Raw genomic sequence first — 57,671 nt, 5'->3', positions numbered from 1 at the left:
AAGCTTTGCGAACAGCCTGCTCGATTTTAAAAATGATGAAATAAGTAAAGTTCGATTCTTTATTCCAGCAATTCATTGCAGTGCCTGTATTTGGTTACTTGAAAAATTATACAAATTGAATTCTGGCATTGTAAGCAGCAGGGTAGATTTCAATAAAAAGACGGTTATCATCTCTTTTAAGCATAATGATCTTTCACTTTATGAACTAGTGAAATTATTAGATTCCATTGCTTACACACCTGATATTCAACTTGAAAATAAAAAAACTAATCCTTCTCCTTATAGAAGAATTTGGCTTCAGATTGGTATAGCAGGTTTTGTTTTCGGTAATAGTATGCTTTTCAGCTTACCAGAATATTTTGGACTTGATATCCTGAATGAAGATTTACTAACCAAAATATTTCCTTATTTAAATGCATTATTAGCTATTCCAGTACTATTTTTTTCAGCCCAAGATTATTTTAAATCTGCTTGGGGTGTCATCAGACAAAAACAAATCAATATGGATGTTCCCATCAGTATCGGGATCATCACTTTATTTATTTACAGCTACTATATTATCTTTATACAGTCCGGTTTAGGATATTTAGATTCCTTATCTGGCTTAGTATTTTTCTTATTGTTAGGCAAGTATTACCAACAGAAAACTTTTGATCACCTTCGATTCGATAGAGACATTAAATCATTCTTTCCTCTTTCAGTAAGTAGGTTAAAAGGAAGATTAGAAGAACAAGTGTTATTAAATAATATTCTTCCATCTGATATTTTAAAAATCAGAAACGAAGAAATAATTCCAGCAGACAGCTTATTGATTTCAGATTCTGCTTCCATCGACTATAGTTTTGTTACAGGTGAATCCTTACCAGAAATCAAGCAAAAAGAAGATTTAATTTATGCTGGCGGCCGTTTAAAAGGATCTGCAATATTAGTTCAGGTAAAGAAAAGACCTTCTCAGAGCTACTTAAATCAGCTATGGGACGATGAATCCATTCAAAGTGGTGCAAAAGCAGCCGTACAAAGTACTGCAGATAAAATCAGTAAATATTTCACTGGAGTAGTTTTATCAATTGCTTTTATCGCATTCTTAAGTTGGTTATTCATAGGATCGTTTGAAAATGCCATCACCGCATTTACTACTGTCCTGATAGTGGCTTGTCCGTGTGCCTTAGCACTAGCTACACCTGTTACACTTGGTTTTGCAATGAGAATCTTGGCTAAAACTGGATTCTTTGTAAAAAACACCCAAGCCGTAGAAAACTTATCAAAAATTGACACAATAGTATTTGATAAAACGGGCACATTAACTTATTCAGATAAAGCAGAAGTTGTATTTGAAGGAAATATGCCGGAGCATAAAGTTTTGGCAGCTATAAAAACCTTATTTAACCAATCAAAGCATCCATTAAGCAGAATTATTTACAATTGGCTTCCATCCTATCCTGTTCAAAATATTGAGGATTATAAAGAAATCAGCGGCCAAGGCATTTCTGCAAAGGTAAATGGCCAAATCATTAAATTAGGTAAAAAGGAATTTGTTGATCACCAATTAAAAAGTGATAATAATACTGTAAATAGAACGCAAGTCTATATTAATGTAGATGGTTTAACTTATGGCTGCTTTAATGTTAAGCACGTTTTTAGAGAAAACATAGGTGATTTATTCAATAGTCTCACACCCGAATACGAATTAAGTCTGCTTTCTGGTGACATTTCTACCGAAAAAGACTACTTAAAGAAGTGGATAAAGGAGGAAAACCTTTATTTTGAACAGCTTCCTGGTGATAAAAAGGAATTCATACTAAAATCTCAAGCTGCAAATCAAAAGGTATTAATGGCAGGAGATGGATTAAATGATTCTGCTGCATTAAAGAGCAGTGATTTTGGATTAGCCATTACTGAATCAACCAGTCAATTTAGTCCTGCTTGTGATGGAATTTTATTAGGAAATAAAATTCAGCAGTTGCCAAAAATCATGAAATTCTCAAAATCTGCTTTCAAATTAGTGATTGCTGGTTTTATAGTATCATTCCTTTACAACATTATCGGTTTAAGCTTAGCAGTTCAAGCCTTATTATCCCCTGTTATTGCTGCTATCTTAATGCCTATTAGCTCCTTTTCTGTAGTGCTTTTAGCTACTGTAGGCACAAGGTATTATGCTAAAAAATACTTCTTCAACACCCAAAATAAGAATGAGATATGAGTGTAATGATCATCCTAATTATAGTGAGTCTGTTCGTTGCCAGTGGATTTCTGGTGGCTTTCATCTGGGCTGTAAAATCAGGCCAGTTCGATGATGCCTCCACTCCATCTTATCGCATGCTGTGGGATGATGCAACCACTCAAAAGAAAATAAATAAACAATCGTCTAATCATAAACAAAAATCAAATGGGAATTGAAAAATTTCACTATGACAACAAAGTCGTCAAATACTTTGCAATAGCAACAGTAATTTGGGGCGCTATAGGAATGCTGGTTGGCTTATTGGCCGCCACGCAATTATTTGCACCTGAAGCCAATATGGGTAATGAATATACTACCTTTGGCCGAATAAGACCTCTCCATACAAATGCAGTAATTTTTGCATTTGTAGGGAACGCAATTTTTGCTGGGGTTTATTATTCGATGCAAAGACTCCTAAAAACAAGAATGTTTAGTGATGCTCTATCATGGATAAACTTCTGGGGATGGCAAATCATCATTCTTTCAGCTGTTTTAACCTTACCATTAGGCATCACCACTTCTAAAGAATATGCTGAATTAGAATGGCCAATTGATATTGCCATTGCTCTAATTTGGGTAGTATTCGGTATCAATATGATTGGTACTATCATTAGAAGAAGAGAAAAACATATGTATGTTGCCATTTGGTTTTACATCGCTTCTTTTGTAACAGTTGCAGTACTTCATGTAGTAAATTCTTTTGCACTTCCTGTTAACTTTTTAAAGAGTTACTCTGCTTTTGCAGGTGTACAGGATGCTTTAGTACAATGGTGGTATGGGCATAATGCGGTTGCATTTTTCTTAACAACACCTTATTTAGGTTTGATGTACTACTTCTTACCTAAAGCTGCAAACAGACCTATTTATTCTTATAAACTATCTATCGTTCACTTTTGGGCTTTAATATTTTTATACATCTGGGCAGGTCCACACCACTTACTATATACTTCTTTACCAGAATGGGCACAAGCTCTAGGTACAGCTTTCTCTATTATGTTGATTGCGCCATCTTGGGGTGGTATGGTAAATGGGTTATTAACCTTAAGAGGTGCCTGGGATCGCGTTAAAGAAGATCCTATCTTGAAATTTATGGTAGTGGCGATTACTGCTTATGGTATGGCAGTTTTTGAAGGTCCTATGCTTTCATTAAAAAATGTAAATGCTATTGCTCACTATACAGATTGGATTGTAGCACATGTGCACATTGGTGGTTTAGGCTGGAATGGATTCTTAACCTTCGGTATTTTGTACTGGATGATTCCACAAATGTGGAAAACACAGCTATTCTCTAAAAAATTAGCAAATACACACTTCTGGTTAGGTACTCTAGGAATTGTATTTTATGCCTTGCCAATGTATGTATCAGCCATTACACAAGGTTTAATGTGGAAGGAATTTACAGCAGAAGGTATCTTACAATACCCTAACTTCTTATCTACCACCTTACAGATCATCCCTATGTATATGCTAAGAGCATTTGGTGGTCTATTATACTTATCTGGTGTTTTTGTGATGGTTTATAACCTTATTAAAACAGCTAAGCAAGGAACATTTGTGCCTAACGAAGCTGCTGAAGCACCAGCTTTGGAAAAGGCAGTAAGTACAGGGAAAGAGTACTGGCACAGAGTATGGGAAAGAAAACCTGTTTTCTTTACTATTTTAACTACAGTTGCTATTTTGTTAGGAGGAATTTTTGAGTTGATACCATCTTTCATGATGAAAACGAAAGATGTTACAACAATTGCATCAGTTCAGCCTTACACGCCACTTGAGCTTGAAGGTAGAGATATTTATATCAGTGAAGGTTGTGTAGGGTGTCACTCTCAAATGATTCGACCATTCAGATCTGAAACTGAAAGATATGGAGAATACTCTAAAGCGGGTGAATTCGTTTATGACCGCCCATTCCTATGGGGTTCAAAAAGAACGGGACCCGATTTACATAGGGTAGGAGCAAAATATCCGGATTCGTGGCATTACAATCACATGTATGATCCAAGATCCATGTCTCCAGGTTCTACCATGCCTCCATATCCTTGGTTGTTGAGCCAAGCTTATGATTTAGAAGGACTTCCTGATAAGATCACTACGATGAGAAAATTGGGAGTTCCTTATGAAGATGGATTTGAAGAGGATGTACAAACAAATGCATTAGCACAAGCTGATAAAATTGTTAAAAGCTTGAAAGCAGATGGAATTGAAACAGTACCTGAAGCCAAAATTGTAGCCTTAATTGCATACCTACAAAGACTGGGTACTGATATTAAAACTGAAGTAGCAGAAAATTAAAATAAGAAGACATGTTTAAACACTATTTTGAAAAAATCGATAATGTGGAAATTTTTCCAATCATCTCTTTAAGCATATTCTTCATATTCTTTATTGGGTTGATTTGGTGGGTAATCAAAGCAGATAAACAATATATCAGCAAAATGAAATCCTTACCGGTGGAAGAGGAAACTAAAACACTTAAAACGGACCAACAATGAAAATTTTTAATAAAAAGTTATGGACTGGCCTTTTCCTATTTGGGATAGGCCTTCAGCCAATTTTTGCTCAAACTGAAGAGGTTTTGGAAGATATCACAATTGAAAAAGTTTCTATCTGGGATCAGCTAATGCAAACTGAACAGGGTAGAATGCTACTCTTGATTGGTGGATTGTTAGCGACTTTAATAGTACTACTAATTGTACTAACTATCCTTATGGTTAAAACTGCTGATATAATTCTCAATAAAAGAGCAGTAGAAAAAGGAGAAGTTAGACTATCCTTCTATCAGCAGTTTAAACAAAGATGGATTACAGGTAAATTAAGACCTGTTGATCAACAAGGTGACATGATGCTGGATCACGATTATGATGGCATTAAAGAAATGGACTATGGAATGCCTCCATGGTTGAGTTATGTTTTCTTAGGCACTTTCCTATTCGCTGTATTCTATATCCCTGCTTTTTTAATTTTTGATATTGTTCCAGATCAGCAAACTGAATATCAACAACAAATTGAAGAAGCAGCTTTATTAGCAGAAGCCAGAGCTAAAGCTGGAATGGTAGCTATTTCGGCAGAAACTGCAGAGTTTTCAGATGAGCAATCTGTAATTGAAGCAGGTAATGCCATATATCAGAAAAACTGTGCAGTATGCCATGCAAATGATGGCGGGGGTGGAGTTGGCCCCAATTTAACAGATGAATACTGGTTGCATGGTAATGATATTTCAGGAGTTTTTACTACGGTTTCTGAAGGTGTACCGGCTAAAGGCATGATTCCTTGGAAAGGGAATTTAAGTCCTAAAGAAATTCAGGATGTATCAAATTATGTCTTGAGTTTGGTGGGAACAACTCCTGCTAGTCCTAAGGAACCTCAAGGTGAGATTAGAAAACAAGAAATGGCAGAAGAGAGAATAGAAGAAAACGTTGAGGAATTACCTGAAGTAAAGGAAGTAGAATAAATATATTTTAAAAACCTGTCAGGCATTGATATGCCTAACAGGTTTAAACTATAGTAAAATGGATAGTTTAAATCAAGAGCAGTTTAGAGGTCAATTAGCCACCGTTGGCGAAAAAGGAAAAAGAAATTGGATTTTTCCCAAGAAGCCTAAAGGCTTTTACCATAATTATAGAAGGATATTGGCATGGCTTTTATTGATTTTGTTTTTTGCTGGTCCATTTATCACCATAGGTGGTCACCCTTTACTATTATTCAATATTTTTGATCGAGAATTCGTAATTCTTGGTAGTGTTTTCTGGCCTCAGGATACTCACCTACTCATTTTTCTTTTACTGATCTTTGTAGTTTTTGTATTATTATTTACAGTAGTTTTTGGAAGAGTTTGGTGCGGTTGGGCCTGCCCTCAAACTGTATTTATGGAAATGGTATTCCGTAAAATTGAATATTGGATCGAAGGTGATGCCAATCAACAAAGAAAACTTGCGGCTGCTCCATGGAGCTTTAATAAAATCTGGAAAAAGAGTTTAAAACAAGCAATATTCCTGGCCATTGCATTTTGGGTATCGCATACTTTCATGGCCTATTTATTAGGAATAGATGAAATGACTACCGTCATAAAAGCGGGGCCTAACGCTAATTGGAGTGGCTTTACAGGGCTTCTAGTTTTTACAGGTATCTTTTATTTTGTATTTTCTTATTTTAGAGAACAGGCTTGTACCGTAGTTTGTCCATATGGTAGACTTCAGGGTGTTTTCCTAGATAAAAAATCAATAGTTGTGATTTATGATTGGCTTAGAGGTGAGCCAAGAGGGAAAATGAAAAAGAAAGAACCTCAAGCCGATAAAGGTGATTGTATAGATTGTAATTTATGCGTTCAGGTTTGCCCTACAGGCATAGATATTCGAAATGGAACGCAAATGGAGTGCGTAAACTGTACGGCTTGCATTGATGCTTGTGATGAGGTAATGACTAAAATTGATAAACCAAAAGGGTTGATCCGATTTGACTCTGAAGAAGGGGTTGAAAAGAAAAAGAAAAAATTGATTACGCCTAGAGTCATGGCTTATTCAGCAGTACTTGCTATTTTAGTAGTAGCCATGGGCTTTTTATTGGTGCAAAGAGCTCCAATTGAGGTGACCGTTACCAGAACGCCTGGTTCAATTTATCAAATAAAAAATGATTCTATTATTAGCAATATGTACCAGATGGAAATGATTAATAAATCATTTGATGATATGAATCTAAGCTATAAAGTGATCCCAAAAAGTGCAACACTATTTTTCCCAGCAGGTCCTATAAAAGTTTTAGAAGGTCAAGCAAAAGAGGATACTTACGTATTTATAGAAATGACAAAAGATTCCTTCTCAAAAATTGATGAGGAAATAGTAGTTGAAATATACCGCGATGGAAAGTTAATTCAAAAGGTAGATTCTCGCTTTCCGGGACCAAAAACATTTAATAACGCATTGTAATATGAATTGGGGAAATAAAATAACCATTGTTTTTATCAGTTTTGTGATTTTAGTGATCACTATGGTAACGATAAGCATGAAGCAGGACTTTTATTTAGTAGAAGAAAACTATTATGAGGAAGAGATTGCCTATCAATCGAAAATGGAAGAAATAAAAAATGGACAAAATTGGCAGGGGAAAATTCGCACCATTCAAAATGGAAATATAGTATCCTTAAGTTTTGAAGATGCTGATAAGGTGTCTGGAAAAATAAGCTTTATCAGACCTGCCGATGCTAATCTAGACTTTTTCATTCCACTAACCGAAGAAGCCAATATTCCAGTAGAAAAATTTGAGGTAGGAAATTGGAAAGTTGCCTATGAATGGGAACAGGGTGGAGTGAAATATTTCAAAGAAGATAAAATCTTTATTCAAAAGTAATATGATTTGGGCAGCACTTAGCATCGGACTTTTAGGAGGAATGCATTGCACCTTAATGTGCTCTCCATTAATGCTAGGTGTTTTCCGAAATCAGCAATTAGCACTTGGTTTTGCAGCCTATCAATTCGGCAGAATTATAACCTATATCATCCTTGGTCTTGCCCTTGCTTTTGTAGGTGAAAGTTTATCCATATTAGGTTGGCAAAATGGTCTGTCTTTATTGATGGCAATTTTCATAGTTTATTTTTATGTTATCCCTAGCCGTTATAGGTTTCTAAACTTTATCAATAAAATAGAATCAATTCCTTATCAGAAAGTAAAGAATGGCTTTAAAAAATTCATTGGAAAGCCAGATCTTATTTCAAGATTTTCTATTGGTCTTTTGAATGGCCTATTACCTTGCGGTTTGGTTTACCTGGCATTATTAAGCTCCTTTACGACTGAAACCATAATGGATTCCATCGTATTTATGGCAGTATTTGGTTTGGGTACTTTACCGTGGATCATAGCAAGCGTTTGGGCTGGAAAAATGACCTTTAAAAGATTGAATGGCTTCACTCAAAAACTTAAACCAGTATTAGCCCTCACCTTAGCTCTGTTTCTATTTTTACGAGGCATGGAAGTACAGTTTATTCATATCCCTTTGCCTGATTTAGGGCAAACTCAGACTACTATGGATATTCCGATTTGTGGTGAAAGGTGAGAGAATGAAAAAACTTTTCCAAAGTGCTAAACTTTAGAAAAGTTATTAAGTAAGCTGGTTGTGAATTGCTTTCGAAATTGTATCTTATGAGATAATTCACAGGATTTTCTAATTTCTCTGATGATAAACCCGTGTTGTGAATTGCTTTCGAAATTGTATCTTATGAGATAATTCACAGGTTTGCTTTTTTAGATTTCACGACTTTTATAGTTGTGAATTGCTTTCGAAATTGTATCTTATGAGATAATTCACAGGTATTGACGACAGCAGCCTTAAGCCTAGAGAGTTGTGAATTGCTTTCGAAATTGTATCTTATGAGATAATTCACAGGTCTGTAGATGATCTCCACTGGTGTTTGAGGGTTGTGAATTGCTTTCGAAATTGTATCTTATGAGATAATTCACAGGGAACCAACGAACAAAAGGCCAAGTTTTTCTGTTGTGAATTGCTTTCGAAATTGTATCTTATGAGATAATTCACAGGTCTCTCTCGAGAGGCATTAGCTAGCATGGTGTTGTGAATTGCTTTCGAAATTGTATCTTATGAGATAATTCACAGGTCTTACTTCCCAGCCTAGTTCATGCGCCATGTTGTGAATTGCTTTCGAAATTGTATCTTATGAGATAATTCACAGGTAGATGATGCTGAGCTAGATGCCATTCAAGGTTGTGAATTGCTTTCGAAATTGTATCTTATGAGATAATTCACAGGGCGAATTCATGATGCACGCTTACTTGCTCTGTTGTGAATTGCTTTCGAAATTGTATCTTATGAGATAATTCACAGGTTATAATAAAAAATCTTTGAGGATTCTTTGGTTGTGAATTGCTTTCGAAATTGTATCTTATGAGATAATTCACAGGTGGATATGGCAATCGAAGCCATTCGTTGGGGTTGTGAATTGCTTTCGAAATTGTATCTTATGAGATAATTCACAGGAAACTTGTTAACATGTCAACTTGAAAACCTGTTGTGAATTGCTTTCGAAATTGTATCTTATGAGATAATTCACAGGATAACTCTTAGGTACATCACTTCCTGTATAGTTGTGAATTGCTTTCGAAATTGTATCTTATGAGATAATTCACAGGTTTTAATTATTACGAACAAAATAGGCTTGTGTTGTGAATTGCTTTCGAAATTGTATCTTATGAGATAATTCACAGGGTGAACTTCGTGCTGTTCAAATACTTTAGGGTTGTGAATTGCTTTCGAAATTGTATCTTATGAGATAATTCACAGGTAACATACTTGAGAGAAGGAAAGAGGCTGTGTTGTGAATTGCTTTCGAAATTGTATCTTATGAGATAATTCACAGGTAAGAAATGATACACAAGATACAGCACTTTGTTGTGAATTGCTTTCGAAATTGTATCTTATGAGATAATTCACAGGTAGCCCAACACTGGATGCTGCCATGATGATGTTGTGAATTGCTTTCGAAATTGTATCTTATGAGATAATTCACAGGTAATTCAACTGTAAAATCACTTTTTTTGTAGTTGTGAATTGCTTTCGAAATTGTATCTTATGAGATAATTCACAGGTTTTCCGTTTTTTTGCTGCAGCTTCATAATGTTGTGAATTGCTTTCGAAATTGTATCTTATGAGATAATTCACAGGATACCATGCCTTAAAAAGCTGGTATCCTGTTTGTTATGACCGAAATTAGAATTCAAAAAAACAGCTATATTCTTACCGTTTTTAATAAGAATGCAAGGATTTATTGGTTCTGATATCAGTGCTTTAAAAAGCAACTTTTCCAAAGTTAAAATTTCTATTAGGCTTCAAGGGATCAGCATATCCTGTAATTCCGATTCCTTGATACTTTGGAAAAGTTTTAGTAGGGTGGAGATATTAAAATAATTCCAGTTACTATAGTTAGCTTATGAACTTTTCCAAAGTTACTTTAGCCATTTCCAGTAAAAGTTTGAAATAAACTCTTCAATTATTGATACTGAACTTTGGAAAAGTTTTTAATAATATAGCTGAGCTTAATTTCCTATTCAACTTTTCCAAAGTTGTTCTAAGTTAAAACAGTTAAGATTTGAGTATCTCAGTCTTGCTTGATGAAATAAAAACTTTGGAAAAGTTTTATAAATGGAGGTAGTTCAAAACAATTCCAATTGCTGTGCAGGTCTTTGATTTTCCTGAGGAGCAGTACCATGAAATATTTCCATCATGCCAAATTGCCTGTCGGTTATGTGCATAATGCAGACTTTTCCTTTATCGGGTAAAATGTTTTTTACTCTTTTAATATGAACATCTGCATTTTCGCGACTGGCACAAAAGCGCGAATATATGGAAAACTGAAACATAGCAAAACCATCATCCAGTAAATTCTTGCGAAATTTAGTAGCTATCTTCCGGTCCTTTCGGGTTTCGGTCGGCAAATCAAAAAACACCATCACCCACATACTTCTATATTGGTTAAGTCTGGAATAATAATTAGCGTCCATATTCAGGATAGATAATTTTCCTGCTCACGCCCACAAAACAATCAAAAAGCGAACTGGTCGTTCGACTAGCCGCCACCATTAACGGACTTCTACTTCCATCAATAAAAACATCCATAGCTGCAATGCTCAATAATTCAGATTTCAAAACAGTATTCAACTCTGAATAGTCATCCTCATTTTCCACTATATGCGCTACAATCAAATCTACATAGGGTCGATAAGGCTCCATTAAATCATCTGCCAAGCAAAATGGATTGTATTTGTTCCGATGCCAAATTCCCAATACAGTTAGCATACCCGAACTTACAATGGCTCTGGCAATAATAGCCCTTAAAATAGCATAGCCATAATTCAATAAATTATTGGGAGGAATCCCGTGTTGCTCTCGGTTAAAATCTTCTATATCAAAAAGAGATTGCCAGTAAACCGCAGCTGCTTGAGCTTCATGATTTCCACTGTCCCCTGATTGTACATTTCTAGCAAGATATTCCAATCTTACTGCATCCAGTCCTCTTTCCTTTAAGTGTGCCGCTTGATTTTGGATTTTAGCCGATACGGTTTGTGCCCAAAGATTCTTTTTTAAAGGTTTGCTAGCATTAATTTGGTAGCGAACCCTTTCGGTTAATTGCGTATGTCCATGGGTAGGTAAAAGTAAAGCTGTTGGCAAATGCTGTCCGTTACATGAAATCACGCTGCTTTTGTTTTCGGTTAGTTTCTGCAAGAGTCCGTTGGTAATGGTAATCTGTTGATTTTCCAGCACAATTATTCCAACATCTTCAATAGGAATCAAACGATCTTCTTTTTCCTCCTCGGGAAAACTAACTTTCAGTTGTTGATTCTGGGTGCTTAGGTAAGCAGGGTTTCCGAAAAATAAAGTACGTTTGATCATAGCTTTTGTCAATTATAAAATTTCTAAAGTTTCCAACTTTAAGAAAGTTGGAAACTTTCTTATACCCTTATTCTAAATTCATATTTAAAATCCTTCTCCTTTTCTCTTCTGAGCAATACAATAAGTTATCTATATTATCAAAATAGCCTATAGCTTTTGGTCTAGCTAATAGACTTCTAGACTCCATATTGTTATATGCGTGCCAACTACTCCAGTTCCAATCCTCAATTTTATTAGAGAATTTATGTTTTATAGGATTAATATGGATGTATAAAAAGGTCTCCTGCCACTGTTCAATCGATTCGATTGGTTTTCTTTTAAAATTCTTCATGAATAGGCTTCCTTTTCTATCATATTTTTTGTTGAAAGCCATCGTGTAACTAATAAAAAGATTTGCAAATTGCTTTGAGGCTTTTGCTTCGACTTCATCCAAAGAATCCAACTTTTCGAAAGTTGAATTCTTTTTGAGCACATCAGCTTTTTTAACTTTTACTAAAAAATGAAAATGGATGGGAATCAAGCAATACGCATATGTATCCACCACCTTTTCCAAATGCTTTTTATATTGTTGTAAAAAGAAACGATAATTCTCTTTCTCTCGAAAGATATTTTCACTTCCATTTGCGTGGTTGTAAATATGGTAAATTTGTCCTGTTTCCAATTACTTGTTTTTTTAATACCTAATTTTTGAAAAATTAAACACTATTAATACTTATACTGAATACTTCCATCTAATTTCATTTCGAAATCTTTTCCTTCAATAATAAACATTGGTTTTGTTGGCTTAAATAATATTCTAGGAGCAATAAAATCATCTTGATATTTTGAAAAACCATCTTTTCCTGCTGATTTAAATTCTTCTTTAGGAAAAGCCTTGGTGAGTTCATCATCACTTCTTGATTCTAAATGATGTTGAAAAAGCATATTCCCAACCGAAGCTTGATGTAATCTTTTAATGAAATAGAGTCTTTTTGAGATTTCAAAATTATCATTCTCGATATCCTTTAATTCCTCTATGTTCTTATAAAAAATCACCTTTTGCCCTACTTCAAAAATATGTATCAATTGGGCTTCTTCTTTTTTTATAAACAAAGGTTCTTTTTGTTTGAATAAATCTCCTTTATGGTCAGGTTTTCCTATTCTTTCAATATATTCAGCAGCCTCAAACTTATTTATTGATTTAATCTCTCTTCCTTTATCATTTTCATATAAGCCAAACAAATAATTCTCTCCAGAGTCTGAATAAATAAAGCTCTTATAATCTTTATTTGATTTATACACTTGCTCTTTTACTACTGTAACATTATTTGGATTCATCAATCCTCTTCCTGATTTAACCCAACATCTGACGTGTCTAACTTTATTGCCTTGAAAATCAGTTAATTCATTAATTTTCACTTTATTGCTAATTTGATTTTTAAGGTGATTTTTAAGATTTTCATCTACAACATTATCTAAGTTGAATTTGCTATCATTGACATCAATTCTAAGAACCATTCTTATTTCATCCTTTCCTTCGACTTGGTTATATAGAATATCCCCATCGACATCTCTTTTTAAACTACCATTTTCATTTTTAGCCGCTATTTTTATTTTCCCATAATAAGTTTGTTGGTGCAATTCTCCTCTTATGGAATCTCCCTGAGCTATTTTAGGCTTTTTATTACCATTTATATCAAGTAATAATTCCCCATTTTTATCCTTTAACCAAACCACTTTTCCTCTTTTCCTAACCTTTTTTCTAGCAGGAGTTAATGTTTGGTCCTTTTCAGCAATATTATTAATTAATATATTTTGTTTTATTTCTTCAATCATCGAGTATTTAAATGTAGAAAATGGCTTTTCATGGTATTGTTTCCCTCTGTATTCTTCTTCAAATTCATAAGCCCTTTTCAAAATTTCTTCACGTTTTCTCGCTGATGGAATCAAAGTCAAAACCGCAGCATCAATTGCATGGTGATGATGTTTTCCTCTATTTTTGGATACTTCTTTAGATTCAACTTCATAAATCTTTCTAAACTGTGCAGTACTGCTACCATTTATTATATCCACTTTATTGAAAACTGTTTTTAAATAATGGAAAGCATATTTAGATATAATTTGCGTATCTATAAGTTGGCTATTTACAAACCCTCGAGGAATTTCCTTACGTGTGAATCTATCTAATTTATTTTTCCAGTATTCATAATCCATTTGCCTTAAATGTCTTTGGCGAATGGCATAATCCTTTTCATCCTTAACCATAGCTTTTTTAGACTTCGCTTTCCAAAAATCAATTTGAAAATATAAATCATCGACTTTCTTTTCCCATTCTTTCAATCTAGCCGTTATAGGAGAGAAACCATGTGATTCAGTCTCATAATTAGGTAGTTCAGTTGGTATTTGATTTTTCTTAATACTTCTATTATAATGCGCAAAACAAACCGTCTTATTCGCTAATGAATTGTCAAATGATTTACTTCTTGGAATAGTATGTTCAAAATCAATCTTATTGACATCGAACAAATCAGTCAGTTTAATTACCTTTCCTGTATAAATACAGATGCCATTCTGTTCTTTCCAAAGCCTGTATTTCTGAACATCATTTTTTGAAGCATTAACTAATTTAGAAACCTCTTTGGAATTTTCGATTTGTTCTGTCCATAGTCTGATCTTTTCTTTATCTTTAACACTTTCTGGGTTTGCTTGTCCTGAAAAATCTGGATCTTTTATCAATTCAGATATAGCATTGGCAAATTCTCTATTCTCGACTTCACGATTTCGTTGATATGTTTCAATAGCCCAACGTTTGTTACTATAGTCCAAACTATTCTTACCATCTCTTGCTATCTCAACCACAATACGGGTTTCTTCATCAATCCTATTGGTTTCAATCAAATAATTGATCACATCCCGTAATTTGTAGAGTGTTTTATAAGCCATCGGATTTTTAAATGCTGCAGTTTTTGGACTTAACAAAAACTGTTGCCCTTCTTTTTTTGGATAAATATCAATTTGAGAAGGATGATAAATTTTATCCAGCATGTTTTCTCTCACTTCGAAATTATCATCCAAAAACTGCTTTATTTGATTAATTAAATGGGGTGATTTAAAATGCTCTCTTTTTGAGGAAGCAAAGAATTCTTGATATTTTTCGGTTACTTTAAATAGGATTTGTTGCCTAAACCCTTCATTTAATTTCTCCCAGGATTTCTCTCCAAAGTGCTCTTTTGCCGCTTTCTCAACATCTTTCAAATCTGATTCAACTAACTTGTAAGACGTATCTTTACACGCAAACCTATCTTGGTAATCTAACGCATAATATTTAAAAATTAAGTTATTGGCAATTCTGATGATTTCCTTTTGGTTCCTGTTTTCCTTAATCTCATCTTTAATTGCCTTGAAAATGACTTCTTTATTTGCTTCAAACAGTTCTTTACCAATAATTTCGGGGATTTTTGCTAAAATCACAGCATCTGAATAAACCATCCCTTCTCGCAAAAACGGTAAAATATTGTTGATAGCTTTTAAGCTCAAATTGGCATAACCTATAGGGAAATTACTAAAGAGTGTTTTTAGTTCATTGACTTGATCTTCTTCCAATCCGAGTGTTTTTATCAAATACTCCTCAAATATCTCTTCATCTTCATATGAAAAGAGTACATGCCAGATATCATTAACATCAACTACTACATTATGCTCTTTTCCAGTTTTTCTATTAGTTCTTTTTTTGGTAGTATTAATCTTGAAAATTTTCCAACTTTCTCCAAATAACGATTTTAATCTTGCGGAAACAAAACAACTTGAAACGGACACCTTATCCATTTTCCTGCTGTAATTCAATTCCCAATTATTTCCTCCATTGCCTTTTATAAATTTCCGTATTTCGCTAAAATCAAACTCTCTTTTACTCTTGAAGAAAAACTTTTCATTGTATAGTTTTTCTTTTAATTCCAAAGGAATGGGTTCAAAGGAAGCGTCTTTTTCAGATCGATATTTGATATTATTTATAAATGACCATGCTCGATATTCCTCAAACTTCGGATGGCTTATAGGGCATCTTGATTTATTGGATTCAAGCGTACATTTACCAATCAATCCTTTTTGAGAACGTAACGGACGTTGATAAAAGATTGAGCCATTTGAAGTTTCAAGAAGCAATTTATCTTTGAAATTATTATCCTTTACATCTTGAAAATCTAATATTTTCTCAACTTCATTTTTGTAATCTGACCTTAATGTATAACGGTTTCTTATTCTAATACCCTTATCTTCTATATGTGCGAGTGCTGCCCCTAAACTTCCATATTCAATAATTAGATTCTCATAATCATTATGCCCAATAGTTTTTGTCTCATTACTACCTTTGTAAACAGCAGTTTTTTCATTTGCTCCCTGTTTTCTACTACTTTTAAATCCTCTTCTTTGAGCTATATGATATAAGGCTCTACCAATTTTATATCTGTTTTCTTGGATTGATAAATCGAGTTTCTCAGTAATCAACAATTTTCTAAGTTGGTATGGACTTGCAAAATCAGGAACACCGTCACCATTAAAATCCAATTTAATCCATTGCTGAAAAGCTTTATCATCTATAGGGAAAACCCGACCGATACCTTTTTTGTATTTTTTCCACTTATTTAGATTTGCAATATGCAAAGGACAATATCCATTTTCAATTAATGCTTTTAATGTTTCCCATTTCCGGTATCTTCTTGCGTTATATAATCTTCGGGAAGAACGATGTTTGGTCCTTTCAGCAGCAAATGAGAATTCACCAGACTTCCCTTCTCCAACACCCTTTTTAAATGTATTAACACCGTACCATGGGAATGTATTACCTTCTCTTAATGTTAACCCAATTGAATTAGTACCTAAATCAACTCCTAAAACATTTTCCATTTAATTATATTTTATTACATTTACAATTCGAAAGACAATTCACAACAAGGCTATAAGCCGAAGAAATTCTAAATCCTGCGTACTCCGTGGGATTTTCCTTTCCACACATCATAATACAAATATTCTCCTTAAAAATTATACTTTTTCGATAAATACTATTCTATTACCGTTCAATATGTAATCTATTTTTAGCTTCCTTGCACTAATACAACTTTTCCAAAGTTCTAAACTTTGGAAAAGCTTACTGCAAACCCCACCAAAATCCTTTATTTTCCATACTTTTGCTGTGTAAAGAAACATTAGACTATAACTCAACTACTATGGAATTGAAAAAAGTAGCAATAAATGACATCCACGAGCAATTAGGGGCGAAAATGGTACCTTTTGCAGGCTACAATATGCCTGTTTCCTACTCAGGTTTAATTGAAGAGCATAATACCGTTCGTAATGCTGTTGGAATTTTTGATGTTTCCCATATGGGGGAATTTTTAATTTCTGGGCCAAAAGCTTTAGATCTAATTCAAAAAGTAAGCAGTAATGACGCTTCTACTTTAACAGTAGGAAAAGCTCAATATACTTATTTACCCAATGATGAAGGAGGAATAGTAGATGACCTATTGGTTTACAAAATAGGTGAAGAAGAATATATGTTGGTAGTTAATGCCTCCAACATTGAAAAAGATTGGAACTGGATTTCTAAGCATAATGAAACATTTGGAGCCAAAATGGTAAACATATCTGATGACTTTTCATTATTTGCAGTACAGGGTCCTAAAGCAGAAGCTACACTTCAAAAGCTTACTACGGATATGGACCTATCCGCTATTAAATTTTATAATTTTCAGGTAGCTCCTTTTGCTGATGCTAAATATGTCATCATGTCGAATACTGGCTATACAGGTGCTGGTGGTTTTGAAGTCTATATGCACAATAAGGATGCTGAAAGCATCTGGCATAAAATCATGAATGCAGGTGAAGAATTTGGAATCAAACCTATCGGATTAGGTGCAAGAGATACCTTAAGAATGGAAATGGGATATTGTTTGTATGGAAATGATATTGACGATACTACTTCTCCTATTGAAGCTAAATTAGGATGGGTAACAAAGTTCACTAAAGACTTTGTTAATTCTGAAGAAATAAAGAAACAAAAAGAAGAAGGCGTGGAGCGCAAACTAGTAGGCTTCCATATGAAAGACAGAGGTATTCCAAGAAAAGGATACGAAATATTGGATATGGAAGGAAATACTATTGGATTGGTGACCTCTGGAACACAATCCCCTACTTTGGGTCATGGAATAGGTTTAGGGTATGTCAAAACTGAATTTGCTAAACCTGAAACTGAAATCCAGATTGCAGTGAGGAAAAATAAATTGAAAGCAGAAGTAAAAAAATTACCTCTTATTTAAATATACCATACTTTTAAAAAATCCTTATCAATTCATTTTGGTAAGGATTTTTTCATTAAGGGCCCATTGAATTTCAATTATCCAACAGAATCTAAATTGTTATAAGATCTACTTTTTTCAAGCTAAAAAATACCCTATCTTAAATTAAATTAAAATAATCACACATTGGAAGTATTAGGCATTGACATTGGTGGCACTGGAATGAAAGCCGCTATTGTAGATTTAAAAACTGGCGAATTTATTACAAAAAGAAAGCGATTTAAAACACCTCAGCCCGCTACTCCTGAAGCTATGATGAAGACGGTGGTAAAACTCCAGAAACATATTGAATGGAATGGCCCAATTGGTTGCGGATTTCCCGCAGCTATAATCAACGGAACTGTAAAAACTGCCTCTAATATCGACAAAAGTTGGATTGATAAGCCACTGGCCAATATGATCCGTAAAGCAACAGGCTGTGCCACCCGTGTAATGAATGATGTGGATGTAGCAGGTTTGGCTGAAATGAGATTTGGAGCAGGCAAAGGACATGAGGGTACCGTACTAGTACTTGCTTTAGGCACGGGCATAGGATCAGCCTTGTTCCACAATCAACAATTAATGCCAAATACAGAATTAGGTCATATCCAATTTAAAGGTGATATAGCCGAAAAATATGCCGCTAATTCCATAAGAGAGAATGAAGATTTAAGTTGGGAAGTATGGGGAAAACGCCTGAATCAATATCTTGTTGAGGTCAACAAACTTTTTTGGCCAGATTTAATCATCATTGGAGGGGGAGTAAGCAAAAAATTCAAAAAGTATGAAAAGTACATTGATAACAAATTGAATGTCATTCCTGCCGAGCTTAAAAATCATGCGGGTATTGTAGGAGCAGCCAGTCAGTTTTTATAAATTAATCAATTGAAGTTAGTTTATATTCATATACCCTATAATCTTTCCAATCCTCTTCCCCTGTCATTAAGTATTGTTGAAAAAGTAATAGACTCATCAAATGATTAGCTTTCCCAAATGATGAGATGAACTTTTTTGCTCTTTCTATCGCTTTAATTTTATCTGTTTCTTCAGCTTCTATTTTAGCATATAATACTGCTTCATATGCTTTACCGTATTTATGAAAGTATACTTTATCAGAACTCAATAATTTGTTTATCATAAGCTTTAGTTCTGGAGAAAAATCATCTAGTGCTAAATGAGTTTCAATGTATAATTCATAAAACTTCAAATTATTTGGATATTGAGCATTCAGCCATTCAACATATTGCCGTGCCTTTTCAGGTTCATCTTCAATTCTTAAATAAATATGAGCCAAATAAATATTGGCTTCTGTCTGAACAAAGCTTTCTTCTTGAGCTACTTCTTCTAACCATTTTAAGCCTGTATCTTTATCTCCCTCTTTGAAAATCCAACTGAAAGCGAAAAATGCAGGTTTTTGTTCTTTATAATAATGGTAATAAAAATGGTAAAGCCCCGATAAAAATTTTATCTCACTAAGCTCCGGTTCTTGCTCCAAATGGTCCGATACTATTTCGTAAATATCGTTTCCATATTTAAAAGCCCTGTAATAATTCCCCTTGTTATAATGGTATTCAGCCTTTAATAAAGTAGAGTTAATTTCACTGTAGTTTAAATCTTTTAATAAATCCTCATGCTTTATGTCTTCAACTCCAGACAAATAGTCCTGATAGCGCTCAATTATTTGATTAGATTGCTCATGAATAGGCATCTTATACCAGCGATAATAATGGGATTTTAAAAAATTGAAAAAACTTGGGTTTGCAATAGAATCTATTGCTTCAATTTGATGATTGGCACCTTCAAAATCAAATTTGTAAAGTGATTTCAAAACTGAATCCACTTTTGATAAGGATACTTGGGCACTTAGCGATGAGGAAATGCACAGCAAAATCAAGCTTAAAATGATAGTTTTAAATTTCACCTTCACTGTTCTTATTTTAGCATTGCGGGATGCAGTTTCAGTAAAGACTGATAAGCTTTACTTCTATATAAATCAATTTTTTCTTCAGCATTCTCCTTTGCTCTAAGATATCCACCTTTATGATAGCGCTCAAACCATGGAAAAACAACGAGATAAGCTTCAATTAAAGAAAACTGATCAATATAATTAATATACAAGGCGATGAGCCCTGTAGTTAAGGCTAAGGAATTGAGTCCATTCTGCCAATCCCCATATAAAATCTGGCCAGATCCAGGTAAAACAACACTCATCCACATGGCTAAATTAGGTTTTATTTTAGCCGCCTTCTTTTCCCACTTATTATGCAAAAGGAATTCATCTTTACCTTCAATATTTTGATCAGCAGTATATTGACTCAATTGCTCATGGTAGGAAGCAAAATCACCTTTCAGATAATAGGCTAATGTTTTATAAAATGTCTTTTTTTGGGCTACTGCCTTATTTTGAAAACTATTAATAGAGGTTAAAGAGATCAAAGCCTGATCATAATTCTCCAATTGAAGATAGGCTAGACTCTTTTTGAAAATAATCTCATTTTTCAAATCTGGATCATTCTCAGAAAAATAAGCAATATCATAAAACCTTATCGCTCGCTCTTGATTGCCAGCTGCGAAGTAGACATCTGCTAATTTTGTATACGTATCAGCAGAAGTATAGTCCTCAAAAAATATAGCACGCTCAAAAGCCAGTAAACTATTATTATAATTCCCTAACTTTAATTGCTCCTCGGCAAATTGATAGGTTTCTTCAACATTCTGGCTAAATACTGACCATGAAGAAAATAAACTAATAGCTAGAACGAATAATATCTTTTGCATCCTTTTCAATTTCTAACCAAAATTCAGTATTTCTAACTTGAGCTGATTTAGCTGAACCATAAATATTTCCGGCATAAAAACCAGTAGCCACTGCCCCAAAAATCCATCCGGAGGCTGAAGAAACTCCATTTTTAGAAAACCCTCTATAGGATTGAAAAGCAAGCCCACCTATTGCAATGAAACTAAAAGCACCATCTTTCCAATTCCCTGTATAAAATTTTCCACTTCCTGGAATTACAGCTGATAGTAATCCTGCAACCCATGGCTTTTTAGGCTTATAACTTTCATGCTTATTGTATAGCATTAATAAATTACCCATTGACGGATGATCATCTTCAGACAATTGTATGGTTCCTTGCTTTACTTGTTCCCAATTCTGGGATAAAAAGTCCTTATGAAACTGATAAATTCTCTTATCATTTTCTTTAAGAGGCAATTCTTTGAATTCATTATCAAAAGTAGAAAACCGACCACCCAGTATTAAAATCTGAGTATATAACTCAGCCATTCGAATGCTCAAATCCGCTAAAGATGGATATAAATATTGTGTTCTATCCAAAGCTTTATCAATTTGTTCATTTTGGAAATAACTGTTTATTAAGTTGTATTTAAGGGTGTCATTATCCTCATCCATAAATAATAGACGTTCGTATTCCATAGCAGACAGATCATATTGACCACTCTTGAATAAATAACTTGCAAATTTTTTACTTTTCTCAAGCCCATAAATATCTTGCGAATAGCTTCTGAAAACTGCTAGCAGTAGTAGAAGGAAAAGAAAGTTATATCTCATTATAATGTTAAAGGATCTTTTAATAATTGTGTCTCAGGATCTAATTCATACTTTTCAGGTGAGAGTGAATTACATCTTGTTAATCGATCAAATCCGTTGAGCATCCCCCTTAAAACTCCCTGCTGTTTTACAGCTTGTAGTGCATATTCTGAACAAGAAGGAATGAAAGAGCAGTTTTGTGCATCCTGTGAGGAAATAAATTTTTTATAGCCTATAAATAGACCAGAGAATAGCATTTGAAGCTCGTTTGTATTCTGATTTACCGCTTCATACTTATCCTTGATTTTTGAGGGCTCCTTTTTTTCTTTTACCTCTCTCAATTCACTTAATAATTCCAACTCATTAGGTATTTGAGAATAAGCATTTATACTAATTAGATTAATTAGACAAATCAACATTATACATCTCATCACTTTCTAATTCATCAATTTTAACATTACTAAAAGTAGTCATTTTATAATATTCAGCCCCATCTATATAGCTGATTTGAATAACTTTTGAAGGGAAAGGTAAACCTTTTATACTTTTATATTCTTGATAAAACTTTTTTGCGGTTAACTCGCCTTCAGGATTAAAAAGTGCAATCCCAAAAAGTTGCCCTTCTTTAAGTGATAAAACCACTTTCCCCATTTTATCTTCTAAATAAGATGGAGGTAGCCATTCTATTATGGTTTGATCGCCATTCTCTTCGATGGTGTTAATGGCATAACCCGTTTTTTGTAAACCGAAATTTCTTAGATCACCACTTAAGGCTAAGTTAAATACCGTAAACTTGTTGGTAGAGGGAACAAACTGTTGACTTACTACTTTTTTATTGACCAACTGATACATTTGGGTATCAGCCATAACCAACATCTTTTTATCAGGAAAACTTATATTGTAAACTACTTTATTTACCTCTTTATCAAAGAATACTTTGCCTTTATAAAATTCTGATCCTTTTGGATTTTTATCCTTAATAGAAAAGTCAGCACTGATTCTAAAATAAGCTTGAGAAAAAAGTGTGAATGAAGAAAACGTTAAAAACAGGAATAGATAAAAGAAATGTACTCTCATAAAAACTAAAAAGGCTGATTAAAGGATTAATCAGCCGTTTAAATGTTATTAATTCTTAATTATAGACCTATATAATAGGTTCCTAATCCTCCACTGAATAAGAATCCAAGGCCTGCTCCTATAAAGTATGATATTTTGTGATCACTTCCTTTATTATCATTCAATAATACAGTAAAGACACCAATCGCAGCACCAATAGGAAAACAGCAGAATCCCCATGCAAAAGAACCCCACTCAAAGCTGTCCATTGAAAAGCCATTGTGGCCCATCATACCCTCAGCACCATAGGATAAATTCATCCCTGCTACTAAATTGGAATTCTCTGAATAAACAGTATTCAGGGTAACGTCTTCATTCATTGCAACGAATTCTTCTAATTCATTCAATTCTTTGAACTCTGTATTTATCTTTTCTTCATTTAATGTGAAAAGATCAGTATTAGAAGCATAAGAAGTAGAGGATACTACAAATACAGCTATTAAGGCTAAAAATACTTTTTTCATGTGTCAATAGTTTTTAGTTTTTCAAATATCAGGCACAATTAACAGTTTTAATATGTTATTTCATAACCTTTATATAACTTTTTTTACTTTAAACTTAAATTTTATCATCCTATTCTGGCAAGTTTTTTGTGTAGAACAAGTATTCAAATATTTTCTTTATTTAAGAATTATCAATCAAAAGAAAACACATTTATTAAACACCAACATAATAGTTAAATATTTATAAGTTTACATTAAAAAAAGAACCATGAACAAAATAATTATCTCGTTAATTATCGCCACAATTTTAAGTACTTCTTGTACAAGTCTTCAAAGATCTATGCAGCAGCCAAATACTTTGGTAAATCTTGAAAAAGATGACTTTGAATTTTCAGATCAAGTGGCAGGAAGTGCAAAAAGCACTAGAGTTTTCGGTATAGATTTTCAAAGACTCTTCAAGCAGGAAGGTGCAAGGGTGGAAAAAGAGTCAATTGTAGAGGATCCGTTTACCAGAGAAGTTTCTAATCTATTTGCAAGCATTCCGGTTTACGGGAATCTGCTTAGTGACCCCACCGCTAATTATGCATTATATGATATGATGCAAAAAAATGAAGGTTACGATGTTGTTTTCTATCCTCAATATGAGGTTAAAGTGAAAAGACCCGTACTAGGTTTAGGCTTTATTTTTAAAACCACTGAGGTTGAAGTAAAAGCAAAATTGGCTAAAATAAAATAATTCTATATGGAGGGGTGGTTTTCAAAAAACACCCCTTCCTTCTTATCTCTATTCTACTACTCTTCTCGGAATATCTTGGGGTAATCTGCTAAGCAACTCATAATTCAATTGATTACTTAATTCTCCAAAGCTGGCTACAGAAACCGTCTGCTTTCCATTGCTCCCTATTATGATTACTTCATCTCCTTTTCCGATGTTTTTGCATTCGGTCACATTTATAATCATGAGATTCATGTTTACAGTTCCGATAACCGCCACTCTTTTTCCGTTTACAATCACCCGTCCTTGATTGCTGAGCGATCTTGCAAAACCGTAGGCATACCCGACTGGCACAGTCGCTATCTTCATTTTTTTTGTAGCTTGATAACTGGTGCCATAGCCAATGAACTCTCCCACTGGCACTTCCTTTACAGACATTACCTTACTTTTCCAGCTGATAATTCGTTTCAGAGGATGTCTAACTTTCCTTTTTACGTCATCTTGCCCGTAGCCATTACTTCTTTGATAGGCGATAAAAGTCTCCTGACTAGGCCAAAAACCATAAAGTAAGATTCCAATTCTTACCATATCCATTTGGGTTTCAGGATAGGACATGGCTGCTGCTGAACATGCTGTATGCTTATTTTTAGGCATGAATCCATTTTCTTCGAAAAGATCGGAAATCTTATGATATTTTTTGATTTGATCCATTACTCTTAAGTAATTCGTGATGCTTTCAGCACCTGCATAGTGTGTGCACAAGCCCTCTAAAATAAAATAGTCTTTATTTTCCTGCATCAAGTCAATTACTTCTTGAAGGTGCTCCTCTTCAAAGCCCGTGCGGTTCATACCGGTTTCTACTTCGATATGTAGTTTTGCTTTTTTATCTAATTTCTGAGCATAATGAATTGCAGCCTGTAGTCGCCCTATTTCAAATACATAAAATTCAATATCATTAGCTATTGCCCACTCAACGGCTTCATCTTCCATCCAACCCATAACCATAACTCCAGTAGATTTACTTTTGAATTCACAGACTTGTGCAGCTTCATGAGTTGAGAATACTGAGAAATGCTTAACGCCAGCAGCTTCAAATAAAGGGACCATTTGTTCAATACCATGGCCGTATGCATTTCCTTTTACCACTGCAGAAAGTTTAACACCTTTATGCAATTTTCGCTTAACAAAACGGACATTTTGCTTTACCGCCTTTTTACTTAAACTGATATTAGAAGTGCTAAACATATTTGATGCATTTATAAAGTATATCTTAAATTAAAAGCTTAATCAATCTTGATGACCTACAGTAACTAATAGACTAAAAATTGGAAAGATTAAATAACTTTAAAATATTTCATTAAACCAATATACATTTTTACTCCCATTGGAATAATGTCATCAGGAAAGTCATAAAATTCATCATGCAAATGAGCGCATTCAACCCCAGACCCTAAGCCAAAGAATCCGGTTTGTGACTGCAATTTGTAATGCCCAAAATCTTCACTCCATTTAAATGGCTTTTCTAATGGAACATAATCAAGGCCCATGGATGAAGCTGATTGTTTCAGAATATTTACAGTTTCTTCAGAGTTTTCTGTTGAAGGAAATATTTCAGTATAGGATATTTCACAACCCAAGCCTTCATCTTCACAATGCTTTCTAGCTAGATTTTCAGCCTCCTCTATCAAGATTTCCATATCCTCATCCTTCATTGCTCTTAAAGTAACCCTGATTTCAGCATAACCAGGAGTGGTACCAAATGCAATTTCACCTAATTCCGCATGAATTACAGTTGCTAATGCTAAAGATGAAAACTCTAATTCTTTATGCAGGTTCGTCATCTGAGTGGTGATTTTTGCCATTGCCAATACTGGACTGATCCCAAATTCTGGTTCTGCAGCATGACTTGTTTTCCCAAATAGCTTAATCACCATACCTCTGGAAGCGGCAGCAAAAGTTCCACTTTTGCTTAGTATTTTACCTTTAGGGAAATCAGGAAGATTATGTAATCCAAAAATATAATCCAGATGGATATCTAAATCTTTTAAGGCTTTATTAATTCTCTCCGCTCCTTCTCCCGTTTCTTCTGCAGGTTGGAATAAGAGATATACATTCCCTTTCTGTACTGGATTGTTTTTTAAATAAGCCGCAATTCCTGCCACCATGGTCATGTGTCCGTCATGACCACACTTGTGAGCCGTATGAGGTGTTTTGGAAGCATATTCTAAGTGGATGGTTTCTGCAATATGTAGTGCATCGGTATCGGCTCTGAAACCTATATTTTCACCAGGCTCTTTTCCTTTGAACAAAGCAATAACACCATGACCACCCTGATTACTCCAAATTTCATCAGGCTTTAAATCTTCCAAAAATTCAACAATGATTTTTGCTGTTTTCTCCTCATTATTAGAAGTCTCAGCATTTTCGTGTAAGAGATGTCGTAACTGAATAAGTTCCTCTACATCTAAATTCAAATCCATAGGTTTACCTATTCTACAGTTTTTTCAATATAATTTGAATTGAGGATACCTAAAGCTCCCATATACTTTAGCTTGAAATTTATTAAATCTCCCACTTTTCTTTTTTCCTTATTATCCCCTAAATCAATAACAATCATATCAGAACTTGAGCCAACAATTTCAAAGTCGTAATCATCAAGTATTAAATATTTTGGATCAATATCCAATACCCCAATATCCAATATGGCTCTGTAACTGGTTTCGCCATATAAGGACTCATCAATTTCCGTTACTTCTCCTTGAGGATTAGCCGCCATTTCGCCCATTGGCACTTTCGGTTTTTCAGTTATTTCGATTATTTCAGTGAAAAGCTCTAAGCAGTCATCATGCATACCCTCAATAGTAGTTTCTTCAAATAAGTTTGCCCCGAAATATAGGGTTTCACCTATTCTAAAATGATTGATACCAGCGGGTATTTGCTTATTCATTATGAGTGGAATGGTAACCGATGTACCACCAGAAACTAAAGGTAATTTTCTATTGAATTTTAATTCAATTATCTGTTTGTACAAACTAAGTTGAATCAATTTATCTTGTGAAGGCATTACACCATGTAGGCAGTTCAAATTGGTACCTATCCCTTCAATCTGAATATTAGGTAACTCAAAAACCTTAGCATAAAAATCAATCAAATGATCCCCCATAACCCCTTCTCTGAGGTCACCGGTTTCAACCATAATGATTACCTTATGTGTTTTATTTTGCCTAACTGCTTCATCTGACAATAATTTGAGTGTATAATACTCGGTATTCATACTCATGTCAGCATATTTTACAATATCTGATATGCTTCTTTTTGCAGGAGGCTTTATGTAGCAAGTTTTAACGTTTGAATCTATTTCCTTTACCTTTTTAAGATTCGCAATTCTGGAATCATGTATTTCTTTAAATCCAAGGTTGATTACTTCTTTTAAATAAAGCTCGTTACCACAAAAAAGCTTGGTTACCGCTCCCCAGTCTAGATTATTGTCAGTAAATAGCTTATGTAGGAATTCAAAATTATGTTTTAGTTTATTTCTGTATAGTTTTAAAAATGCCATTTTTAGTTCTTTAACCTCATCTCCAAATATTTATTGGTGAAGCCTAATTTTTCATAAAGGAATTTTGCAGGATTATTGGGTTCAACATGAAGGGCGATATCTCCTTTAGCTGTATTAATTGCTTTTTTCATTAATTCCTTTCCAACACCTTTACCCCTCTGATCAGAATGAACGGCTATATATACTAATATGTTTTCAGGAATATAACCCGACATACCGGTTTGATTCACCACAACGGCACCTTTTATACTTCCATTTTCTCTGGCTAAAACTACAAATCCACCCTGATGACCAAATGAACTAAGCGCGTAATCCAAGCATTTCATGATGTCGTCTTTAGGATCACCGAATTCATCTAGATGAGTATAGAGAAAATCTGCTATCTCATTTTTTTGTAAAGTAGTTGCTGAGTCTATCGAAGTTAAAGTTTGATATTCCATGTATTTATTTAGTTTTTGGGTATATTAGAGAGAAAGATACAAAAATTATTGCTGAAAAAAAGATACCAAATACGTTAGGGTCTAAACCGAGCGGCAATTTGAATAGAAAATCACTAAATGGCAGCTCAATTATTTGCATTTTATTCACCACCTTCACTAACTGACCAGGAGTCATCTCTGCCATATTCAGATTACCAAAACTAACATAATTGGATGCTCTCTCTATAAATGTTCGTATTTCATCCATTTTAGTTGCAGTACCAAAGGTGATTTTATTGGCTTGAAGAACAGCAGTTATAAACCCACCGGTAAGCATAGAAGTAAAGGCAGCATTATTATTACTTTTTTTCCAAAATAATCCTCCCAAAATAGGAACGAATAAGCCCGATACCATAAAAGCATAGCTATAGAGCATTAAACTCAAAACATTTTCCATGGCACTGGCGAGCAATAAAGCTAAGGCACCCACTATCAAGGTAACCACTTGTGATAATCTTAACTCCTTTTTATCAGTGTTAAATTTGTTGGTAAACTGCTTAATGAAATCAGAAACAAAGTTTCCAGAGGAAGCCATTAAACAACTATCCGCAGTAGAAAGAATAGCTGAAAAATAAGCTGACATCATAATTCCTAATAATCCTACCGGCAATACGGTTGCCAGCATCATAGGTAAACCTTTTTCAGGATCGGCCTGAGCAATATTATCAGGACCTAAAGCTGAGAACATCCCCTGATCGGCTGCTACTCGAGCTAATAATCCTAATGCAACGCCCATAAAAGCCATCACCGGCCACTCAAATAAGCCCGCAATAAACCATGCTTTTTTAGCTGTTTTCACATCCTTACTCGCATAAATTCTTTGATAGAGAGTCATACCCACAAACCAAATGGGGATGATGGTAACTACCCAATACACTATATCCTGCCAGTTTAAATTAGTTAAGGAAAGCATCTCAGGATCAAGCGTTTTTTTTATTTCTGACCACCCGCCCACTGAATAATAGGATAAGGGTATACCTATTAAAATTAAGCCTCCCAGTAAAATAATCCATTGAACAGTGTCAGTATAGATCACCGCTTTAATTCCTCCCATCACCGTATAAACCACTGCGATAACGCCCATAATGATCAAAGCCTGGTTTAAACCGATTTCAGGAAATGTACCTGAAGCCAATTTTGCTCCTGCCAATATTTGAGAACTAGTAAAGCCTAAATATCCTACTGCAGAAATTAATGCGGCAGCTATGGCTGTCTTCTTATCAAAAAAATAGGCAAATAACTGCGGCATGGTATGAAACTTTTCAAAAGCTTTATTCCCTCTTACTTTCGGGATAAGAAAAACAGCCGCTAACCATGCTCCTATTAAACCGGTGAATAACATCCATGAACCGGATATTCCAATCGTAAATCCTAAACCACCCAATCCAATAGAAAAGCCTCCACCAACATCGGTTGCCACTACACTTAATCCAATATGCCAACTGCTCATTTTTCTTCCGCCCACATAATAGTCATCCATACCCGTATTGGATCGCAAAAAATAATAGCCTACCGCCAGCATAGCCAGCATATATATGACGAATATTGAAATATCTATAATGTGCATATCTTAAGCTTATTGATTGATTTAAAGAACAGTTAATCTTTAAACTACAAAAAATAAGTTGGCTAGTAAAATGAACTTATTTTAATGAGGATTTTATATGGATGAGTGAACTTTCTTGAAAGCTAACCGACAATTTTACTTAGCCTAAAAGAATGATATTTGTCATGTTTAGCAACATTTATTATTATTTTATTCACATAATAATCAAGCCGTTATGATTTTTTAATTAATTATTTCATATATTTACTTGTGTACAGAAATTACAAACTATATACATTAAAGTTATGCCTAATTATAAAAATTTAACTATTCAGGAATTTGATCAAGGAATCAAAGAAAATCCTGAAGCAATAATTTTAGATGTTAGAACTCCATCAGAATTTGCAAGCGGTCACTTAGAGAATGCATTTAATGCACCCAACATAAGTGAAGCCATCTCTACACTTGATCCTGAGAAAGAGTATTTTGTTCACTGCCGAGTAGGAGGCAGAAGTGCGGTTACTGCACAATACTTATCCATGAAAGGCTTTAAAAATATCAATAATTTGAATGATTCAATTGACAATACCAGTTTGAAACTTCATAAATCGGGCGTAAAAGTAGCTTAAAATAATTTCTAAATCTTCGATGCCACAATAAGGGTCTTATCTCACACTATGGCCTTTGTTGCATGCATTAGTTTTCAACACATAGAAGATGAAAACTATACCCCAAGATATTCTTTTACTACTTTCACCGACATATACTCCATATGTTGCTCGCTAAAAGCTTTCTGGAAATTACCGTAATAGTTTTTAAACGCTATGCCCTGAAGCATATTTAAAAAGTAATCACTGCCGTACATAATTCTACTTCTGATTTTTTGATTATCAGCAGTATCCGTTTTAAAATAGCGTTCTGCTATAGTTTGAAGCATCTCAGGCTTAGTTTGACAGGATAAATCTGTATATACATTGTCAAAATCCAGAATCAGACGTTTGATTTCTTCTTGCCATTCGTGGCTGCCTCCACCAAAATGAGCTAAGCATATTTTCAGATCAGGATACTTTTCTAAAACCTTACGCCATAAAGTAGGATGATTTAAGCGATGGGCTCTTTCTTTAATTGACTTATCAAAACCTCCTTGCAATAGGTTGTATTCAAAATCATGATAGGCTTTATCTTTAAAAACTAATTTATAGGTATAGTCATTGTCGCTAGTGTCCTCCTCTTGGGTGCACAGATCGCCATAAATTTGAATACGATCTGTAAAAGTAGCAAAGCCAGAATCGGAGCAATGCGCCATAATGGGAATCTGGTTTTCTTCGCACCATTTGTACAAACTGGTGCCATGCACGAAAGCCTTTTCGGGATCAAATAGATTTAAATCGGTGGGCGAATACCCGTTTGGCGTGTAGAGCTTTACCCCATGAAAAACTTTATCCTTCCCAATATTCTCTTCTACTTCCTGAGCCATGCCTTCTCTACGAGGGTCAACAGCTAGGAATGGAAAGATATCATTTCCGTAGAGCGTCTTTAATTGCTCTAATTCCTGCTTTTGGGTTTTATAGGAATTCTTTGCGTCCTCTAAAACCGAAGCGTTCACAAGGTTCAAGCCTTTTATAATCTTTTTGGCATATTTCAGTATTCTTACTGAATCTTCATTCGGCACCTTTTCATCGCTAAAGATAAACTCACCATTCTCCTCAAAGCGTTGAACCAGACTATCCATTTGATCTAAAAATTCAGCATGCTTCACTTTAAACTCTTGCATTTTTTCTGCAATTACGGAGGCTGCATTATCCGCATCATAATCATTCCTGAAAGTCATTTCTAAATCGAACATGAGGGGAATATATCGAAAGGTTTTTGGCTGATGCGCTCTAGTTTCCCAATAGTCTTCTTCCAAATCATCTAACATTTGGCGAGCACCTTTATTGAATAAGAAATAATTAAATACATTACGAATTACCCTGCCAATTCCATGTTCACTTCCCTCTCCTTCCCGGGTGCTAATAGGTTCACGCTGCTCATCAGGATTATCCTGATCAAGATACTCCACTATATCGCCTAACAGCATTAATATAAGCCTACCCGTGATCACATTTCGGCCAAATAAATGACAATGGGCATCAAAATGATCTATGGATTTTAGTTTGTTATAATCTACTTTTTCAGCTTCTTCGGTAAAGAAAAAGCTTTCAATTTTATCCTTACAATCCTGCTTTTCAATTAACCTGCCATGTAAGGCATCATCAATCATATACTTTTTGTATTTAGCGGGATTATAGCCCTCAATGGCAACGTATTGACTCGGTAAACTGAATTGATTTTTGGTGCTGATCACCCAATCATTATGTTCCGATAAGATCTTATCAATTCCTAACTCTAGCTTTCTAGCCCCCCATCCGTTATTTTCATAATTTCCAGCTACAGGCAGATAGCGAGTTGATTCCCGAATAGGTGTATTGTAAATGATTTTATTTAAGGCTTCACTTCCAGGTTTCATCACTTCCATTCCGGGCTGCTTAATCACCCATTCGAAAGAATGTTGCAATAAGGCAGAGATAAACACAACAGGCGCTCCAATTCCAATCTTTCGCATTACCTTTTTCAACATTTTAAAGCCAAAAGCCATGCCTTCTGCAAAAGTGAGATACCCTACCCCATTTCCAGAAGCTACCAACGCAACTTTGCCGACTCGAATGCTGTCTTGCCCGTAATTGGCTAGAAATTGCGCTAACAATCCTCCCTGACTAGTTCCTATTACATCCACTTCCTGATCAAAGGCCTGAATATCCAAATCGTTGAGCATGCTAAACATCTTCTTGATATTGCCTTCGGCATCCCAGAAAAAGGTAGGATGATCAAAGGCAATCACTTGCTCATAATTTCCCTCCTTTAAGAAATCATGTAGCCAATCATAAACCTCACCGAAGGAGCCTTTTGTACTGGCGAAGGTTCCATGTAAGAGTAATAAGGTCTTCTTACTTTCCTTTATAGAACCAAAGTTTGCATTCCTGAATTTACCCTTATCATTCATCACCAATAGCTGATGATCCTTCACAAAAAGGCCCGTTTTATAGCTGGCCAATTCATCTTCAATCAATTCTACTATTTCCTGACTATTAGAGGGTAAATCCTTTTCCTTATTCTTTCTGTAGGCTCTTTTGAATACCAACACTTTCACAATGAATTCCTCCTGCTTGTATTGGGTGGAAAGACGATAGCGATTCGGAATACCGGGAACGGCTTCAATGGCTTTATGGGGGAGCGCATTAAATATATAGGTGAGGCGATCGCGCTCATTGGTATTATGAGCTGTAGTGGCTATCGGTAAAATGTAGTCTAATTCTGCCGCTTCATTATTTTCTCTTTGGTGCTGATAAAAGGCCAAAGCGCCCTGATCAGGGCCGAGAAAAGCATCTAATCTTAGCTTTGGAATTTCTTCTAAAGCAAAAATATCAGGATAAGGAATGTCTAACTCGCTAAGGTTGACCACCTTTTCTTTGACGTCATTTTGAAGATCCAACTCAGGATACATCTCCTTAATCAGCTTTACCTCCTCCCCTACGGTAGATTTATCCTCAAATTTATCATTTCCTTCATTCGAACAAAACAGCTGTCCTTCCCAATCGACAGGAGTATTATCGGCATAGCCCAAAGTACCCCAAACACCTGGCATTTTATCCGCGTCTTTCCGGTTCAGGATTTTAGGGATGGCAAAATTTTGAAGGTATTTAAGGTCTTTATCTGCTTTTTCTGATCGTAATAAAATAAACTTCTTTTCGATGGGTGATGCCATGAAAGAACGGACATCAAGTGCTATAGGTCTCATATTGGAAGGTTTTAGTTGAAATTGAATCCATATACAAATTCGCACTTTTAAAGCAGGAATGCAATACCTATTTATGGGTAAGTTCGCTTTGATTGGGGAATTTGAAATGGTACAAATTTCAAAAAACTCCATTTTTTCATTACATTTATCGCATCAGTTCATCTACAACCAAAACCTAATGCTCCGCTTTATTTTTTGAATGGTGATTACTGACAAAATAGATATATCATCACCTAGTGGTGACGATATATAAATATAGTCACCAGGGGGTGACTATATTCAGTTGTTGTGTGTCATTTGAGAAAAGCATATGAGTAAAGAAATTAAAGAATTTTGGAATTTAGATAGCGAGCAATTTAAAAGAGTAATTGAATCGCAGGAAGAATTTTATAAGCTTCTTGATGTTTCTGACGATGTAAAAGATTTTGTTTATTGGCCAAAAGAATTAAAACCTAATAGCAAAAGACAATATAAAATAGAAAATAAAACTTTTACTAATTGCAGTTTTGCAATAACAGAAATAGAAGACATCATCTTTCAAAATTGCAAATTCTATAATTGTAAATTTAATCACGCAAAAATAAAAGAATGTAGATTTCATGATTGCAACTTTAAGTACGTAAATATGTTTAAAGTGGCCGTTAAAAAAACATATGTAGAACCAAATTCTTTTAGAAATATAATACCAAACATTCGTGATTTTAGAGGTTGTCTCAAAAACGCTAATATGTGTGTTACATTTTTTCAAGAAATTCTTGACAACTCAAAAGACGAAGGACAACCTGAACATACAAAACAAGCTGATTATCATTTTAGAAAGTGGAAAGGTTTAAATTACATCCAAAAGAGATTATTCCCTGAAAAAGATAGTAGACGAACTACAAATTGGACTTTTATAAAAAAGTTCATACCCAATATGCTACTGTATTTTTTCACAGGTTATGGATATAAAATCCCAAATTTTTTGATAGTATTTTTATTAGGATTTAGTTTCTTTTTCTACAACAACTATCACAATTGGGTTAATTATGGACTTGTTCAAAAAGATTTAAAAATAGAATCATTTAATGCAGAATTACCTAATTTCAGTTCTACATTTTATTACACTTTAGATTCCACAACCAAGCTTGTAGATTCACAATTTCAAGCAACAACTGAACTTGGAATGGTTTGGCTGACAGCACAAAGCTTATTTGGATTCTTTTTATTAAGTGCCTTGTTGACAATCATAATAAACAAATTTGTAAGATGAAAAATTTTAGTATCGCAATTTTCGGTAGCTCATTAAGAGCAGATTTTGACAAATACAGTGATAGAGATTTATTAATTGTCGCTGAAGATTTTGAAACTTTAAAAAGATTAAAAAAAATCTACTCTAAGGATGATTGGTCAATATCCTACTATACATACTCGAAGCTCAATTATTTATCTAAAAATGGTAGTTTATTTATCAAGCATTTACAAAAAGAATCAAAAACCATTATTGACCCAAATGATAGATTTAAAGATATAATAAGTCATTTCAATCCAAAGACAGATTATAAAAAGGACATTAAAGATTGTGAGAAGTATTTTGACATAATTAAGACTGTTCCGAAAACTACTTTAGGTTTTGCCTGGTTTTGCGATTGCCTTTTTGTTGGATTAAGGAATTATTTAGTGTTTAAAAATGCGGAGAATGGAATTTTTGAATTTTCATTTATAAAACTATTAAACAGATTAAAAGAGCAAGGTTTAATAAATCAATCTGCCATTAATGTTTTAAGGGAATTAAGAGTCGTAAAAAGAAACTATAGAGAAGAAATCCTTGATGAATTACCTTCTTTGGACTTCATTAAAAAAGTAATATCTATTGTAAAAGATTTAGGGATTTTAGATTCTGTAAAGTTTGTTGAGTCAGAGACATTTCAAAGTCTAATTGAAAAGTCTATTATCAAAAGAAAATTTAATCCTTATCAAAGATTAAGATTGGTGGAAGGATATTACTGTTCTCAAGATTTGAACATTCCTGAATTGAAAAAAATAATTAGTAATCCACAATTTTATTCTTGCAAAATGAAGGACAATGATTTTACTCTCAATTTGATATCGGAAATTAAAAAACGCCACACAACATTGTATAAAAATAATAGCGGTTTAATCGCTAAAACTAAAGTAAGTAAAGAATAATAGGGTCTGTGTTTAACCGAAAAGATAGCGCATAAAAATCCGCTACTATTCTTATACCAGACCGTTACAGAAAATCCTCCATGAGTTACTCTTTACTGTCGACAATATTTTTGCTTTTCACAATAACTGTTTTCGGTCAAACTGATGGAATAACAGAGATTAAGAAACTATACAATGAGACTCAAGATAATAAATCAACCTATAAGACGCTGACAGCAGATGATTTTGAAAATTCATCCGAGGGAGGAGAATTAAAAGCATTTAAGGATTCACAAGAAGTTCGTTTAATCGAGGCAAGGTACTATGGTCACATGGGTAAGACCGTGGCGGAATTCTATTACCTGAACGGACAAATCTACTTTATTTTCCTCAAGGAATTTAGATATAACATGCCACCTGCAGAATCGGGGTACGATCAGGACAAAACCACAATTGAAGAATCTCGATACTATTTTTGGGACAACAGAATGATCCGCTGGATCAGCCCAGATGGTGAGTATGTGGATACGAAATCACCTGAATTCCTAAAGACATCAAAAGAGAAATATGACTGGGCTGATGAACTTTTGGAAACAGTTAAATAAAGTCTGTAACACTAAGTATTAACCATACGCTTCAGCAGTTTCTTGCAAGCAAAACAGTTGATTACCGCAATTTTTGGCTGGCAGGATCATAGCCTCATTGGAACTTTAGTAGGCAAAGCAACCGAGCCATTGGTAACAAAGTAAAAATTGCTATCTTCATTACCTTAATTAATAGTGGCCCACGGTTTTTACACGCGCCCGATACTTGCAATTAAGAAGATGAAGTATGAAAGCTGTTTTTATAGTATTTAGCCTACTTGTCTCAATAAAATTAAATGGTCAATCAGATAGTGTATATACTCAATCCTATTTAGACAAGAGTACACGATTTGCTTGGCTGACATACGGTGGTGATTTGAACTATTTGAGTGGTGGCACAACACAGCAATTTATTAACGGTGTTAAGCAAGATACCGATTTCGGAAGTACCTTAATGCCTAGGTTGACAATTGGTGGTATCCACTTTTGGGGCCATGCTGACTTCTATGTGACTTTCCCATTATCCTTTCTAACGCTGCAAGATAAACCAAGTGGAATAAATCAATTAGACGTTTATCAAGGAGTTGAAACAGGTATGCGACTCTACCCCTTAAAACTTCAACCCCAAAGATTAAGCCCCTTTTTAGGTATTAGTTTCAGAAGGTTTCGTTTTTCTCAGGAATCAGAAGAGAGTAATAGTAGCAACGGTATCCCATCCTATGGTCGCTTTATTCATCCCTTACAGTTTGGGTTGACTTACACATCTGATAAGTGGCATATTTCAGCTTCAGGATATTATAACTACCAAAATGAATTTGACTATTATATTTCCCCAACCGAAACAGCTGATGTCAGATTGAACCCAGTATCGGTTAATTTAAGCTTGCTAAGATATATTGACACAGACCGGCACTTTAGAACACCTAGTGCAGCGAGGCAATTAAATGATTATTATAAAAAACTTAAAAGTGAAAACTTATTGAGTGCATGGTTTTTTGGAATAGGGCCTTCCGCTGCCTTACAAATGAACAAATCCACTTATTTGAAGGAAAATCATCCATTTTTATATGATAATTATTCTGCTGCTATTCTACCTGACCTCACTTTCGGTAGATATTTCAATAACATTGATGCAAATGTAAATTTGGCTTACCGAACTTATGGTGACCGGTTTGAAGGTTTTGGCACTGAAATTAGAACTAGAAGACATTCAGTTGGAGTTGAGTCAGTTAAATTCCTTTTTAACTACCTCGGTTTTGTGCCTTTTGTAGGACCAATCATTTCCTATGAAAACTTGAATACATCAGTGAATGGTGTCGATTACACTGAAAATAAATTGGCTTTAGGAGTTACATTTGGTTGGGATATCAGGGTGACAAAGACAGGTACAAGTCTTTTGAGGACAAATCTACGTTACAATCCTAACTTACACATGAGTGTTGAAGGGGAAAAGATGATGTTCGACCATCTCGAATTCAATTTTATTCAATGGGTACAATTTATTGGCAGAAAAAAGGCACTAAGGAAATAAGTTCTGATTCGTAGGAAACTATGTAATTATCCGAAAGTTTGGTTCTTTTTAATCGACTAATTTTCATATACTTAGCATTATTTGCAATAAGAACGCACGACCATAAAAAATGAACTTCCTTAATTTCATTTAGTCTTTCCGAGAAATCATTTAGTTCCCTCATTTTGATTCATAGAAATTTGTAAAACAAATAAAAAATGAGGAACCATGATTAAAAAGATATTCGGAATTGCCCCTACAAAAGAAAAAAATGGCCCTGGATATATCCCCTCTCCAATGGGCAGAATGCTAGGGGTAGATAAAGTAAGCGGATTTAAAGCCACCAACTTCGGAGGTAAAAAGTATAGCGGAGAAAAGAAAATTTTAGTGCTGTGCACTGAAGAACGCTATTTTGAAATGGCCAATGGTAAACAGTTTTCTACAGGCAATAATGTACAGGAAACCATGGTTTCGTTAATGCACTTAGTGAATGGCGGCTTTAATTTTGAGGTGGTAACTCCAACAGGTAAAGCGGCTATTTTAGAGGAATGGTCAGTACCTCTCAAGGATGAGGCAGTTATCAAATTTAGAACTGAAAACCAATTAAAATTTAATAATCCATTATCACTCAAAAAGCTCATTGAAAATGATGAGCTGAATGATACTTCAAATTACATTGCACTTTTTCTACCAGGTGGCCATGGCGCTATGCTTGGTCTGCCTGAAGATGAAAACGTAGGAAAATTGCTTCGCTGGATAAAATCATCTGAGCGATACTTGATTGCAGTATGTCATGGCCCCGCTGCTATGATAGCAAAGGACAAAAAAGATGAGCCCAACCCTTACCAGGGATATAAAATGGTTGCTTTTCCCGACAAGTTTGATAAACAGTCCCCTTCCTTGGGTTATTTACCCGGACAACTTCCATGGTTTCAATGTGAAGCACTAGAGAAAGAAGGAATTGAAGTGATAAATGACAAAATCACAGGCGCTACTCATATCGATCGAAAGCTTATTTCAGGGGACAGTCCGAAGGCTTGTGACGAGCTGGGCAAAATCACCGTGGATATCTTATTCCATGAATTACAGGTCAACTAATAGCTTTTAAAATGACAGAAGACATGGAAATTATGAAGCAGTTCGAAATTTATATCGCTGCCCAAAGAGCCACAGGTATGCAAATCATCATTTTTGGTGTAGCCCTTCTCCTAGCCGCTATCCTACTGCATTTTAGCCAGCTTAACCCTATCACGCAGGGTTTAAGAAATAGCTTTTTAGTGATCAGCATATTACTGTTAGTGAGCGGTATTGGGTTTGTAGTCAATCAAAAAAGTCTTTTGAAGACCAAAACGGAAATCTATCAAGCAGATCCGTCTGAATTCAAAAATCAGGAAGTAGAGCGAATGGAAGGTGTGAACAAAAGTGTGCCTAAAATCATCTTGGGGCTAAGCATTGTCCTGACAATCATACTCTTGGTCTTAATTTTATGGATCAAGCAACCTTTATGGAGAGGTGTATCCTACGGTATATCGATCTATTTCCTAGGTCTTTTGATCGTAGAATCTATCTCTTACCTCTCAGTAAAGACTTACCTAAACGCTTTATTAAACTAAACACATAAAAATAAAAAACATGAACAAGACCATTTTAATAACAGGAGCCAGCTCAGGAATAGGAAGAGCAACTGCCTTATTATTTCAAGAAAAAGGATGGAACGTAATCGCTACGATGCGAACACCTGAGAAGGAGTCTGAGCTTAAAAGCTTAGATAATGTATTGGTGAATAAGCTTGATGTATTAGAAATTGATACTATCAAAAGTTCATTAAAAGAAGGAATAGAGAAATTTGGTAAAATTGATGTGGTACTCAATAATGCTGGATACGCTTTGATGGGAACTTTTGAATCCGCCAAACGAGAAAGCATTATCCGTCAATTTGGAGTGAATGTACAGGGGCTATTTGATGTTACGCAAGAAGTATTGCCCCACTTCAGAGCCAATAAAGAAGGAATGTTTATTAATATATCTTCTATCGGAGGAAAAATGACTTTTCCCTTAATGCCTCTGTATCATTCCACAAAGTGGGCGGTGGAAGGATTTTCGGAATCCTTGCGCTGGGAAATGGCGCAAATTGGAGTGAAGGTAAAACTGGTTGAACCGGGTGGTGTAGCCACTGATTTTGGTGGTCGTTCTTTAGACATGCAGCATAATCCAGAACTGACAGAGTATAATGAATTTGTTGGCGCATTTACCAAAGCTATGCAGGCTTCCATGGATCCTTCCAATATGAGCAAAGCTGAGCAAATTGCTGAGGTGATTTATACTGCGGCTACCGATGGAAAAGATACTTTACGCTACAGAGCGGGGGCAGATGCAAAGCAATTGTTAGCAGCTCGTTCAAATATGTCCGATGAAGAATTTTTTACCATGCAAGAACAGCAGTTCGGCTTATAATTATTTAAATTAGTGAAAGAGATAGGGAACAATCCTATCTCTTTAAATACAGAAACAAGATGGAATCTTATCAAATCAATTCAATCAGTCAGGCACATCAAGCTATGGGGCTTCCTGCACCCAAGCATCCTTTGGTCACAGTAGTTCAAACGAAGGATTTTGACACAAAGCTTGACTTTAATGGCGTGAAAGTCATCAATAATCTGTATCAAATCACGCTCAAACAATTAGGCTGCGGGAATTTATTTTATGGTAAAAATTCCTATGACTATGAGGAAGGCACCTTGGTATTTACATCTCCCGGCCAGGTAACTAGGTTTGAGGGTGATATGTCCGCACAAGAAAGTGATGAAGGTTGGACATTAGCTTTTCATCCCGATTTAATTAGAAAATCAACCTTATCGGATAAAATTGATACCTATTCATTTTTCAATTATGATGTGAATGAAGCCTTGCATCTGTCAGAGGAAGAGTTGGCTACTATAGAAGGTCTTTTAGATAAGATAGTGAAAGAATATAGCCAAAATTTAGACAAACACAGTCAGAACCTGATTTTATCGAACATTGAACTCCTACTGGATTATTGCACGCGATTCTACGATCGTCAATTTTATACAAGAACCAATTTAAACACAGACATCGTCTCAAAATTTGAAAGGCTTATCAAAGCCTTTTATCAAACAGAGATGGTGCATGAAGTCGGTATCCCCAATGTACAATATTTTGCAAATGAATTAAATTTCTCTTCAAACTATTTAAGTGATCTATTGAAAAAAGAAACCGGTAAATCAGCCCAAGAACACATCCATCTTTTCTTGATTGAACGTGCGAAAAACACCTTACTGAATTCTAAGCAATCCATTAGCGAGATTGGCTATGCGCTGGGTTTTGAGTATCCGCAACACTTTAGCAATCTGTTTAAGGCCAAAACAGGTATGAGCCCGAGTGAATTTAGGAGTTTGAATTAAAATATTGTGCCAAACGGGGTATAAAAGCAATAGCGATTCAATATAAACTTGAGCCGTTTTTTTGCTTAATTAGGTATATTGCTATGTGAAATGAAATTTAAGAGCGCTAATTCAATACTGTTCTTAAACAGAACGTTAGCCTCAATTAAAATAAACAATGTACCAAAGAATAGCACATATCGCTTTAGTAGTTGAGGATTATGATGAGGCGATTGAATTTTATACGGAAAAGTTGGATTTTACACTTCTTGAGGACACGAGAATAGATGAAAAGAAAAGATGGGTGATGGTCGCTCCACCAGGAGCAAAAGAATGTTGCTTATTACTAGCTAAAGCTGCTAATCAAAGACAAAAGGAAAGTATAGGAAATCAATCTGGAGGACGAGTTGGATTTTTTCTATTCACAGATGATCTGTGGCGAGATTATAACAATATGATAGATAGAAAAATAGATTTTATAAGACCTCCTTCTGAATTTGAATATGGGACTGTTACTGTATTTAAGGATTTATATGGCAATCTTTGGGACTTGATTGAACCCAATGAAAACAATAAAGGATTAATTAAAGAATAAAAAGATAGGTAACATTTGTAAATGAAACCATAGCATCCTATGAAATGCTATGATTTCAACGACTTAGCGTTTTGTGTCAACATATAATCATCCCAAAATTTAACATTTGAATAAATTTTAAATTTTTAGAAAAAAATGTCCAAAATTGAATATACCAAATGTCTTTAGAGTGAACTAAAACATTTTACAATGAAAAAATATTTATTACTTCTTCATGAAGACATAGAAAAAATGCAAAAACTTTCCCCTAAGGAAATGGAAGAATTAACAAATTCCCATATGGCTTGCGCGGAAAAGTTAGGCAAATCGGGTCATTTTATTTCTGGCGAGGGCCTTGAAGAAAATAGTGTTAAGATTTCTGGAAAGGATAGTATCGTTAAAGATGGGACATTCTTGGAATCCAAAGAAATGATTGGTGGCTACTATTTACTACAAGCCAAAGATTTAGAAACGATTATAGAATTGGTAAAAGGTTGTCCTTGCCATTTATGGGGTGGAACTACCGAAATCAGACCGATAATGGAATATGAAGAATAAAATTTCTTCGGTTGTCGAATCGAGTTACAGAGCTTTTTACGGAAAATTATTTTCGGCTCTTTTCAGTCAATTCGGTGCGAATTATGTAAGTGAAATCGAAGATGCAATTCAAAATTCATTTTACAAATCTTTAAAAAGTTGGAAACCTAATCAAGTTCCTACCAACAAAGAAAATTGGCTTTTTATTGTTGCCCGAAATGAAGTTTTGAACCAAATAAAAAAAGACAGCCGACAGCAATCGCAATCTGATTTTAAAAGCAAGGTAGAAACAGAAAATCCAAAAGAAGATTTAAGGCTAAAAACTATCCTATTTTTATCTAAGTCTAAAAAGGCATCTTCAAAAGTAAAAATGATTTTTGTTTTAAAAAATATCTTTGGACTGCACATCAAAGAGATTAGCGAATGTACTTTACTATCTCAAGATGCTATTTACAAAAGCATAAACAGAGCTAAAAAAGACTTTCAACAATCTACAAAAGATGAAAATTTTGATTTGACTTTTGAGCAAATAGCGGATCAAGAAATTAAAATTGTAGAGGAAATTCTATATGCAGTTTTCAACATTGGTTTTGACTCTTTCAACGAAAAAACCAATTCAATAATCAATGAAGATTTGTGTTTAGAGGCTTTATCACTTTCAAAAAAATTTTGTCCGATACGTTTCAGCGAGTAAGCACAAAAAATCTTCTTGCATTATTTTGCTTCCATCTTGCAAGAATTCCGGCAAAGATTAAAAATGACAAAATCGTTTCATTCTTTGAGCAGGATAAAACCAATTGGGATTACGACTTTATAAAATTAGGTTTCCACTATATGGAAAAACCTGAAAAGCTTAATAAATACTATTTAGAGGCTGTAATTGCAAGTAAACATATAACAGCAAGTAAGAATGACATTGAGCATTGGAACGAAATAATAAAACTATACCAATTATTGATTTCGGTTTCTAATTCGCCAATTACGAAATTGAACCTTTGTTATTGTTTAAGTAAGGCACAGAGGATCGAGGAGGCAAAAGAATTATTGGAAATTGTCGAAAATGAATTACCTGACGAACACATCTATCTTTCTTTGGTAAAGGCTAACATGCTCTCAAATAAAGAAAGCTATGAATCCGAAAAAATAATTAAGCAAGTATTAAAAAACATTAAGCAAAAAATCAGACGGGAATACATATTAGAAAATATATCAACTGGCTTCTGAATAGAACATTAGAATTATGTAAACACTATATAATCCTAATCATAACTTAAACAAATTCTTGTACAGAAAAGAGCGACATTTCTACACAAAAAGACAAAAAATAAAAAGTAGTTGAGCAGTATTTTGAACATTTCTCCAAAATCTGACAAATCTGTTTTAGCGGGCACAAGTTGGGGAGGTTTTGTTTTGCATCGAGCTATATTACCTTTAGGCACTCGGATGTTATTGGGAATGTCCTCTCGCAATCAGATTCCTATTGGATATATCCAGAAGAAAATGGGAAACTAATCAATCTGTATAAACAGAGTGAACGATTGCCTATCAAATTCTATCTAGATATTGGATTATATGATGCAAGTGCATCAATGCTCAGAGTGAACCGACAATTTCGAGATATCCTTGAAATAAAAGGCTATAAAGTAGATTATCGTGATTTTAAAGGCGACCACAATTACATTAATTGGAGGGGAACACTTTCAGACGAATTAATATCCTTGATTGGAACAGAATGAAAGGAAGAAAACCTATATTACATTACAAATGAAATTTTGGCTTGTTCTTCGCTATCATTTGTAATTTAATCTTGAATATTGTTTTTGAATGAAAAGATATTTTCCAATAAACAGGAGGCAACTTCAACCGAACAAACGAACTGGTTTATTCGGTATCATAACTCTTGTGGCAATACTTTCAGGTCTTTTACTTTTTTTCACAAATGAAAAACAAAATGCGGAAATTCTATCCTCTTATTGTGGAGGCTTCGGTTTATATGGGAAATCGTTGGTGTTAATGAAAGACAGCACCTTTAGGTTCAGTTATTATGGATGTAGTCAAACAAATGGATATGTCTCGGGTCAATGGAATTCTAATGGCCAAATTTTAACTTTAATACCGGCTCAAATAGATGACGTTCTAAATTTAAAGTATCAAAAATATAAATCTAAACTAATTCCATTGAAAGATTCTTCAGAAGCTGAATTTGTATTGTGCAAAAACTACGAGCATCCTACCAAAAAAGAATATTAACCTCCAATTGCCATAATAATCAAAGGATTATTTTTTTATACCTTTACTAAAATTCAGATGAAACATTAGCCAATAAAAAAAGGGCCAAAGCCCTTTTAAATATATTTTAATGAGGTTTTATTCTTGAGAGCCTACTTTAGCACTAAGAAATTCTCTATTCATTCTAGCAATGTTTGAAAGATCGATGCCTTTAGGACACTCTGCTGAGCATGCACCTGTATTTGTACAAGCTCCAAAGCCTTCAGCATCCATTTGCGCTACCATTTTCTGTGCTCTTTCTGCTCGCTCAACCTGTCCTTGTGGTAACATTGATAATTGAGAAATTTTAGCACTTACAAATAGCATGGCTGATGCATTTTTACATGCTGCAACACAAGCTCCACATCCAATGCAAGTAGCAGCATCAAAGGCCTCATCTGCAACTGACTTAGGAATTGGAATTTCGTTAGCATCAGGAGTACCCCCAGTATTAACACTAACATAACCTCCAGCTTGTATTACTCTATCAAATGCGCTTCTGTCCACTGCTAAATCTTTCACTACTGGGAAGGCTTTTGCTCTCCATGGCTCAATAGTAATCGTTTCACCGTCTTGGAAACTTCTCATGTGAAGCTGACAAGTAGTAACTCCTTTTAATGGACCATGTGGCTCACCATTAATGTACATGCTGCACATCCCACAGATACCCTCTCTACAGTCGTGATCAAAATGAACAGGGTCTTCATCCTTTTCAATAAGTTGCTCATTTAAAACATCAATCATTTCTAGAAATGACATATCGGATGATACACCATCTAAATCGTATGTTTTAAAAGCTCCTTTATCTTGATTATTCTTCTGTCTCCAGATTTTTAATTTAAATTTCATAATTAAAATATTTTGATGACCTCAGGATTATTTATAGCTCCTTTGCGTCAGTTTTACATTTTCAAATATCAATTGTTCTTTATGAAGGGTTTCTGGTTTTTCAGGACCAGTGTATTCCCAAGCAGCAACATATGCGAAGTCTTCGTCATTACGTTTTGCTTCTCCCTCAGGAGTTTGATGTTCTTCTCTGAAGTGACCTCCACATGATTCTTCTCTATGCAATGCATCATCAATCATCAACTCACCTAATTCTAAGAAATCAGAAACTCTTGATGCTTTCTCTAAAGAACTATTGAATTCTTCATTTGAACCTAAAACTTTCACATTCTTCCAGAAATCTGCTCTAAGCTCTTTGATCATTTCTTTAGCTTTTTTCAAGCCTTCACCAGTTCTAGACATACCGCAGTAGTCCCACATAATTTTACCTAATTCTTTGTGGTACTGGTCTACTGATTTTGAACCTTTGATAGATAATAGCTTATCAATATTATCTTTCACAGCTTTTTCTGCTTCTTTGAAAGCTTCGTGATCAGTGCCTACTTTCTCGTATTTCTCGCCTGCTAGATAGTTACCGATAGTGTAAGGTATTACAAAATAACCATCTGCTAAACCTTGCATTAATGCACTAGCACCTAATCTGTTTGCTCCGTGATCAGAGAAGTTAGATTCACCAGTCGCATATAAACCATCAATATTAGTTTTCAAATTGTAATCTACCCAAAGTCCACCCATAGTGTAGTGTACTGCAGGGAATATTGTCATTGGCTCTTTATATGGATTACTTCCTGTGATTTGCTTATACATATCAAACAGGTTACCATATTTACCAGCAATCACATCCTCACCATCACGCTTAATAGCATCTCTGAAATCTAGGTAAACGGCTTTACCTGTTTCATTTACCCCTCTACCTTCATCACAAACATATTTAGCATTTCTTGAAGCCACATCACGAGGCACAAGGTTACCGAATGCTGGGTATTTTCTTTCCAAATAATAATCTCTTTCGTCTTCAGAAAGATCATTTGGATGAATTTCTTTTTTTCTAATTTTTTGTGCTAACTCTTTCGTAGCCGGCACCCATACTCTACCATCATTTCTTAATGACTCTGACATTAAGGTCAATTTAGATTGATGATCTCCACTTACTGGAATACAAGTCGGGTGGATTTGAGTGTAACATGGGTTAGCCATTAAAGCTCCTTTTTTGTGAGCTCTCCAAGCTGCTGTCACATTCGATCCCATCGCATTAGTAGATAGATAGAAAACGTTTCCGTATCCACCTGTAGCTAAAACAACTGCGTGAGCTGAATGAGATTCAATTTTACCTGTAACTAAATTTCTGGTTACAATACCTCTTGCTTTTCCATCTACCATCACTAAATCAAGCATTTCTGTTCTTGGGAAAAGCTCAACTTTACCGTTGGCAATTTGACGGCTTAAAGCACTGTAAGCACCTAATAATAACTGCTGCCCAGTTTGACCTCTAGCGTAGAAAGTACGTGATACTTGAGCACCACCAAATGATCTGTTTGCTAATAAACCACCATATTCTCTTGCAAAAGGAACCCCTTGCGCCACACATTGGTCAATGATATTAACACTTACTTCAGCTAATCTGTAAACATTAGCCTCTCTTGAACGGTAATCACCCCCTTTGATAGTATCATAGAATAGACGGAAAACACTATCACCGTCATTTTGATAGTTTTTAGCGGCATTTATACCCCCTTGAGCGGCAATAGAGTGGGCTCTTCTGGGGCTATCCTGAAAACAGAAAGACTTTACATTATAACCTAATTCTGCTAAAGAAGCTGCTGCAGAAGCACCAGCCAAACCAGTACCTACAACGATTACATCGTATTTACGCTTGTTCGCTGGGTTAACCAGCTTCACATTAAATTTATGATTCGTCCATTTCTCTGCTAATGGACCTTCAGGTATTTTTGACTCTAAATTCATAGTACAGTAATTATCCTTAACTATTCAAAAACATGATTATTGGAATTATTGCAAAAGCAGCCGGTATTAAGACTGCATATACAACACCTAATTTCTTAATAAATGGAGTGTATTTGCTATGATTTAATCCTAGTGTTTGGAAAGCACTTGAGAAACCATGAGATAAATGGAATGCAAGTCCTATCATACACACAACATAAATCGCAACATACCACCATTCACTGAATGCAGCACTAACAACTTTATATAGGTCTTTGTTTCCAGCTTCATCCATTGGGATAGATCCCCAGTGCATTTCATACCAAAAGTTTCTTAAGTGAATCACTAAGAAAACAAAAATGATGAAACCGAGAATCCCCATGTTTCTAGAAGAAAAAGAACTGTTTGCAGACCCTTTTACTTCTGCATATCCAACTGGTCTAGCCGCTTTGTTTTTCATAGCCAATGCGATAGACATTGCAATATGGATTAATATGAATGCATATAATCCATAGGAAGTTGTTTTAATTATGGGATTAGAAGTCATGAACTTTGCATAAGCATTGAATGCCAATCCACCATCATCAGCTAACAATTGAAAATTTCCTGCTAAATGGACAACTAAAAAAATGATTAAAAACAAACCGGTAAGCGACATTACAAGTTTCCTACCAATTGTACTCGTTAACGTTTCAGAAAGCCAACTCATATATTGTATTAGTTATGGGTTTATAATAAAATATTTGTTTCAAAGTTACATTTGGAACAATTAGAAAACAATTGTGTTTTCTATTTTAAACAATTCTAAATAATGGCATGATTTTAGAAAGTAATATTATTTAGGAATTCAAAAAGAATTGATGTTTTAAGAACATATTTTTATAAATTAACGTTTTGTAATTTCGCTAAGTAAGCATATTGTGAAAAAAATACTCATATTTTCTATTTTAACCCTAAGCTTTTTAGGTGAGGCTCTAGCCACCCATATCAGGGCTGGAGAAATTACTGCCAAAAGAATTGGTTGTAATAGTAGAACTTATGAATTTACACTTACCGCCTATCGTGATACAGGATCAGACATTTTATTTGGAAATGGAGAATTTAAATATGGAAATGGAGAATCCATAATCTTAAATCCTGACGGCTACAGTCGAAAAGAGATTATTGATGATGAAGTTGAATTAGTTGAATTTAAATTTGAATATACTTACAGGTCGGATGGAAATTATGTAGTTTCTTATGTCGAAGATTATAGAAATAATGGCATTATAAATATGAGTCAGTCAGGACAAACTGCTTTTTATGTAGAAACCCTGATCAGAATAGACACATTTTTCGGATGCAATGATACACCCGTTTTCTTAATCCCTCCTGTAGATAAGGCAGCAGTTGGCGCTTTGTTCTACCATAATCCTGGAGCTTTTGATGTAAATGGGGATAGTATTGCATTTAAAATGGTGATTCCACAAAGTAGAGAAGATGTAAACGTGGGTAATTATCGATCACCAGAAGTGGCAGCTGGCGGGCAAAACAGTCAACAAACTGGGCCTGCAACCTTAACCTTAGATGAAATCTTGGGTGATCTCATATGGGATGCTCCAGGTTTGAAAGGAGAATACAATATAGCTTTTATAGCAGAGGAATGGAGGAATATAGAAGGTGAATGGATTCTTTTAGGAAGTGTTACTCGAGACATGCAAATCATTGTAGATGAAACCGATAATGATCCGCCAGAATTAGAAATTCCAATGGACACTTGTATAGAAGCAGGAACACTTTTAGAAGCGGATATTATTGCTACTGATCCAAACCTCGAATCTTTAGTAAGAATTGAAGGCTTTGGTGGTCCTTTTGTTTTAAATCCTCCCGCAGCCCTTACTCCTAATACAAATGCATTTTTCGAATCCCCTACCACATCAAAATTCTCATGGCAAACTGACTGCTCTCACATCCGGCAGAACCCATATTTAGTTAGATTTAAAGCTACAGATAATGGACCAGGTATTCGTTTAACAAGCTTTGAGACTTGGAGTATTACCGTAGTGCCGCCAGCACCTAAAAATGTGATAGCTGAAAGTAAACCTCAACGTTCAATTGAAGTATCATGGGATGAGTATAATTGTGGCGATGCAGAAGTAATTCAAGTTTACAGAAGAGTTGATAGTTTTGATTTTACTCCTGAAAATTGTGAGATTGGAATTCCTGAAAACGGAGGTTATGAATTAATTGGAGCTGTTCCGGTAGATCAAACTTCTTTCCTTGATGATAATGCTGGTCAAGGTTTAGATTTTGGCGCTACTTATTGCTACAGATTAGTTGCTGTTTTCCAATTACCAAAAGGAGGCGTAAGTTATGCTTCAGAAGAAGTTTGTCAAAAAATTGAGGCTACTGGTCCAGTAGTTACCAATGTTAGCGTAGATCAAACCAGTGATGTAAATGGAGAGATAACCCTTAGCTGGCTTCCACCTTTAGATATAGACACAGATGTTTACCCAGCTCCGTACAAATACCAAATATTAAGAAGCAATGGCGGAGGATTTGAAGCTGTGGGAGTAATTGAGGATGACACAACATTTATTGATACAGGATTAAATACTTTATCGATACAGTATGAATATCAAGTTGAGCTTTATTTAGTAAATGATGAGATAAATGAAGATAATTTGATAGAGGTTTCTGCTAACGCTTCTTCTGTAAGACTATCATCAGTAGGTTTATTTGAATCAATTGAGCTAAACTGGGAGGCAAATGTTCCGTGGTCAAATACTAATCAAGATCACCCTTATCATTATATATACAGAAATAAAGCAGGATCGAACGCCAGCAGCTTAGTGCTTATCGATTCAGTTGATGTTACTTTAAATGGATTCCATTATTTAGATAGCGGTCAGTTTAATGGGGAAACTCTTATTAACTCTGAAGAGTATTGCTATTATGTTACCACAGCGGGCGGGTATGGAAATGATGAAATCTTTGAACCTTTATTGAATGATTCTCAAATAATCTGTGCAAGGCCAGATGATCAAATAGATCCATGTCCCCCATTTGAAATTGCTTTCGAATTAGATTCTCCTGAAAAATGTCTTGATTTCTTGGCCGATAAAGATTGTGAATTCAATCAATTCCAAAATGAACTTTATTGGAATGCTAATCTAGCCGATAGTTGTGACAGTGATATTAGCTATTATGAGATTTTCTTCCAGGAAGAACTCGATACTGAATTTGAATTAATAGGAACTACCAGAGACACTTTCTACATCCATGATAATTTACCTGAATTTGCAGGATGTTACATGATCAGAGCGGTTGATCAGTCAGAAAATAGAAGTAGTTTTTCAGAAGTTTTCTGTAAAGAAAACTGTCCTAACATTGCGTTCCCTAATATTTTCACACCAAATAATGATGGAAAGAATGATACCTTCACTCCTTTCTTCCAAAGAGAATTTGAGGCTGGTAATATTCCTCTAAATAAATGCCCTAGATTCTTAGAGGATATTGAATTTAATGTTTACAATAGATACGGAAAACTAGTTTACAGTTACAAAAGCGGAGGGGAAAATGGTTTATATATTAATTGGGACGGTACTAATTTTGGAGGAGAAGAGTTGCCTTCAGCTACCTATTTCTATGAGGCTATTGTAACCTTTGATATGTTAAGACCAGAGAATAGAGAAAAAAGGTATAAAGGATTTGTTCAAATTATCAGATAGCTTGAAAAATTCTAATCCTATCATATATTTCGATGGTATTTGTAATTTATGTAATGGCGCAGTAAATTACATCATTGACAGAGATTCTAAAGCCATATTTAAATTTGCTCCTCTGCAATCTAAACACGCTGAAAAAAACCTTCCTGTTGAATTAATAAAAAATACCGACAGCATTATTTTACAAGTAAATGGTAATTTTTATCAAAAAAGTACTGCAGCTCTAAAAATTGCCTCTCAATTGGGTGGGTTTTGGAAATTATTCTATGTTTTTATTATTCTACCTCCCTTTCTAAGAGATTTTATTTATGACATAATTGCAAAAAACCGTTATAAATGGTTTGGGAAAAGAGATGTATGCAGGCTACCAACTCCTGAGCTTAAAAATAGATTTTTAGAAATGGATTAACCCATAGTTTTATATAGATTTTATAACTTGCCATCATATTCAAGAAACAAAAAAAATCGATATGAAAGCTTATGTATTTCCGGGCCAAGGCGCTCAATATCCTGGAATGGGAAAAGAACTTTATGATAATAATGCAGAAGCAAAAAAATTATTTGATCAAGCAAATGAAATATTAGGCTTTGAGATCACAAAAATAATGTTTGAAGGCACAGCCGAAGAGTTAAAAGAAACTAAAGTAACTCAACCCGCTGTTTTTTTACATTCTGTAATCAATGCCATAATTCATCCAGATTTTAAACCTGATATGGTAGCAGGTCATTCTTTAGGAGAATTTTCTGCCCTTGTTGCTAATGGCACCTTATCATTTGAAGATGGATTAAAGCTTGTTTACAAAAGAGCTTTAGCCATGCAAAAAGCATGTGAGATAAATCCTTCAACAATGGCTGCTGTTTTAGGCTTAGAAGATGAAGTGGTTGAAAAAGTTTGTAGTGAAATAACAGAAGAAGTAGTAGTTCCTGCAAACTATAATTGCCCTGGACAACTCGTTATTTCAGGTTCTAACAAAGGAATTGAAATTGCTTGTGAAAAAATGAAAGAGGCTGGCGCTAAAAGAGCAATGCCATTACCTGTAGGGGGCGCATTCCATTCTCCATTAATGGAGCCTGCTAGAGAAGAATTAGCTAAAGCAATTGAAGAAACGCAATTTAACAAACCAAAATGTCCTGTTTATCAAAATGTAAATGCTCAGGGATCAATTGAAGTTGAAGATATTAAAAATAATTTAATTTCACAGTTGACAGCTCCAGTAAGATGGACGCAATCAGTTCAGCAAATGATTCAAGATGGTGCTACCAGCTTTACAGAAAGTGGTCCGGGCAAAGTGCTTCAAGGATTAGTAAAAAAGATAAACCGGGAATCTGAAGTATCACAATTATCGTAAATTGTGAACAATCAGGATTGCAATTCATTCTAATTTATTGAATTGCAGAAATAATTTTATGCAGAAGCCAAAAATACCACATAATGAAAAAGATAGGCTGGCCGATCTTAAACGGTTACAAATTCTAGATTCTGAAAAAGAAAAAGATTTTGATGATCTTGTAGATTTGGCTTCTGCAATTTGTGATGTCCCTATCTCTTTAATTACTTTAATTGATGAGAACCGACAATGGTTCAAAGCAAAGAAAGGCTTAAAAGTTGAATCAACAGACCGGGATATTTCATTTTGTGGTCATGCAATTAATTATGATGATATTTTTATAGTTGAGAATGCAGTAGCGGATAAAAGGTTTTATGACAACCCCTTAGTAACTGATGATCCGAATATTAGGTTTTACGCTGGAATGCCAATCAAATCGGAAAAGGGATTTAATTTAGGTACATTATGTGTTATTGATTCAAAACCAAAAAAGCTCAACGAAACTCAAATTGCTGCCTTAAAAACCCTGAGTACTCAAGCCACTAAGCTAATTGAATTAAGAGATAAGAAGCATGAGCTTGAAAAGAAGAATCACGATTTAGAAAATCTAAATAACTTAAATAATCAGATTACCAGTATAATTTCTCATGACATTAAAGGCCCAATCAGTAGTCTTAGATCCTATATGAATTCAGATTATGTGAATATCAATGATCTTAATGATTTACAAGAATTATTTCCTGTTGTCAAAGAGAATTTGAACAATCTGGGAGTATTGGTAGAGAACCTTTTAGAATGGTCCAGCAATATAAATGATGTTCATATCACCTCATTTAACTTATTTGATCTAATCATAGAAATTTCAAGCCTATTTGAATCCGATATGAATCAGAAAAATATCAAAATGGAGTTTGATATTGACTTTGATTTAATAATATCAGGTGATGCCTCTATGATTAAATTTATTATGAGAAATTTAATCAACAATGCTGTAAAGTTTACTGAAGATGGCACAATTAGAATTGAAGCTCAAAAAACACAAGAGCATAGAATTGAGATCAAGGTGAAAGATACTGGAGTTGGAATGAGTCCAGAAATTATTGAACGAATTTTCATTAAGAAAAAGAAAGTATCAACTAAAGGAACTCGCAATGAAAGAGGAACTGGTCTAGGATTAAAACTAATTAGAGAATTCCTAACTATTCATAATTCTGAGTTGAATATCGATTCAAAAGAAAATGAAGGTAGTATATTTTCTTTTACACTACCTTTATCCTTTGAAAAATAAATAATTTTTAAATTCTAGTAACCTAAAATATTCAACATACTTTCACTCGTTTGCTCCTCAGCAAATAATCTTGTAGAAATATTTCCTTGATCATCTTTATCAATCAAAACATGCTTTGGTGCTGGAATTAAACAATGTTGAATTCCTCCATATCCTCCTAATGATTCCTGATATGCACCAGTATGAAAAAATCCTATATACTGCTTTTCATTCCTTTCTACTTTTGGTAAAAACACTTCAAATGAATGTGCTTCTGAATTATAATAATCCATTGAGTCGCAAGTTAAACCTCCCATTTTCACTTTATGAAATGGTTCACTCCAATTATTAATGGCCATTAGGATAAACTTTTGATTCAATCCCCAAACATCTGGTAAGTGAGTAATGAAAGAACCATCAATCATGTACCATAGCTCCTTATCATTTTGTAACTTTTGATCCAAGATGGAATAGATAGTTGCACCACTCTCCCCTACTGTATAACTACCAAATTCAGTAATTATATTTGGAGTATCTACATTATTCTTCTCGCAAATCCACTGAATATTTTCAATGATTTGGTCTACCATGTATTGATAATCATATTCAAATCCTAAAGAAGTTTTAATAGGAAAACCTCCCCCAATATCAATTGTATCTAATTCAGGAGCAATTTTTTTAAGTTCACAATATTTATCCACAAATCTACCTAACTCACTCCAATAATATGCTGTATCCTTAATCCCTGTATTGATAAAGAAATGAAGCATTTTTAAGGTAGCTTTTTCACTTTTAGCTATTTTATTTTGATATAGATTCACTACATCGTTATAGCGTACGCCTAAACGACTAGTATAAAATTCAAAAGTTGGTTCTTCATCCGAAGCAATTCTGATCCCCACTTTATAAGGCTTTTTAGCATCCGCCTCATAACTATCTATTTCATTCAAATCATCTAAAACAGGAACAACATTTTCAAATCCATCATTGATCAATTCATTTATATATTGTCTATATAATGGACGTTTAAAGCCATTGCATACAATAAAATGCTGCTTAGACACCAAACCTTTCTCATGTAACTTCCTCACAATGGGAATATCAAATGAAGAAGAAGTTTCAATATGAACGCCTGCCTTTAAGGCCTCCTCCATGACGAATGAAAAGTGTGAAGATTTGGTACAATAGCAATAGGTATAATTTCCTTTGTAATTATATTTCTCAAATGCATTTTTAAAATATTCCCTCGCCTGATTAATGTTCTGGCTAATCTTGGGAAGGTAAGTTAGTTTCAAAGGTGTGCCATACTTTTCTATTATATCCATTAAAGGAACACCATGAAACCTCAAGGCATCATCCTTTACATCGAACTCCTTTTGTGGCCAATAAAAAGTCTGTTCAATTAAATCAATGTAACTCTTCATTCTCTAAAGTTTAGTATCATCATAAAATGCAATATTGAAATATTATTGCAATCTTTGCAAAACTAAAATTTTAGCTCAGAATCTCTGATCTTTTTCAATTAAATAATTGAATAATTTTTTATGATAAATGTATATGTAAATGATGAAACTGCTCCTTTAAAGACAGTTATTTTAGGCACTGCTAAAGGTATTGGCGATACACCCGATTTAGATGATGCTTATGATCCAAAATCAAAAGAACATATAGCTGCTGGCACCTATCCGAAAGAAGCGGATATGGTTGCAGAAATGGAGGCATTTGCAAAGGTTCTGGAAAAACATAATGTAAAAGTTTACCGACCTGAAATAATCGAGAACTATAATCAGATTTTCTCCAGAGATATTGGGTTTGTGATTGAAGATAAATTCATTAAACCTAGAATTCTTAAAGACAGAAAAGAAGAAATTAAAGGAATTCAATATATTTTAGATAAAATAAATCCAGCCCAAATCGTTTCCGTGCCTGAAGATGTTAGAGTTGAGGGCGGAGATGTAATGCCATGGAATGATCACATTTTTGTAGGATATTCCGAAAAAGAAGATTTCGAGAAATATATAGTTGCACGCACTAACAAAGCGGGCTTAGATTTCTTAACAAATGAATTCCATAATAAAAAAGTAAAAGGATTTCAACTGAATAAATCGGATGAAGTAGCAAAAGACAATGCTTTGCATTTAGATTGCTGCTTTCAACCTATAGGTAATAATCAAGCCATAATTTATAAAGATGGGTTTAAGTTTGAAGAAGACTATAACTATCTAAAAGATTATTTTGGAGAAGAAAATTTAATTCATATTACAAGAGATGAAATGTATGAAATGAATTCAAATGTCTTCTCTATCAGTCCAAAAGTGATAGTATTAGAAAAGAACTTCACTCGTTTAGCAAAGATTTTAGAAGAAAAAGGCTTTACGGTGGAATTAGTTCCTTATGCTGAAATTTCTAAAATGGAAGGTTTGTTAAGATGTTCCACTTTACCATTAGAAAGAGAAAAATAAGATCATATTTCTAAACAGATTAAACATGAATAGCCAACAAAGTACCGATACCCTAATGATGATAAGACCTGTTCAGTTTCGATTTAACGAGCAAACTGCAGTTAATAATTATTATCAAAAAGCTATAGAAGGCTTATCTGCTACAGAAATACAAGCAAAAGCTGCTGAAGAGTTTGAAAGCTTTGTGAATAAGCTGAAAAGTAAAAACATCAATGTTATTGTAATTGATGATACTCCAGATCCAAGCACGCCTGACTCCATATTTCCTAATAACTGGGTGTCATTCCACGAAGATGGAAAAGTAGGCTTATATCCAATGTATGCTGAAAACAGAAGGCTGGAAAGAAGAGAGGATATTCTGGATAAGTTAAAAAATGATGAAGGTCTGAAAATCAGCGAAATTATTGATCTATCTTCTTTTGAAAATGACTCACTGTTTCTGGAAGGAACCGGAAGCATGATTTTGGATAGGCCGAATAAAATTGCTTATGCTGCTATTTCAACAAGAACAAATGAGAAAGTATTAGATGCTTTTTGTGATAAATTTGGATATAAGGCTGTAAAATTCACTGCTAATCAAACGGTTGAAGGTAAAAGATTACCAATATATCATACGAATGTGATGATGTGTGTCGCAAACGACTTTGCAATTTTATGTGCGGATTCTATAGATGATATGAGTGAGAAAAAAGCAGTAATTGACAGCCTGGAAAAGACGGATAAAGAAATCATTGAGATTACCGAAGATCAAAAACATCATTTTGCTGGAAATATGCTTCAAGTAAACGGTACTGATGGTAAGCCGTATCTTATCATGTCAAATGCTGCACATCAATCTTTAACGGAGGATCAAATTAATAGGATTGAGAATTATTGTGAAATCATAAGTAGTTCGCTTGATACAATTGAAGCTTTAGGAGGTGGAAGTGCCCGCTGTATGATGGCTGAAGTATTCTTACCTAGATCTTAATTTATCAATTCTAAAATAGCACAAACAGTAACAATATGTTGAATTTATCAGAAGAACTTAAATCCCTATCTATAAAAGCATTCAAATCTCTTTTCGATCACGATTTGGATGAAACATCAGTACAAATACAACCTACTCGAAAGGAATTTGATGGAAGCCACACTTTAGTTTGCTTTCCATTAGCTAGATTTTCAAAACTAAAACCTGAGCAAACTGCTGAAAAAATAGGTGAATATTTAAAGTCAAATTCTGAATTAGTTAGTGATTTCAATGTTGTTAAAGGTTTTTTAAATATTGTTGTTGCGGACAAAGTATGGCTACAGATAGCTGATCATATTCTGAAAACGGAAAATTATGGCTTTACCGCTCCTACTGGAAGAGAAGTGATGGTTGAATATTCATCGCCAAACACGAACAAACCATTGCATTTAGGTCATTTAAGAAATAATTTCCTAGGGTATTCTGTCTCTCAAATCCTTAAGGCAAATGGTAATAAAGTCCATAAAGTACAAATCATAAACGACCGAGGCATCCACATCTGCAAGTCAATGGTTGCCTGGCAAAAATTTGGTGAAGGGGAAACACCAGAGTCGAGCGGGATGAAAGGTGATAAGTTGGTAGGTAAATATTATGTCATATTTGATCAAAAATATAAAGAGCAGATCAAAGAACTAGTTGAAGCTGGCAAATCAAAAGAAGAAGCTGAAAAAGAAGCCCCAATCATGAAAGAGGCGCAAGAAATGCTTTTGAAATGGGAGCAAAAAGAGCCCGAAACTTATGCACTATGGGAAAAGATGAACTCATGGGTTTATAAAGGATTTGAAAATACTTATAAAACCATGGGAGTTGATTTTGATAAACTATACTATGAATCAGAGACATTTTCTTTAGGTAAGGATGAAGTATTAAGAGCAGTTGAGGAAGGCATTGCTTATAAAAAAGAAGATGGTTCAGTTTGG

Annotated in this window: 54 protein-coding genes, 1 pseudogene and 1 CRISPR repeat array (2 of these 56 only partly in view); of the genes and pseudogenes, 35 read left to right on the top strand and 20 right to left on the bottom strand. The window is 34.5% G+C overall.

The window, feature by feature from the left end; translation table 11 throughout:
• The 8 genes in view from QYS48_RS09980 to QYS48_RS09945 are tightly spaced (at most 58 nt apart) and all read left to right on the top strand, a layout consistent with a single transcriptional unit that may run on beyond the window.
• Positions 1 to 2,200 carry the 3' portion of a heavy metal translocating P-type ATPase metal-binding domain-containing protein gene (locus QYS48_RS09980; RefSeq protein ID WP_308355781.1) on the top strand. It extends 224 nt beyond the left edge of the window, so 2,200 of the gene's 2,424 nt are visible here — the last part of the coding sequence; its start codon lies beyond the left edge, outside the window; the stop codon is at positions 2,198 to 2,200.
• A complete protein-coding gene (gene ccoS, locus QYS48_RS09975; protein ID WP_302102051.1) occupies positions 2,197 to 2,397 on the top strand; it encodes a cbb3-type cytochrome oxidase assembly protein CcoS in 201 nt (66 codons plus the stop codon). The genes QYS48_RS09980 and ccoS overlap by 4 nt, the downstream gene beginning before the upstream one ends.
• Entirely contained in the window at positions 2,387 to 4,510 is a 2,124-nt protein-coding gene (ccoN, locus tag QYS48_RS09970; protein WP_308355780.1) for a cytochrome-c oxidase, cbb3-type subunit I, read from the top strand. The genes ccoS and ccoN overlap by 11 nt, the downstream gene beginning before the upstream one ends.
• A gap of 11 nt (positions 4,511 to 4,521) precedes the next feature.
• Positions 4,522 to 4,710: a cytochrome C oxidase Cbb3 gene (locus tag QYS48_RS09965; protein WP_302102052.1), complete on the top strand. Its 189-nt coding sequence runs from the start codon at positions 4,522 to 4,524 to the stop codon at positions 4,708 to 4,710.
• Entirely contained in the window at positions 4,707 to 5,669 is a 963-nt protein-coding gene (locus QYS48_RS09960; RefSeq protein WP_308355779.1) for a c-type cytochrome, read from the top strand. Before QYS48_RS09965 ends, QYS48_RS09960 begins: the two co-directional genes overlap by 4 nt.
• 58 nt (positions 5,670 to 5,727) lie before the next feature.
• The gene (ccoG, locus tag QYS48_RS09955; protein WP_308355778.1) at positions 5,728 to 7,140 is read left to right on the top strand and encodes a cytochrome c oxidase accessory protein CcoG; all 1,413 of its coding nucleotides are present in this window, start codon (positions 5,728 to 5,730) and stop codon (positions 7,138 to 7,140) included.
• A gap of 1 nt (position 7,141) precedes the next feature.
• Positions 7,142 to 7,561 (top strand): FixH family protein, encoded by a 420-nt coding sequence (locus QYS48_RS09950; protein WP_302122970.1) that lies wholly within the window; start codon positions 7,142 to 7,144, stop codon positions 7,559 to 7,561.
• Position 7,562: 1 nt separating this feature from the next.
• Complete coding sequence (locus tag QYS48_RS09945) at positions 7,563 to 8,264, top strand: sulfite exporter TauE/SafE family protein (RefSeq protein WP_308355777.1); 702 nt, start codon at positions 7,563 to 7,565, stop codon at positions 8,262 to 8,264.
• 57 nt (positions 8,265 to 8,321) lie between these two features.
• Positions 8,322 to 9,355: direct repeats of the CRISPR family, unit length 46 nt; unit sequence GTTGTGAATTGCTTTCGAAATTGTATCTTATGAGATAATTCACAGG.
• Positions 9,356 to 10,375: 1,020 nt separating this feature from the next.
• Here the strand turns inward: QYS48_RS09945 and cas2 are convergent.
• The 4 genes from cas2 to cas9 all read right to left on the bottom strand — a co-directional run bounded on the left by cas2 (position 10,376) and on the right by cas9 (position 16,493).
• Complete coding sequence (gene cas2 / locus QYS48_RS09940; protein WP_308355776.1) at positions 10,376 to 10,723, bottom strand: CRISPR-associated endonuclease Cas2; 348 nt, start codon at positions 10,721 to 10,723, stop codon at positions 10,376 to 10,378.
• Entirely contained in the window at positions 10,713 to 11,612 is a 900-nt protein-coding gene (gene cas1, locus QYS48_RS09935; RefSeq protein ID WP_308355775.1) for a type II CRISPR-associated endonuclease Cas1, read from the bottom strand. Before cas1 ends, cas2 begins: the two co-directional genes overlap by 11 nt.
• Before the next feature lie 67 nt (positions 11,613 to 11,679).
• Positions 11,680 to 12,273 (bottom strand): transposase, encoded by a 594-nt coding sequence (locus QYS48_RS09930; RefSeq protein ID WP_308355774.1) that lies wholly within the window; start codon positions 12,271 to 12,273, stop codon positions 11,680 to 11,682.
• Positions 12,274 to 12,317: 44 nt separating this feature from the next.
• Positions 12,318 to 16,493 carry a type II CRISPR RNA-guided endonuclease Cas9 gene (gene cas9, locus QYS48_RS09925; RefSeq protein WP_308355773.1) on the bottom strand — a complete coding sequence of 1,392 codons (4,176 nt, stop codon included), beginning with the start codon at positions 16,491 to 16,493 and terminating at the stop codon, positions 12,318 to 12,320.
• Positions 16,494 to 16,813: 320 nt separating this feature from the next.
• Here cas9 and gcvT point away from each other — a divergent pair, with 320 nt between their 5' ends.
• Both gcvT and ppgK read left to right on the top strand, forming a co-directional pair.
• Positions 16,814 to 17,902 carry a glycine cleavage system aminomethyltransferase GcvT gene (gene gcvT, locus QYS48_RS09920; protein ID WP_308355772.1) on the top strand — a complete coding sequence of 363 codons (1,089 nt, stop codon included), beginning with the start codon at positions 16,814 to 16,816 and terminating at the stop codon, positions 17,900 to 17,902.
• Between the two features lie 165 nt (positions 17,903 to 18,067).
• Complete coding sequence (gene ppgK / locus QYS48_RS09915) at positions 18,068 to 18,796, top strand: polyphosphate--glucose phosphotransferase (RefSeq protein ID WP_302102076.1); 729 nt, start codon at positions 18,068 to 18,070, stop codon at positions 18,794 to 18,796.
• Between the two features lies 1 nt (position 18,797).
• On the opposite strand, the gene QYS48_RS09910 is transcribed toward ppgK, so the two are convergent.
• From QYS48_RS09910 to QYS48_RS09885, 6 genes are read right to left on the bottom strand one after another with little or no spacing between them, the layout of a single operon-like run.
• Complete coding sequence (locus QYS48_RS09910) at positions 18,798 to 19,847, bottom strand: hypothetical protein (RefSeq protein WP_308355771.1); 1,050 nt, start codon at positions 19,845 to 19,847, stop codon at positions 18,798 to 18,800.
• A gap of 5 nt (positions 19,848 to 19,852) precedes the next feature.
• Complete coding sequence (locus QYS48_RS09905) at positions 19,853 to 20,698, bottom strand: CDC27 family protein (protein ID WP_308355770.1); 846 nt, start codon at positions 20,696 to 20,698, stop codon at positions 19,853 to 19,855.
• Positions 20,667 to 21,491 (bottom strand): hypothetical protein, encoded by an 825-nt coding sequence (locus QYS48_RS09900; protein WP_308355769.1) that lies wholly within the window; start codon positions 21,489 to 21,491, stop codon positions 20,667 to 20,669. The genes QYS48_RS09905 and QYS48_RS09900 overlap by 32 nt, the downstream gene beginning before the upstream one ends.
• Positions 21,491 to 21,829: a membrane protein insertion efficiency factor YidD gene (yidD, locus tag QYS48_RS09895; protein ID WP_308355768.1), complete on the bottom strand. Its 339-nt coding sequence runs from the start codon at positions 21,827 to 21,829 to the stop codon at positions 21,491 to 21,493. Before yidD ends, QYS48_RS09900 begins: the two co-directional genes overlap by 1 nt.
• A gap of 40 nt (positions 21,830 to 21,869) precedes the next feature.
• Positions 21,870 to 22,547, bottom strand: coding sequence for a hypothetical protein (locus tag QYS48_RS09890; protein WP_308355767.1), 678 nt, complete (start codon positions 22,545 to 22,547; stop codon positions 21,870 to 21,872).
• 59 nt (positions 22,548 to 22,606) lie between these two features.
• On the bottom strand, positions 22,607 to 23,050 hold the full coding sequence (locus tag QYS48_RS09885) for a hypothetical protein (protein ID WP_308355766.1): 444 nt from the start codon (positions 23,048 to 23,050) through the stop codon (positions 22,607 to 22,609).
• 247 nt (positions 23,051 to 23,297) lie between these two features.
• Here QYS48_RS09885 and QYS48_RS09880 point away from each other — a divergent pair, with 247 nt between their 5' ends.
• The gene (locus tag QYS48_RS09880; RefSeq protein ID WP_308355765.1) at positions 23,298 to 23,765 is read left to right on the top strand and encodes a hypothetical protein; all 468 of its coding nucleotides are present in this window, start codon (positions 23,298 to 23,300) and stop codon (positions 23,763 to 23,765) included.
• Positions 23,766 to 23,813: 48 nt separating this feature from the next.
• Here the strand turns inward: QYS48_RS09880 and alr are convergent, their stop codons facing one another.
• From alr to QYS48_RS09855, 5 genes are all read right to left on the bottom strand, one after another.
• A complete protein-coding gene (gene alr, locus QYS48_RS09875) occupies positions 23,814 to 24,989 on the bottom strand; it encodes an alanine racemase (protein ID WP_308355764.1) in 1,176 nt (391 codons plus the stop codon).
• An 89-nt stretch (positions 24,990 to 25,078) separates the two neighbouring features.
• Entirely contained in the window at positions 25,079 to 26,224 is a 1,146-nt protein-coding gene (locus QYS48_RS09870; RefSeq protein WP_308355763.1) for an amidohydrolase, read from the bottom strand.
• A gap of 8 nt (positions 26,225 to 26,232) precedes the next feature.
• A complete protein-coding gene (locus QYS48_RS09865) occupies positions 26,233 to 27,303 on the bottom strand; it encodes an alanine/ornithine racemase family PLP-dependent enzyme (protein ID WP_308355762.1) in 1,071 nt (356 codons plus the stop codon).
• Between the two features lie 2 nt (positions 27,304 to 27,305).
• Positions 27,306 to 27,743 carry a GNAT family N-acetyltransferase gene (locus QYS48_RS09860; RefSeq protein WP_308355761.1) on the bottom strand — a complete coding sequence of 146 codons (438 nt, stop codon included), beginning with the start codon at positions 27,741 to 27,743 and terminating at the stop codon, positions 27,306 to 27,308.
• A gap of 4 nt (positions 27,744 to 27,747) precedes the next feature.
• Entirely contained in the window at positions 27,748 to 29,349 is a 1,602-nt protein-coding gene (locus tag QYS48_RS09855; RefSeq protein WP_308355760.1) for a sodium:solute symporter family protein, read from the bottom strand.
• A gap of 284 nt (positions 29,350 to 29,633) precedes the next feature.
• Here QYS48_RS09855 and QYS48_RS09850 point away from each other — a divergent pair, with 284 nt between their 5' ends.
• On the top strand, positions 29,634 to 29,957 hold the full coding sequence (locus tag QYS48_RS09850; RefSeq protein ID WP_308355759.1) for a rhodanese-like domain-containing protein: 324 nt from the start codon (positions 29,634 to 29,636) through the stop codon (positions 29,955 to 29,957).
• Positions 29,958 to 30,052: 95 nt separating this feature from the next.
• Here the strand turns inward: QYS48_RS09850 and QYS48_RS09845 are convergent, their stop codons facing one another.
• Entirely contained in the window at positions 30,053 to 33,166 is a 3,114-nt protein-coding gene (locus tag QYS48_RS09845; protein ID WP_308355758.1) for an amidohydrolase family protein, read from the bottom strand.
• 310 nt (positions 33,167 to 33,476) lie between these two features.
• On the opposite strand from QYS48_RS09845, the gene QYS48_RS09840 reads away from it, so the two are divergent.
• The 16 genes and pseudogenes from QYS48_RS09840 (at position 33,477) to QYS48_RS09770 (ending at position 44,170) form a co-directional block, all read left to right on the top strand.
• Entirely contained in the window at positions 33,477 to 34,418 is a 942-nt protein-coding gene (locus tag QYS48_RS09840; RefSeq protein ID WP_308355757.1) for a pentapeptide repeat-containing protein, read from the top strand.
• Complete coding sequence (locus QYS48_RS09835; protein ID WP_308355756.1) at positions 34,415 to 35,335, top strand: nucleotidyltransferase domain-containing protein; 921 nt, start codon at positions 34,415 to 34,417, stop codon at positions 35,333 to 35,335. Before QYS48_RS09840 ends, QYS48_RS09835 begins: the two co-directional genes overlap by 4 nt.
• Positions 35,336 to 35,415: 80 nt before the next feature.
• A complete protein-coding gene (locus QYS48_RS09830; RefSeq protein WP_308355755.1) occupies positions 35,416 to 35,919 on the top strand; it encodes a hypothetical protein in 504 nt (167 codons plus the stop codon).
• A 226-nt stretch (positions 35,920 to 36,145) separates the two neighbouring features.
• On the top strand, positions 36,146 to 37,429 hold the full coding sequence (locus QYS48_RS09825; protein WP_308355754.1) for a hypothetical protein: 1,284 nt from the start codon (positions 36,146 to 36,148) through the stop codon (positions 37,427 to 37,429).
• Between the two features lie 207 nt (positions 37,430 to 37,636).
• Positions 37,637 to 38,506, top strand: a complete 870-nt coding sequence (locus tag QYS48_RS09820) for a hypothetical protein (RefSeq protein ID WP_308355753.1) — start codon at positions 37,637 to 37,639, stop codon at positions 38,504 to 38,506.
• Between the two features lie 11 nt (positions 38,507 to 38,517).
• A complete protein-coding gene (locus QYS48_RS09815; protein ID WP_308355752.1) occupies positions 38,518 to 39,021 on the top strand; it encodes a hypothetical protein in 504 nt (167 codons plus the stop codon).
• Positions 39,022 to 39,040: 19 nt separating this feature from the next.
• Positions 39,041 to 39,862 carry an SDR family oxidoreductase gene (locus tag QYS48_RS09810; protein WP_308355751.1) on the top strand — a complete coding sequence of 274 codons (822 nt, stop codon included), beginning with the start codon at positions 39,041 to 39,043 and terminating at the stop codon, positions 39,860 to 39,862.
• A gap of 59 nt (positions 39,863 to 39,921) precedes the next feature.
• Positions 39,922 to 40,830, top strand: coding sequence for a helix-turn-helix domain-containing protein (locus QYS48_RS09805; protein ID WP_308355750.1), 909 nt, complete (start codon positions 39,922 to 39,924; stop codon positions 40,828 to 40,830).
• Positions 40,831 to 40,987: 157 nt separating this feature from the next.
• Positions 40,988 to 41,404 carry a VOC family protein gene (locus QYS48_RS09800; protein ID WP_308355749.1) on the top strand — a complete coding sequence of 139 codons (417 nt, stop codon included), beginning with the start codon at positions 40,988 to 40,990 and terminating at the stop codon, positions 41,402 to 41,404.
• A gap of 189 nt (positions 41,405 to 41,593) precedes the next feature.
• Positions 41,594 to 41,941, top strand: a complete 348-nt coding sequence (locus QYS48_RS09795; RefSeq protein ID WP_308355748.1) for a YciI family protein — start codon at positions 41,594 to 41,596, stop codon at positions 41,939 to 41,941.
• Positions 41,931 to 42,614: a hypothetical protein gene (locus tag QYS48_RS09790; protein WP_308355747.1), complete on the top strand. Its 684-nt coding sequence runs from the start codon at positions 41,931 to 41,933 to the stop codon at positions 42,612 to 42,614. Before QYS48_RS09795 ends, QYS48_RS09790 begins: the two co-directional genes overlap by 11 nt.
• A pseudogene (locus QYS48_RS17095) lies at positions 42,557 to 42,703 on the top strand (hypothetical protein); the annotation flags it as partial. The gene QYS48_RS09790 and the pseudogene QYS48_RS17095, both read left to right, overlap by 58 nt.
• Positions 42,704 to 42,754: 51 nt before the next feature.
• The gene (locus tag QYS48_RS09785; protein WP_308355746.1) at positions 42,755 to 43,144 is read left to right on the top strand and encodes a hypothetical protein; all 390 of its coding nucleotides are present in this window, start codon (positions 42,755 to 42,757) and stop codon (positions 43,142 to 43,144) included.
• A gap of 111 nt (positions 43,145 to 43,255) precedes the next feature.
• On the top strand, positions 43,256 to 43,432 hold the full coding sequence (locus tag QYS48_RS09780) for a hypothetical protein (RefSeq protein WP_308355745.1): 177 nt from the start codon (positions 43,256 to 43,258) through the stop codon (positions 43,430 to 43,432).
• Entirely contained in the window at positions 43,369 to 43,656 is a 288-nt protein-coding gene (locus QYS48_RS09775; protein ID WP_369592739.1) for a hypothetical protein, read from the top strand. Before QYS48_RS09780 ends, QYS48_RS09775 begins: the two co-directional genes overlap by 64 nt.
• 88 nt (positions 43,657 to 43,744) lie before the next feature.
• Positions 43,745 to 44,170: a hypothetical protein gene (locus tag QYS48_RS09770; protein ID WP_302102113.1), complete on the top strand. Its 426-nt coding sequence runs from the start codon at positions 43,745 to 43,747 to the stop codon at positions 44,168 to 44,170.
• 117 nt (positions 44,171 to 44,287) lie between these two features.
• Here the strand turns inward: QYS48_RS09770 and QYS48_RS09765 are convergent, their stop codons facing one another.
• Genes QYS48_RS09765 through QYS48_RS09755 form a run of 3 tightly spaced genes read right to left on the bottom strand, consistent with a single transcriptional unit; the run spans position 44,288 to position 47,687 of the window.
• Positions 44,288 to 45,037: a succinate dehydrogenase/fumarate reductase iron-sulfur subunit gene (locus QYS48_RS09765; RefSeq protein WP_308355743.1), complete on the bottom strand. Its 750-nt coding sequence runs from the start codon at positions 45,035 to 45,037 to the stop codon at positions 44,288 to 44,290.
• A gap of 27 nt (positions 45,038 to 45,064) precedes the next feature.
• A complete protein-coding gene (locus QYS48_RS09760; RefSeq protein ID WP_308355742.1) occupies positions 45,065 to 46,999 on the bottom strand; it encodes a fumarate reductase/succinate dehydrogenase flavoprotein subunit in 1,935 nt (644 codons plus the stop codon).
• 16 nt (positions 47,000 to 47,015) lie between these two features.
• Positions 47,016 to 47,687: a succinate dehydrogenase cytochrome b subunit gene (locus QYS48_RS09755; RefSeq protein WP_302102114.1), complete on the bottom strand. Its 672-nt coding sequence runs from the start codon at positions 47,685 to 47,687 to the stop codon at positions 47,016 to 47,018.
• Between the two features lie 211 nt (positions 47,688 to 47,898).
• Between QYS48_RS09755 and QYS48_RS09750 the strand changes: the two genes are divergently transcribed.
• The 4 genes from QYS48_RS09750 to QYS48_RS09735 all read left to right on the top strand — a co-directional run bounded on the left by QYS48_RS09750 (position 47,899) and on the right by QYS48_RS09735 (position 53,301).
• Positions 47,899 to 50,688, top strand: a complete 2,790-nt coding sequence (locus QYS48_RS09750) for a gliding motility-associated C-terminal domain-containing protein (protein ID WP_308355741.1) — start codon at positions 47,899 to 47,901, stop codon at positions 50,686 to 50,688.
• A 1-nt stretch (position 50,689) separates the two neighbouring features.
• Positions 50,690 to 51,094 (top strand): thiol-disulfide oxidoreductase DCC family protein, encoded by a 405-nt coding sequence (locus tag QYS48_RS09745; RefSeq protein WP_308355740.1) that lies wholly within the window; start codon positions 50,690 to 50,692, stop codon positions 51,092 to 51,094.
• A 61-nt stretch (positions 51,095 to 51,155) separates the two neighbouring features.
• Positions 51,156 to 52,034, top strand: coding sequence for an ACP S-malonyltransferase (gene fabD, locus QYS48_RS09740; protein ID WP_308355739.1), 879 nt, complete (start codon positions 51,156 to 51,158; stop codon positions 52,032 to 52,034).
• A gap of 58 nt (positions 52,035 to 52,092) precedes the next feature.
• A complete protein-coding gene (locus QYS48_RS09735) occupies positions 52,093 to 53,301 on the top strand; it encodes a GAF domain-containing sensor histidine kinase (RefSeq protein ID WP_308355738.1) in 1,209 nt (402 codons plus the stop codon).
• Positions 53,302 to 53,315: 14 nt separating this feature from the next.
• Here the strand turns inward: QYS48_RS09735 and QYS48_RS09730 are convergent, their stop codons facing one another.
• Positions 53,316 to 54,704: an arginine decarboxylase gene (locus QYS48_RS09730; RefSeq protein WP_308355737.1), complete on the bottom strand. Its 1,389-nt coding sequence runs from the start codon at positions 54,702 to 54,704 to the stop codon at positions 53,316 to 53,318.
• 120 nt (positions 54,705 to 54,824) lie between these two features.
• On the opposite strand from QYS48_RS09730, the gene QYS48_RS09725 reads away from it, so the two are divergent.
• The 3 genes in view from QYS48_RS09725 to argS are tightly spaced (at most 35 nt apart) and all read left to right on the top strand, a layout consistent with a single transcriptional unit that may run on beyond the window.
• Positions 54,825 to 55,742, top strand: a complete 918-nt coding sequence (locus QYS48_RS09725; protein ID WP_302102121.1) for a dimethylarginine dimethylaminohydrolase family protein — start codon at positions 54,825 to 54,827, stop codon at positions 55,740 to 55,742.
• A 25-nt stretch (positions 55,743 to 55,767) separates the two neighbouring features.
• Complete coding sequence (gene ctlX, locus QYS48_RS09720) at positions 55,768 to 56,712, top strand: citrulline utilization hydrolase CtlX (RefSeq protein WP_308355736.1); 945 nt, start codon at positions 55,768 to 55,770, stop codon at positions 56,710 to 56,712.
• A gap of 35 nt (positions 56,713 to 56,747) precedes the next feature.
• Positions 56,748 to 57,671: the 5' portion of an arginine--tRNA ligase gene (gene argS, locus QYS48_RS09715; RefSeq protein WP_308355735.1), read on the top strand. The gene runs 867 nt beyond the window's last position; only the first 924 of its 1,791 coding nucleotides appear in the window; the start codon lies at positions 56,748 to 56,750; its stop codon lies beyond the right edge, outside the window.

It is taken from the genome of Marivirga arenosa (assembly GCF_030503895.2).
GTDB classification, from domain to species: Bacteria; Bacteroidota; Bacteroidia; order Cytophagales; family Cyclobacteriaceae; genus Marivirga; species Marivirga arenosa.
This window is presented reverse-complemented; position numbering and strand designations above follow the sequence as displayed.

What these genes read in the sequence shown, in the direction of transcription:
- QYS48_RS09865 (WP_308355762.1), bottom strand. Translation starts at nt 27,303, where the DNA reads ATGGCATTTTTAAAACTATACAGAAATAAACTAAAACATAATTTTGAA.
- QYS48_RS09790 (WP_308355747.1), top strand. Translation starts at nt 41,931, where the DNA reads ATGAAGAATAAAATTTCTTCGGTTGTCGAATCGAGTTACAGAGCTTTT.
- gcvT (WP_308355772.1), top strand. Translation starts at nt 16,814, where the DNA reads ATGGAATTGAAAAAAGTAGCAATAAATGACATCCACGAGCAATTAGGG.
- QYS48_RS09890 (WP_308355767.1), bottom strand. Translation starts at nt 22,547, where the DNA reads ATGAGAGTACATTTCTTTTATCTATTCCTGTTTTTAACGTTTTCTTCA.
- ccoS (WP_302102051.1), top strand. Translation starts at nt 2,197, where the DNA reads ATGAGTGTAATGATCATCCTAATTATAGTGAGTCTGTTCGTTGCCAGT.
- QYS48_RS09885 (WP_308355766.1), bottom strand. Translation starts at nt 23,050, where the DNA reads ATGAAAAAAGTATTTTTAGCCTTAATAGCTGTATTTGTAGTATCCTCT.
- QYS48_RS09805 (WP_308355750.1), top strand. Translation starts at nt 39,922, where the DNA reads ATGGAATCTTATCAAATCAATTCAATCAGTCAGGCACATCAAGCTATG.
- QYS48_RS09845 (WP_308355758.1), bottom strand. Translation starts at nt 33,166, where the DNA reads ATGAGACCTATAGCACTTGATGTCCGTTCTTTCATGGCATCACCCATC.
- QYS48_RS09760 (WP_308355742.1), bottom strand. Translation starts at nt 46,999, where the DNA reads ATGAATTTAGAGTCAAAAATACCTGAAGGTCCATTAGCAGAGAAATGG.
- cas9 (WP_308355773.1), bottom strand. Translation starts at nt 16,493, where the DNA reads ATGGAAAATGTTTTAGGAGTTGATTTAGGTACTAATTCAATTGGGTTA.
- QYS48_RS09815 (WP_308355752.1), top strand. Translation starts at nt 38,518, where the DNA reads ATGACAGAAGACATGGAAATTATGAAGCAGTTCGAAATTTATATCGCT.
- ctlX (WP_308355736.1), top strand. Translation starts at nt 55,768, where the DNA reads ATGAATAGCCAACAAAGTACCGATACCCTAATGATGATAAGACCTGTT.
- QYS48_RS09950 (WP_302122970.1), top strand. Translation starts at nt 7,142, where the DNA reads ATGAATTGGGGAAATAAAATAACCATTGTTTTTATCAGTTTTGTGATT.
- fabD (WP_308355739.1), top strand. Translation starts at nt 51,156, where the DNA reads ATGAAAGCTTATGTATTTCCGGGCCAAGGCGCTCAATATCCTGGAATG.
- QYS48_RS09810 (WP_308355751.1), top strand. Translation starts at nt 39,041, where the DNA reads ATGAACAAGACCATTTTAATAACAGGAGCCAGCTCAGGAATAGGAAGA.
- ccoG (WP_308355778.1), top strand. Translation starts at nt 5,728, where the DNA reads ATGGATAGTTTAAATCAAGAGCAGTTTAGAGGTCAATTAGCCACCGTT.
- QYS48_RS09830 (WP_308355755.1), top strand. Translation starts at nt 35,416, where the DNA reads ATGAGTTACTCTTTACTGTCGACAATATTTTTGCTTTTCACAATAACT.
- QYS48_RS09905 (WP_308355770.1), bottom strand. Translation starts at nt 20,698, where the DNA reads ATGCAAAAGATATTATTCGTTCTAGCTATTAGTTTATTTTCTTCATGG.
- QYS48_RS09835 (WP_308355756.1), top strand. Translation starts at nt 34,415, where the DNA reads ATGAAAAATTTTAGTATCGCAATTTTCGGTAGCTCATTAAGAGCAGAT.
- alr (WP_308355764.1), bottom strand. Translation starts at nt 24,989, where the DNA reads ATGTTTAGCACTTCTAATATCAGTTTAAGTAAAAAGGCGGTAAAGCAA.
- QYS48_RS09880 (WP_308355765.1), top strand. Translation starts at nt 23,298, where the DNA reads ATGAACAAAATAATTATCTCGTTAATTATCGCCACAATTTTAAGTACT.
- QYS48_RS09755 (WP_302102114.1), bottom strand. Translation starts at nt 47,687, where the DNA reads ATGAGTTGGCTTTCTGAAACGTTAACGAGTACAATTGGTAGGAAACTT.
- cas2 (WP_308355776.1), bottom strand. Translation starts at nt 10,723, where the DNA reads ATGGACGCTAATTATTATTCCAGACTTAACCAATATAGAAGTATGTGG.
- QYS48_RS09860 (WP_308355761.1), bottom strand. Translation starts at nt 27,743, where the DNA reads ATGGAATATCAAACTTTAACTTCGATAGACTCAGCAACTACTTTACAA.
- QYS48_RS09900 (WP_308355769.1), bottom strand. Translation starts at nt 21,491, where the DNA reads ATGAGATATAACTTTCTTTTCCTTCTACTACTGCTAGCAGTTTTCAGA.
- QYS48_RS09785 (WP_308355746.1), top strand. Translation starts at nt 42,755, where the DNA reads ATGGAAAAACCTGAAAAGCTTAATAAATACTATTTAGAGGCTGTAATT.
- QYS48_RS09960 (WP_308355779.1), top strand. Translation starts at nt 4,707, where the DNA reads ATGAAAATTTTTAATAAAAAGTTATGGACTGGCCTTTTCCTATTTGGG.
- QYS48_RS09820 (WP_308355753.1), top strand. Translation starts at nt 37,637, where the DNA reads ATGATTAAAAAGATATTCGGAATTGCCCCTACAAAAGAAAAAAATGGC.
- QYS48_RS09770 (WP_302102113.1), top strand. Translation starts at nt 43,745, where the DNA reads ATGAAAAGATATTTTCCAATAAACAGGAGGCAACTTCAACCGAACAAA.
- QYS48_RS09725 (WP_302102121.1), top strand. Translation starts at nt 54,825, where the DNA reads ATGATAAATGTATATGTAAATGATGAAACTGCTCCTTTAAAGACAGTT.
- QYS48_RS09945 (WP_308355777.1), top strand. Translation starts at nt 7,563, where the DNA reads ATGATTTGGGCAGCACTTAGCATCGGACTTTTAGGAGGAATGCATTGC.
- QYS48_RS09965 (WP_302102052.1), top strand. Translation starts at nt 4,522, where the DNA reads ATGTTTAAACACTATTTTGAAAAAATCGATAATGTGGAAATTTTTCCA.
- QYS48_RS09870 (WP_308355763.1), bottom strand. Translation starts at nt 26,224, where the DNA reads ATGGATTTGAATTTAGATGTAGAGGAACTTATTCAGTTACGACATCTC.
- QYS48_RS09730 (WP_308355737.1), bottom strand. Translation starts at nt 54,704, where the DNA reads ATGAAGAGTTACATTGATTTAATTGAACAGACTTTTTATTGGCCACAA.
- QYS48_RS09840 (WP_308355757.1), top strand. Translation starts at nt 33,477, where the DNA reads ATGAGTAAAGAAATTAAAGAATTTTGGAATTTAGATAGCGAGCAATTT.
- QYS48_RS09825 (WP_308355754.1), top strand. Translation starts at nt 36,146, where the DNA reads ATGAAAGCTGTTTTTATAGTATTTAGCCTACTTGTCTCAATAAAATTA.
- QYS48_RS09800 (WP_308355749.1), top strand. Translation starts at nt 40,988, where the DNA reads ATGTACCAAAGAATAGCACATATCGCTTTAGTAGTTGAGGATTATGAT.
- cas1 (WP_308355775.1), bottom strand. Translation starts at nt 11,612, where the DNA reads ATGATCAAACGTACTTTATTTTTCGGAAACCCTGCTTACCTAAGCACC.
- ccoN (WP_308355780.1), top strand. Translation starts at nt 2,387, where the DNA reads ATGGGAATTGAAAAATTTCACTATGACAACAAAGTCGTCAAATACTTT.
- QYS48_RS09855 (WP_308355760.1), bottom strand. Translation starts at nt 29,349, where the DNA reads ATGCACATTATAGATATTTCAATATTCGTCATATATATGCTGGCTATG.
- QYS48_RS09735 (WP_308355738.1), top strand. Translation starts at nt 52,093, where the DNA reads ATGCAGAAGCCAAAAATACCACATAATGAAAAAGATAGGCTGGCCGAT.
- QYS48_RS09765 (WP_308355743.1), bottom strand. Translation starts at nt 45,037, where the DNA reads ATGAAATTTAAATTAAAAATCTGGAGACAGAAGAATAATCAAGATAAA.
- QYS48_RS09850 (WP_308355759.1), top strand. Translation starts at nt 29,634, where the DNA reads ATGCCTAATTATAAAAATTTAACTATTCAGGAATTTGATCAAGGAATC.
- QYS48_RS09795 (WP_308355748.1), top strand. Translation starts at nt 41,594, where the DNA reads ATGAAAAAATATTTATTACTTCTTCATGAAGACATAGAAAAAATGCAA.